Genomic DNA, 51,241 nt, shown 5'->3' with positions numbered 1-51,241 from the left:
GGATGTGTATAAGAGACGGCCCTTCGACTTCGGCGACAGCGCAGCCGGGACGACGGCAGGTGAACCGTGTTCGACGTTCAGCATCTTGCTGATCGGTTGCATCAGCGAGGTGGGCAGTTCGGTGGCCGTCGACATCGCCGGCGACACGACGTCGAGGATCGAGCTGGCCAGCGTGAACGGCGATTGTCCCGCGCCCGCGGTGGGTGCACCGGTGACGGCGACCGGGGCACCGTTTACGGCCATCGCCGTCGTCGGGCCGAGTAGTTCGGCCCGGGTCACCGCGACCGCGGCGGTCGCCTGCGACAGTCCGACGGAGGCGAACCCGGCCGCAGCTGCGAAGCCTGCGCCGACCGCCGGTGTCATCATCATCGGTACCGCGAAGCCGGTGATCTTCGCGACCGTCGCCGCGATGATCCCCTGCACCACTGCCAAGCCCTTTGCCACGATCGCGGCCGCCGTCTTGGTATCCAACGAGATCCCCGACCCCTGCGTGGCCAGAGCCGAACTGTTCGCCCCCGCCTCGGCGGTCTTGGCGCCGGCGCTCACCGCGCCCTGCCCTGCCCACAGCTGGTCGGCGAGTTTGAGTGCGCTCTGCCCCATCGTCATCGACGTCTCGAGCACCTTGGTGAGGCTCTCGAAGATGACGGTCGGGTCGAATCCGCCACCCGAGAGATCACCGGTGCCGAAACCACCCAGCAGATCGGTCATCGGTTTGATGAACATGTCCAGGTTCGGTGGCTGCAGCGGTGGCAGTCCCGGCATCGGCGGCAACGGGGGCAGCACCGGCAGCGGAGGCAGACCCAGTCCGCCCAGGACGTCGGCGACCGTGCGGTCGAGGATCGGGCCGAGCGGGGTCGCCTCGATCATCTCCTGCACCGTCATGTGATTCAGGGCAGGCACATCCGGGATGCCCGGTAGCGGTGGAACCGTCACAGCACCGAACGGATGGCTGCGGCGCTGGCGGCGTCGGTGCCCTCGAACTCGGCGAGACCCGCCGCAGTCGATGCCGCGGTGGCGGCATGCACGGCCGCGAGTTGCCCCACGGACATGAGGTGACTGGCCTGCGCAGCGATGAAGGCGGCGAGGAACTCCTGCCCGATGAGCCCGAAGACGGGGACCATCGCCGCTGTGTTGGCCGCGGCGTCGATCGACCCGGCGGTGCCGACGGCGGTCGCCATCGCGGCGTTCGTGGCGGCGAAGCCCTCGAGGACCTCCGGCGTCACCTTGACGTTCGTCATTCTCGAACCCCCTCGTGGGTGTCAGTCTGATGGATCGGTGTCATGTCGGCCGGGTCCGTCATTCGGCCGGACGAGCGGCCAGCATGTCGCCGAACGACTCGTTGAACTCCTCGGTCACCGCGGCGATCCGGGCGTAGACCTTCTGTGCGGCCAGCGCGGCGGTCGTCACGACCTGGTCGGCCAGCCGGCTCGCACCGAGTTCGTTGGCGCCGTAGGCGAATTCGAGGTCGATGAGCGCGCCCTTGCCGTCCACCTCGGCGGTGACCAGCCCGTCGGACGACGTCTCCCGGACCGAGATCGCGCGTAGCTTCTCCTGAAACCCGTGCAGGCCGTCGAGCTGCCGTTGCGCGCGCGCCTCGAGTTCGTCCATTCCCCAGGTCATCGCTGCAACCACGACGCGGGCGCGTCGGCTTCCTCGTCGTCGCGCCACTCGGCTCGTGCGAGATCGTCCGGGCGGGGCAACTGCATCTCCTGCACGAGGTCCCGGTCGATGCCGGCGGCGAGCAGGTTCTCGCGGAGCCGGATACCGGCGGACATCGCCGCCTGCTGACAGAGTCGGAGGATGTCCCCGGCGAGCAGAACCGGATCCTTGTCGAGTTCGGACGCCTCGATACGAACTGCCACCGGAAGACCTTGCGCGGTGGTCCGGACGCCGAGCCCGCCCGACCGTGACCGCGCGGTCACGAACTCGTGCAACACCGCCCACGGGTCGTCGGGATCACCGTCGACGAGATCCCGAGGATCGTCGGAGTAGGTCATGGAAAGCTGCACCCCCTTCACGCCGAATATGACGCAGCCGGGGCCCCTTCCGGTTCCATCGAATTTTCGTTCGACGGAACCAGACCTCCCACATACGGATCCGTGAAGAACCGCGCACCCCGCTGCGCACATGTGTTGAGTGTCTGCATAGTGCCATACTCGGTTCGGCCTCACCACACCAGAGATGCACTATGCCGAACGCGTGTCCTCGAGACGGCTCTGTGGACGTCGTCCGGACCAGGTCGAGGACCTTGGGTAGACTGCCGCAGGACGCAGCCGGGGTCGATCGACAAAACGGGGTGGATCGCTGCACGCCTCGCCGAACTCGCCGCAACGCGATCGGCGCCCGGCCGCTTGACCAGAGGATTCCCCGATGACGTACGAGAACCCGACGAGACCGGACGGAACCGGGCCCGGCACCCCTGATGCCGACGCCCCGGCGCCGCCGCCCTGGCTGCAGTTCGCCCCGCCGACCGCCGCTCCACAACAGCCGCCGGCAGCAGCGCCCGCGCCGCCCGCACCCCGGGGACCGTCCGCACGTCCGGACAGCGGATCACCGGCCCGCGAGACGATGCCCCCGCGGCCGGACTTCGAAAGCCGGTCGGCGCCACCGCCCGACCATCCCGCCGCCGTCCGTCCGCCCGCCGACCACGCCGGCGCCGCCGACCACCCCGGGGCCGCGCCCGCCGATCCGCATCCTCACGGCGGGCCCGTTCCGCCGGAGCCGCGTCCCGAGATCTCACCGACTGAGTACCCGGTCGCTCCCCCGTGGTCGCCGCAGGCCCCTCCCGTCCCAGGGCCGGACCACTTCGGACCCGACAACCTCGGACCCGGGCACGTCACCGGCCCGGCACCGTCATCCGGAATGCCGCCGCACCCCGCCGCGTCGCAGATCGTGCCGCCCGCCCCGCCGGCTCCCCAGTCCGCTCCCGCGTGGTCCGCCCAGCCGGGGATGCCACCGACTCCGGTCGCCGGCCATCAACCTCCGCCGTACGCGGGTCCCGCTCCGATGGGCCCCGGTCCCGCGCCCGCCTTTCCCGGGCAGCCGATGCAGCACGGATACGGGCCGCCGTCGGGAGGCCCTTCGCTCGACGAGGTGGCACTCATCCGGAAGGCCCGTCGCGCGCCGAGTCGCGGCTGGCGTCGTGCGGTGCACACGCTGTCTGCCGGTGCGATCAATCCCGGTGAGTCGCAGGGCGACATCGAATATCAGCAGCTGCTCGAACGGGTGAACCGGCCGGTCCGGGGCGACTATCGGATCGCCGTGCTGTCGCTGAAGGGCGGAGTCGGCAAGACGACGACCACCGTCGGCCTCGGCTCGACGTTCGCCTCCCTGCGGGGCGACCGCGTCATCGCCGTCGACGCCAATCCCGACCTCGGTACGCTCGCACAGCGCATTCCGCAGCAGACCCGGTCGACCGTCCGCGACCTGCTCGCCGATGAGAACGTCTACCGCTACTCAGACGTCCGGGCCCACACGTCGCAGGCGCCGAGTCGCCTCGAAGTCCTTGCCTCCGAACGAGATCCGGCGATGGCCGAGGCGTTCAACGAGGAGGAGTACCGCGGCGTCATCACCGTGCTGCAGCGCTTCTACAACATCATCATCACCGACTGCGGCACCGGTCTGAGCCACTCGGCGATGAACGGGGTCCTCGACCTCGCGAACACGATCATCCTCGTCAGTTCCCCGGCTCTCGACGGCGCCCGCAGCGCCGGCGCGACCCTGGACTGGCTGGAGGCGCACGGTTTCGGGCACCTCGTCTCGCGCGCCGTGGTCGTCCTGAGTTCGTCGCGACCCGGGTCGTCGACCATCGACACCGACCAGCTGGGTCAACACTTCCTCACGCGGTGCCGCGCCGTGCACAAGATCCCGTTCGACGACCACCTCGCCGAAGGCGCGGACGTCGACCTCGAACTGATGTCGAAGCCGACGAAGCGATCGTTCGTCGAACTCGCGGCGACCATCGCCGACGATTTCTCGGGTGGCCCCGGACAACGGGAGGAGCCGTTCCTCCGCTGACCGACCCCTGATTCCGGGCGGCGGAAGGGACCTGGTGCGACGCGGGGCAGACCCTTCGTGACGCGCCCTCCGCAAGCTCCGGGCGCTCCTCAGTATCTGCGGCCTCGCAGCCGTCGTGGACTTCGAGAGAACACTTGTGAGCGCCCAGATTTCATGCTCCCTGAGGTGCGAGCGAAGCGAGCCACGAAGGGTGTAGCAACGTGTCTCGCCAGCCCTTCGTGGCTCGTCGCTAGCGCTCCTCGCGCCTCAGGGAGCACAGGGAGGGCATCGCTTCACCCCATAGACCAGCGGTTTTGTTGTTCTTTCGGATCAGGGACCGGTGATTCGCCTCAGGGCGTCTCGGCGCGCCGATCGCGCCGCGCGATCCGCCAGCGCCGACCGAAGTGGATGAATGTCGGTATGACGATCGTGCACACGGAGGCGATGATGAAGATCTCGATGTTGTCGCGGATGACCGGGATGTTGCCGAGGAAGTAGCCGAGCAGGATGATCCCGGCCGCCCAGGTGAAACTGCCGAGCACGCTGAAGAGGGTGAACGTCCGATGTGGCATGCCGCTGAAGCCGGCGACCAGCGGGGTCAGGGTGCGGACGATCCCGATGAACCGGCCGAAGAACACGGTGAGCGGCCCGAAGCGGTCGAAGTAGTGGTTCGTCCTGGCCAGATACTCGGGTCCGATGGTGCGCATCAGTTTGCCCTCGACCACCCCGCGCCCCACACGGCGGCCGATGAAGTAGCCGCACTGGTCGCCGATGATCGCCGCCAGCGGCACAGCCAGGCACAACAGCCACAGCGGTGCGAAGGGATCGGGTTGCGCGGCGAACACGCCGGCGGTGAAGAGCACCGAGTCGCCGGGAAAGATGAACCCGACCAGGATGCCGGTCTCCACGAAGATCAGCACGCAGAGTCCGATGAGGCCACCGGTGGCCACGAAGGACTCGATGTCGAAGGGGTTCATCGAATCCAACACTAGTGGCGCAGCGACCCGCCGGGGCCCGGTGACCGTCGCGACGTGGCAAAGCGTCGGCAACCATTCAGATCCCGGCAACCCAGGTCGCAGCCGGCACCCGGCACCCGCCGCGCACGACGACCGGTGATGCGGTTTACTCGACGCCTAGCGGGACAACGCCCATTGCCATCCACCGCTCCGTCGCGAGGACGCGACCGACACCGCCCGAGCGACACCGAGGGGAGAGACAGTGCCCACCAAGCACCGGGATCCGTCCCCGACCACGACGTCCGGTCCGACGCTGCGTCCGGTCTCCGACACCGACGTCCGCATCGAGTACCACACCATCCACGGCTACCGGCGCGCCTACCGGATCGCCGGCAGCGGTCCGGCGCTGCTGCTCATCCACGGCATCGGTGACAACTCGTCGACGTGGGACGAGGTCATCCCGATCCTCGCGCAGCACTACACCGTCATCGCACCCGACCTGCTCGGCCACGGGGAATCGGACAAGCCACGCGCCGACTACTCGGTGCCGGCCTTCGCCAACGGCATGCGCGACCTCCTCGTCGTCCTGGGGATCAGCAAGGTGACGGTCGTCGGCCACTCCCTGGGCGGCGGCGTCGCAATGCAGTTCTGCTATCAGTTCCCGCGCTTCGTCGAGCGCCTGGTGCTGGTCGCGGCCGGCGGGGTCACCCGCGACGTCAACCCCGCCCTGCGGTTGTTCTCGCTGCCCGTCGTCCCGCAGGTGCTGTCGGTACTCCGCGTCCCCGGCGTGATCCCTGGTCTCACGACGCTCGCGAAAGCGATCGTCGCCGCGCCGATGCCGCCCCTGTTCCCGTCCTCGGCCACGCCCGAACATCTACTGGCCGACCACGAGGACCTCATGCGGGTCCTCGGTGGGCTTGCCGACCCCACCGCGTCGGCCGCCTTCCTCCGTACTCTGCGCGCCGTCGTCGACTGGCGCGGCCAGTCCGTCACGATGCTCGACCGCTGCTACCTCACCGAGCGCCTGCCGGTCCTGCTCGTGTGGGGCGACCGGGACATCGTGATCCCCCATCACCACGGCGAACTGGCGCACTCGGCGATCCCACACTCGGAGTTCGAGACCTTCTCCGGCTCAGGACATTTCCCGTTCCACGACGACCCCGAACGGTTCTGCCGGATCGTCATCGACTTCATCGCGCGCCACGCGCCGGTGGAATTCGATCCGCTCAACTGGCGGCATCTGATGTCCGAGGGCGCCCATCCGGAGCAGTTCGTCGGCGACGACGAGACCGTCGACGAGGTGCTCGAGGCCTTCGGAGACGAGCGCAACGCCACCTGACCCGAAACACACTCGCGTATGCCACCATTGCGGGATGACGTACCCGGGGAATGGCAATGACGGCACCCGTCCGTTGCCGCATCAGCCGAACGCCTACGACTCCAGTCCCGGCTTCGTGCCCGCTCCCGCCCAATTCCCGGGCCCCGGCATGGGTTACGCGCCGCCCGGGCCGTTCTTCGACGCGGGTGCCGCGGCATTACCCGAGCCGCCGCTCGTGGTCATCGGTGACATCACGTGCACCCAGCACTACGTGATCACGCCGTCGGGCACGTTCCCGCTCGCGGGTTCGCAGTGGGAGGTCACCGACATGTCCGTGTCCTCCGAACAGATGTCGCAGACGGGCCTGGTGCTGGCGCTCGTCGGGTTCTTTCTGATCTGCTTTCTGAGTCTGCTGTTCTTGCTGATGAAAGAACGGCGCACAACGGGCTTCATCCAGGTACGGGTCCGGGGCGCGGGCGGCGCGATGCACGTCACCAACGTCCCCGCCACGTCGCCCTGGACGATGAGCGATGTGTCCGGTCGCGTGTACTACGCACGCGAACTGGCCACCGTCGCCTGAGCCGACCGCACGTTCGAGATGAGCACGCCGCTCTATCCAGTCACGAGGAGGACCACCCGATGACCACACCAGACAACCCGGGCGACAAGCCCCACGACCCGTTCGTCAAGCAGCCACCGGCCGACGCCTCGCCGTCGTACGGCACCGACCCCGGCCAGCAGCCGGGGGGTTCGGAGTTCGGCACCGCCGGGACCTCGCAGCCCGGCGTCGGCAATCCCCAGTACGGCGACCAGCAGTACGGGAGCCAGCAGTACGGCGACCAGCAATACGGGAACCAGCAGTACGGGGCACCCCAGCAGTACGGCGACCAGCAGTTCGGGGGCCAGCAGTTCGGGGCACCGCAGCAGTACGGCGCACCCCAGCAGTACGGGGCTCCGCAGGGCGGGTATCCCGCGGCGCCCGGTTACGGCTACGGCGGCGCACCCGACCCCACTGCTCCCTACGGCCGTGACCCGTCCACCGGCGAGCCGCTGTCCGACAAGTCGAAGCTGGTTGCCGGCCTGCTGCAGATCTTCCTGGGCAGCCTGGGCGTCGGCCGCTTCTACATCGGCGACAACACCACCGGCGCGATCCAACTCGGCCTGACGATCCTCGGCTACATCACCGCGATCTTCTTGATCGGGTTCGTCATCATCTTCGGTGTCGCCATCTGGGCGCTGGTCGACGGCATCATGATGCTGACCGGCAGTGTTCGGGACAAGAACGGCCTCAAGCTGGGCAACTGACCGCTGCGCTCGAGGAGGCCCCGGGGATCTGTCCCCGGGGCCTCCTTGTGTCACAACAACTCCGGGCTCGCCGTCGAGACGGCGGGTGGTCACCCACCACAGCAACCGGTCGACCCGCGCACGTCACGGGTCACCGTGTTGCGGGCGGCGAGTTCGTCGTCGGCGGGATAGTCGACGCCGACCAGGCACAGACCCCGGGCCTCGGCGACGGGGACCTGACTGCTGCGGGTTCGCTCATCGAGAAGCCCACGGCACCAGTCGATGTCGCGCCTGCCGTCGCCCACACTCGCGACCGCGCCGACCAGCGACCGCACCATCGACCAGCAGAACGCGTCCGCGCTCACCTCGCCGACGAGGACTCCTTCGGCGTCCCGTCTCCAAGAGAACCGCTGCAGTTCCCGGATCGTGGTCGCACCCTCCCGCCGACGGCAGAACGCCGCGAAGTCGTTCAGGCCGAGCAACTCCGACGATGCCGCGTTCAACGCTTCGACGTCGAGCGGCCGACGCCATGTCGCGGTCGTCCGCGCGACCACCGGTTCGGCACCCCACCGTGCATCGGTCAACCGATAGCGGTAATGCCGGCGCAGCGCCGAGAACCGAGCGTCGAACTCGTCCGGGACAACGCGCACGGCCGTCACCCGGACGTCATCGGGACACATCTTCGCGAGACGCCCGACGAGCGTCGCGGGATCACCGGCGATCGATCGGGTCTCCAGTACCGACTTCGGAACCTCGGCGTGCGCGACCTGCCCAGTGGCATGCACACCGGCGTCGGTGCGCCCCGCCACCGTCAGCCGCACCGGCACCCGCAGGACCGTCGACAACCTGGTCTCGAGTTCCTCGCACACGCTGCGCTGGCCGACCTGCCGTGCCCATCCGGCGAAGTCGGTGCCGTCGTACGAGATGTCGAAGCGGAGACGACAGAACCCGCCGGCACCGGAATCGGCGCCGACGGGTTCGGTCTGCGGTTCTCGACTCAGTCGACTACTTCTTCTCACCGTCGACGTCGGCTCCGGCTGCCTCGGCATCGGGAGCGGTCGCGGCGGTGGACTCGTCGTCGATAGCCTCGGCGACAGCCTCGGCGTTGGCGACCTCGGCATCGGTGGCGTCGGCCTCGACGGCCTCCACCACGTTCGCGTCAGCCGAATCGGTATCAGAGGACCCGCTCGCTGCGCTCCCGGCGTCCGGGTCAGCGACAACCTCTTCGGTGGCGTCGAGCTTGTCCTCGGCGGCCTTCTTGGAGGCGGCGACGCGGGTCGCGCGGCTGGCCTCGCTCGACGCGGTGGACTCGCGCACCAGCTCGATCACGGCCATCGGGGCGTTGTCACCCTTGCGCGGCAGCGTCTTGATGATGCGGGTGTAGCCACCCGGACGATCGGCGAAGAACGGGCCGATCTCGTCGAACAGCGTGTGCACGACGTCCTTGTCACGGATGTCCTTCAGCACCTCACGACGGTTGGCCAGCTTGCCGGCCTTGGCGTGGGTGATGATCTTCTCCGCGTACGGACGCAGGCGCTTGGCCTTGGCTTCCGTGGTGGTGATGCGGCCGTGCTCGAAGAGCGAGGTGGCGAGATTCGCCAGCATCGCCTTCTGGTGGCTGGCCGACCCGCCGAGGCGGGCACCCTTGGTGGGCTTGGGCATTGTCTTCTCCTAGGAGGACTCCACATCACTCGATGCGGAAGTCAGGGTTTGGGCAGTGACAGCTACCGCCGCGTCGTAGCGACTACAGCTGCTCGGTCTCCGCGAAATCCTCACCGGAATCGGCGTCGAAGGACGCGTCTTCCGACCACGTGCCGGTGGCCGGGTCGTAACCCGCGACCTGCGACGGATCGAAGCTGGCCGGGCTGTCCTTAAGAGACAGACCGAGCGCGTGCAGCTTGACCTTGACCTCGTCGATCGACTTCTGACCGAAGTTGCGGATGTCGAGCAGATCCGACTCGGTCCGTGCAACCAGCTCGCCGACGGTGTGCACACCCTCGCGCTTGAGGCAGTTGTAGGAACGAACGGTCAGCTCGAGATCCTCGATCGGCAGGCTGAACGAGGCGATGTGGTCGGCCTCGGCCGGCGACGGCCCGATCTCGATGCCCTCGGCCTCGACGTTCAGCTCCCGGGCGAGCCCGAACAGCTCCACCAGGGTCTTGCCCGCCGATGCCAGCGCGTCACGCGCACTGATCGAGTTCTTGGTCTCCACATCGAGCACCAGTCGATCGAAGTCGGTGCGCTGTTCGACACGCGTGGCCTCGACCTTGTAGGTCACCTTGAGCACCGGCGAGTAGATCGAGTCGACCGGGATGCGGCCGATCTCGGCACCCGACGCCTTGTTCTGCACGGCCGGGACGTAGCCGCGGCCCCGCTCGACGACGAGCTCGATCTCGAGCTTGCCCTTGTCGTTCAGGGTGGCGATGTGCAGATCGGGGTTGTGCACGGTGACACCGGCCGGCGGCACGATGTCGGCACCGGTGACGGTGCCCGGACCCTGCTTGCGCACGTACATGGTGACCGGCTCGTCCTCGTCCGAGCTGACCACGAGGCCCTTGAGGTTCAGGATGATGTCGGTGACATCCTCCTTGACCCCGGCCACGGTGGTGAACTCGTGGAGGACACCGTCGATGCGGATGCTGGTGATGGCTGCACCCGGGATCGAGCTGAGCAGGGTACGACGCAGCGAGTTGCCGAGGGTGTAGCCGAAGCCCGGCTCGAGCGGCTCGATGACGAACTTCGAGCGGTTCTCGGCGAGGACTTCCTCGGTGAGGGTGGGTCGCTGTGAGATGAGCATTCTGTGGATCTCTCCTTTGGCCGCCCGCTATATGACGGCCTCGAGGGTGTACCGAACAGCTGTTGCTGTCGGGCGGGTGTTGCTCGAAGGACTACTTGGAGTAGAACTCGACGATGAGCTGCTCGGTCAGCGGGACATCGATCTGGGCACGCTCGGGCACGCTGTGCACGAGAACACGCAGGGTCGACGGCACGACCTGGAGCCAACCCGGAACCGGACGATCGCCGACGAGCTCCTTGGCGATCTGGAACGGGACGGTCTGCAGCGACTTCGGGCGGACATCGATGATGTCGTACTGGCTGACGCGGTAGCTGGGCACGTCGACCTTCACACCGTTGACGGTGAAGTGGCCGTGGCTGACCAGCTGGCGGGCCTGACGACGGGTACGCGCGATGCCGGAGCGGTAGATCACGTTGTCGAGACGGGTCTCGAGGATCTTCAGCAGTTCGTCACCGGTCTTGCCGGTGCGACGGTTCGCCTCTTCGTAGTAGCGACGGAACTGCTTCTCCAGGACGCCGTAGGTGAAGCGCGCCTTCTGCTTCTCCTGTAGCTGGAGCAGGTACTCGCTCTCCTTGATCCGCGAGCGGCCGTGCTGGCCGGGCGGGTAGGGGCGACGCTCGAATGCAGCGTCTCCACCGATCAGGTCGACGCGAAGACGACGAGACTTCTTGGTTGCGGGGCCGGTATAACGAGCCATGTTTCTCTGTTCCTCCCTTTCCCGCTAGACCCGACGCCGCTTGGGCGGACGGCAACCGTTGTGCGGCTGCGGGGTGACATCGGAAATGGTGCCGACCTCGAGGCCGGCTGCCTGCAGGGAGCGGATGGCGGTCTCGCGACCCGAACCCGGTCCCTTGACGAACACGTCGACCTTCTTGACGCCGTGCTCCTGGGCCTTGCGCGCAGCGTTCTCGGCCGCGAGCTGAGCCGCGAACGGGGTGCTCTTGCGCGAGCCCTTGAAACCGACGTGGCCCGACGACGCCCAGCTGATGATGTTGCCGCTGGGATCGCTGATCGACACGATGGTGTTGTTGAACGTCGACTTGATGTGTGCGTGGCCGTGCGGGACGTTCTTCTTATCGCGACGGCGGGTGCCCTTCTTGGGGCCTGCGCTACGTGACTTCGGAGGCATTACTTCTTCTTCCCGGCGATGGTCTTCTTCGGGCCCTTGCGAGTGCGGGCATTGGTCTTGGTGCGCTGTCCACGAACGGGCAGGCCACGACGGTGGCGCAGACCCTGGTAGCAGCCGATCTCGATCTTGCGACGGATGTCGGCCTGCACCTCGCGACGGAGGTCACCCTCGACCTTCACCGAGGCTTCGATGTACTCACGCAGCTTCGAGACGTCTGCGTCGGTGAGATCCTTCGCTCGGAGGTCGGGGCTCAGGCCCGTTCCCTCGAGGATCTCCTTGGAGGTGGTGCGCCCAACTCCGTAGATGTAGGTCAGTGCGATCTCCAGCCGCTTCTCGCGGGGGAGATCCACACCAGCAACACGTGCCATGTGGCGGATTTCCTTTTCGATTCTCAGAGGTCTGCTCCCAGTCCGTCCCGCGAGCTGGTGCCGAACCGTGTGTCCGGCCTCGTGGGCTCCGGCCTCTGATCCGGAGGTGGGCGGTGACGCGTCTGTCGCCGCTGGTGTTGGGAGGTCCTGTTGTATTCAGTTGTCGGTCTTCAGTTGTTCTGACTCAAGCGACCCGGAGGGTGCGCGTGATCAGCCCTGACGCTGCTTGTGACGCAGGTTCTCGCAGATCACCATGACCCGACCGTTACGACGGATCACCTTGCACTTCTCGCAGATCGGCTTGACGCTCGGCTGAACCTTCACGTCAATCTCTCCTGCTCGGCTCGCCCGCGCGCACGCCGAAACGGCCGTACACGTGGGTGTCGGTCTCCTCCCGAACGGATGTCCGGGAAGTCTGTCCCCGGCGACGCCGGGAAAGTCCTACTTGTAGCGGTACACGATTCGCCCACGAGCCAGGTCGTAGGGCGAGAGTTCCACGACGACCCGGTCCTCGGGCAGGATGCGGATGTAGTGCTGCCGCATCTTGCCGCTGATGTGGGCGAGAACCTTGTGTCCGTTCTCCAGCTCAATACGAAACATCGCATTGGGCAGGGGTTCGATCACTCGACCCTCGACCTCGATGGCCCCGTCTTTCTTCGCCATGTCCTCCGCGATCCTGGCCGTGACCACGACATCCGGGCGACGTCGCGGCCCATTGGCCGGGTTGAATCAGTGTTTGTCCGTTAGGGTGTGGGCACCGGTCCGCGAGGACCTGCACCCGGTGTGCGCCGACCGGACCCACGTGCTGACACGCCGAGGCCCGGCGCGCGATGCGCACCGACGGTCCATGCTACGCGAACAGGCAGGCCAGGCCAAATGCGTGCGCGGCGTCGCAAGGAGGTCCAAGCGGATGGGGACGGTCGACGACTATCTCGACGGGCTCGACCCGGACGACCGCGCGGTCATCTCCCGGATCTATGACGTCTCCCGCGACACGGTCCCCGGCACCGCGCAGGGCAAGGGCTACGGGATGCCGGCCCTGACGTATCGCGGTAGCCCGCTCCTGTCGGTGATGCGCACCAAGAAGCACATCGGGCTGTACCCGTTCAGCCCCGACGCGGTCGACGCCGGGCGGCCGTTCCTCGCGGGTTTCGACGTCCAGAAGGGCACCGTACGTTTCCAGCCCGACGCCCCTCCGTCGGACGACGCGATCCGCGCCATGATGACGTTCCGTCGCGATCAGATCGATGGTTGAGGCGAGGGGTGCTGGCACACTGTCGCCATGCTTGCCTTCCTTGTCCGCACCGTACTGACCGCGGTGGCGTTGTGGGTCGCGACGCTGATCGTGCCGGGCATCGACTTCGTGGGCGGTTCGACGACCGCCGAGAAAGTCGGTATCGCCCTGGTGGTCGCCGTGATCTTCGGTGTTCTGAACGCGATCATCAAGCCGATCGTGCAGATCATCGCGATCCCCTTCTACATCCTCACGCTCGGTCTGATCCACATCGTCATCAACGCGTTGATGCTGGAGCTCACCGCATGGATCACCCGTAACACGACGCACTGGGGGCTCGAGGTCGACGATTTCTTCTGGTCGGCGATCTTCGGCGCGATCGTCGTGTCGGTCGTCGGCTGGCTGCTCGCGCTGCTGATGCGGGACCCGGTCGACCGATGACGAGAACACGCGGCGCCGACACACGGCGCCCCGCACTCCGGACGACGTCGGTCCTCGCGGCGCTCGCCGCCGTGGTCCTGGTGGTGGCCGGGTGCGGCAGCGACACCGGCGGGGAGCCACGGTCGGTGACCGTCGTCGGGTCGGGCCAGGTCAGCGGCACCCCGGACACCCTGCGCGCCGACATCGGCGTGGAGGCGACCGCGTCCGATGTGACGACCGCGCTGAACGAGACGAGCGCCAAGGTCACCGCGGTCACCGACGCGGTCGTCGCGGCCGGAGTGGAGCGCAAGGACGTCGCCACGCAGCAGGTGTCGGTGAACCCGCAGTATTCGAGTCCGGCACCCGGCGGTTCGAGCCGGATCAGCGGATACACCGCGACCAACACCATCCGCGTGACCATCCGCGACATCTCGACGGCGTCGACCGTGCTGAGCGCCGCCGCGACCGCCGGTGGGGACAACACGCGCATCAACAACGTCGCCTTCGCCATCGACGACGACTCGGAACTCCTCGAGAAGGCGCGCGAAGCCGCGTTCACCGACGCCCGGGGCCGCGCGCAGCAGTACGCCGGTCTCGCCGGCGACTCACTCGGCGACGTGCTGACCATCAAGGAGAGCACCAGCGGCCAGGAACAGCCGGTCTCGCCCGGTACCTTCGAACGCGACGTGGCGGCCGCGCCCGTACCGGTCGAGCCCGGCCAGCAGGAACTCACCTTCACCGTCACGGTCACGTTCGCGCTCGACTGAACACCCCGTCCGTGCACCGCACCCGGAGATCGGAGGACCGATGCGCGCCGTGCTCCAGCGCGTCAGCCGAGCGAGTGTGAGCGTCGACGGCGAGGTCGTCGGCGAGCTCGACATCCCGCCCGGCGGCGCGGGTCTCGTCGCGCTCGTCGGTGTCACGCACGACGACACCACCGACCACGCGGTCCGGCTCGCCGACAAGATCTGGCGCCTGCGGATCTTCGACGGCGGGGACGGTCCCGAACGCGCGGCCGCCGACCTCGACGCCCCGATCCTGGTGATCAGCCAGTTCACGCTCTATGCCAACACCGCGAAGGGCCGGCGCCCGTCGTGGAATGCCGCCGCGCCCGGGCCCGTCGCCGAACCGCTGGTCGACGCGGTGGTCGACGCGCTCCGGGCCGCCGGCGCCACCGTGGCCACCGGCCGTTTCGGGGCGCACATGGAAGTCGGTCTCGTCAACGACGGCCCGGTCACCCTGGTGCTCGACGTCTGAGACCGCAGCCACGAACAGTCGCAGGACTACCGTGGTGCCGGTGGGACGAATCACCGCACGCCGCCGCGTCACCCGTATCCGACGCGATGCGGAACCGACGCAGCGCGCGGACACCCTGGCCGTCGAGGAGCCGCTCGAGATCCGGGTCGGCGGGCGCACACTCGCGGTCACCATGCGCACTCCCGGCCACGACTTCGAACTGGTCGCCGGCTACCTGGTCTCCGAAGGTGTGGTGACCACCGGCGCGGATTACTCGACGGCCCGTTACTGCGCAGGCACCGACGCGCAGGGCGCCAACACCTACAACGTCATCGACGCGACGCTCGCCCCGCATGTGCCGCCACCCGGTTCCGAGATGGTCCGCGCCAACCCCGTCACGAGTGCATGCGGCATCTGCGGCAAGGACAGCATCGCCGCGGTCCACACCGCGTCGGTCCATGATCCCGCCGCCGACACCATGACCGTGGCCGCCGGGACGGTCCTGGACCTCCCCGACCGGTTGCGCGCCGAACAGAGCGTCTTCGACAAGACCGGTGGCCTGCACGCCGCCGCGCTGTTCGACGCGGATGGTCGCATGCTCGCCGTCCGGGAGGACGTCGGTCGGCACAACGCCGTGGACAAGGTGATCGGGTGGGCGGTTCTCGCCGACCGACTACCCCTGTCGGGCACCGTCCTCCAGGTCTCCGGCCGCGCGAGCTTCGAACTCGTCCAGAAAGCCGCGATGGCGGGAATCTCGATGCTGTGCGCGGTCTCCGCGCCGTCGTCACTGGCGGCCGACGCCGCCGACGACCTCGGCATCACGCTCGTCGGCTTCTCTCGCGGCGAGTCGATGGTGATCTACAGCCGTCCCGATCGGATCTCCCTGTCCGAAGCCGCGATCACCGAAGAGGTTTCGGTCCCGCGCTGAGGTCGTGACGACGCGGGTCGTCGAGGGCGACCCCGCTGATCGGATCGAACCAGTACGTCTCGTCGACCTCCGGGGTCAGCCCGATCACGTCACCGACCTCGATCGTCCGGCGATGATCGACACGGATGACGATGCGACTCCCGCGCAGCCGGACGTCCGCGCTGCAGTAGACGAACTGTTCGGCCCCCAGCTCCTCGACGAGATCGACCGTTGCAGTGAGGTTCCCGGCCTGCGGTGCAGCCGACACCTGCCACGACTCGGCACGCAGACCGACGACGACGTCGCCCGCGGACGCCGACGACAGCACCGACGGCGGAACCCGGACCTCGGCGCCACCGAGGCGTACGATGCCCGCGTCCACCCGGGCGTCGATCAGACACATCTGCGGTGAGCCCATGAACGACGCCACGAACAGGTTCGCGGGCCGCGAGTAGATCTCACGCGGACTCCCGACCTGTTGCAGCACACCGTGGTCGAGTACCGCGACCCGGTGCCCCATGGTCATCGCCTCGACCTGGTCGTGGGTCACATAGAGCGTCGTGATGCCGAGTTCCCGCTGCATGGCCGCGATCTGGGCACGCGTGCTCACCCGCAACTTGGCGTCGAGGTTCGACAGCGGCTCATCCATGCAGAAGACCTTGGGACGCCGCACGATCGCCCGCCCCATCGCCACCCGCTGCCGTTGCCCGCCGGACAGCTTCGCCGGCTTGCGACCGAGAAGCGGGGTGAGCTCGAGCATCTCGGCCACCTCACCGACCCGGGCCGCGGTGTCGGACTTGCTCATCCCGGCATTGCGGAGCGCGAAGCCCATGTTGTCGGCGACCGTCATGTTCGGGTACAGGGCGTAGTTCTGGAAGACCATCGCCACGTCCCTGGCCTTCGGCGCCATCCCGACGACGTCGACGTCGTCGATCAGGATCGCACCGGATTCGACCGACTCCAGACCCGCGACCATCCGCAGGCTCGTGGACTTGCCGCATCCCGACGGTCCCACGAGCACCATGAACTCGCCGTCGTCGACGGCCAGGTCGAGCGAGTCGACGGCGGGTTTCTGGCCGTCGGCGAAGCGCCGGGTCGCGCCGTCGAAGGTCACTGACGCCACGACCGGCCCCCTCGTCGCCGGCCCACGACCGGCCCCGCCACGTCGCCCGTCATGACGGGAGCTTCGGCGCGATCTGCGCCTCGTAGATCTGCGCGATCTGGCGCTGGGTGTCGGCGAGGGTCGCGGCGACATCGGCGTTCTGCAGGCCGATGCGCTCGTAACCGGTGCCGATGATCTTGTCGCCGCCGGGGACGAAGACCCGCGCGTTGTTCTGCGGTTGTGTCCGGGGAAGCTGCTCGATGGCGGTGGCGAAGTTCGGGTTCTTCTCCAGGAACGCGACCATCGACGGGTCGTCCTGCGCGGATTTCCGCACCGGCATGTAGCCGACATTCTGCGCGAAGTAGGCGGTGTTCTCGGTGTTGGTGATGAACTCGATGAACTTCAGCGCGTTGACCTTGCGGTCGTCGGACAGTTTGGCCGGGACCGCGAGACCGGCACCACCCGTCGGGCAACCCGAAACCCCCTGCGGCGCGGGCAGGAAGGCCGTACCGAAGTCGAAGGCGGCGTTCTCCGTGATGCCCGACAGGTCGCCGGTCGAGGCGATGGTCGAGGCGATGATGCCGGCGCTGAAGTCGCCCGCGATGTCGTTCGAGATCTTCGCGTACCGCTTCGTGTTGATCGAGTCGCTCAGATATTGCGCGGCCGCAACGGTCTTCGGGTCGGTGAACTTCAGCTCCCAGTCGTTCGAGTAGGCGCCGCCGAATGTCCAGGTCGGCCCCTGGAAGGTCCATCCGAGGTAGTCGGTCGCGTTGCCCCAGCCGTGCGCGCGCTTGTCGCCGCCGACCACGGTCTGGATCCGCGGGCCCCAGTCGTCGAACTCGTCCCAGGTCTGCGGGCCGCGGTCGGGCAGGCCGGCCCGGCGCCACACGTCTTTGTTGTAGTAGAACAGCGGAGTCGACCGCGCGTACGGCAACGCCCACGTCTGGTTGTTCCACTTGTAGTCGCCGACAAGCGAATCGACGTAGTCGGCGGTGTTCACGTTCGCACGGCCGAAGAGGTCGTCGAGGGGGCTGATCGCGCCGATGAGCGCGAAGTTGAACCACCAGACGTCGGACAGGATCATGATGTCGGGCACGGCGCCGCCGGACAGCGCGGCGTTGAACTTCTGGGCCGCCTCCTCGTAGTTCTTGCCGGCGTCGACCAACTGGACGGTGATACCCGGGTTGGCCGCCTCGAAGCGCGAGATGAGTTCTCGTTCGACCTCGACCGACTTGCCGGGGTGGTTCGACCAGAAGCTCAGCTTCGAGGCGTCGCCCGACGACGAACCGCCGTCACCCGAGGTTCCGGCGCATGCGGCCACCAGAGCACCGGCCGCGGCCGTCGCGGACGCGGCGAGGAACCCGCGCCGGGACATGTTCATCATCTGTCGTCTCCTTCGATCGTCTGTGTGTGAGTCGTTCTCGTGCATGGTGGTTCTCGTGCTGGGCGTTCTCGTGCCTGGTGTTCTGGCTTGTGGGGTGCCGGCCGGTCAGCCCTTGACGGCCCCGGAGGTCAGACCCTTGATCATGTGCCGTTGCAGGGCCAGGAAGAGGACGAGCATCGGCAGCATCGCGAGCACGGTTGCCGCCATGACCGGGCCCCAGTTGGTGAGACCGTCGCTGTTCTGCAGGAGGGTCAATCCCACGGGTAGCGTGGCGACCGAGGCGTCGTCGGCCATCAGGAACGGCCACAGGTACTCGTTCCACTCGTTGACGAGGGTGATCGTCGCGAAGGCGACCATCGTCGGGATCGACAGCGGCAGCACCACTCTGGTGAGCAGGCGGAAGTGACCCGCCCCGTCCATCCGCGCCGCCTCGATGATCTCGGGTGGGATGGACAGGAAGTGATTGCGCATCAGGAAGGTCCCGAATGCGACACCGGCGAGCGGCAGGATGATGCCGATGAAGGTGTTCCGCAGTCCCAGTTGGGCCACCAGGGCGTAGTTGGTGACGACGGTGATCTGGTTGGGCACCATGAGCGCGGCGATGATGACGACGAACACGATGTTCTTGCCCGGGAAGCGCAGGAACACCAGCCCGTACGCGCTCAGCACGCCCAGCAGGAATTTCGCCACGCCGAGGATCGAGGTCACGATGACCGAGTTGCGCAGGTAGTCCCAGAACGGTACCGACGTCGTGGCCTCGACGTAGTTCTCGGGACGCCACGTCGACGGCCACCACACGGCCGGTTGCACGTAGATCTCGGTGCGATCCTTGAACGACGCCAACAGGATCCACACCAGGGGCAGCGCAATGATCACCAGCACGACCGTCATCGCCGCGTACCCGCACGCATCCGCCAGTCGTCGGCGGGTGGCCGGCGTCATCGCCTCACCGCCGGGGCGCCGTCGCTTCTGCCCGGGACCCGCCGGCGGACGTCCGGACTCCTCTGTGTGGCCCGGCTCGGCAACCCGTCTGGACGCCGGACTCGTGGTGACGGGCCTCATCGCGCTCCCCTGTCCATCATGCGCACCTGGATCACCGTGATGGCCAGCAGGACGACGAACATGACGGTCGCGACGGTGGCGCCGTAGCCGGCACGGAAGTTGACGAAACTCTCTTCGTAGACCTGGTAGACCATCGTGGTGGTGCCATTGCCCAACGGGCCGCCCCGGGTCATCACGTTGATGATGTCGAACACCTGTAACGAGTTGAGCAGCACGGTGATCGACAGGAAGAAGGTCGTGGGCCGCAGTTGCGGCAACAGCACCTTGCGAAAGTAGGTCCACCAGCCGGCTCCGTCGATCGCGGCCGCTTCGTCCAGGTCGGTCCGTTTACCCTGCAGCGCAGCCAGATAGATGACGAAGGCGTAGCCGAGGTTCTTCCAGATGTAGGTCACCGTGATCATGAACAGTGCCCACGACGGCTGCTGGTAGAAGTCAGGTGCAGAGCCCAGTCCGAGGCGCACCATCACGTCGTTGACGAGGCCGAAACTGGGGTCGAAGACGAACTGAAAAGCGATGCCGACCGCCGCCCCGGACAGCACGAACGGAGCAAAAGCTGCCGATCGCACCAGATTTCGGCCGCGCAGTTTACGGTCGAGCAACAGTGCGAGCGCCAGGCCGATGACCATGCTGCCGACGACAGCGGCGACCGTGAAGATGACGGTGTTGGCGACGATCACCCGGGTATCGGCACGGGTGAACCATTCGAGGTAGTTGTCGATCCCGACGAACGTCGCTCCCGCCTCGGCGATGTTCCAGTCGTAGAACGACATCCGGATGTTCTCGACGAGCGGTCGATACGTGAACACGCCGAGGAGGACGAGGTTCGGCACGACGAGCAGGAGGAACAGCCCATGGCTTCGCCAGGGACGCCGCCCCGTTGCGGGCAGCACATGTTCGTCGACCGATGACACTGGCGAAGTCTCGCCGTAGGAGACGACCGGATGGTGAACTCAGGCGGCGATTCCCGTGAACGATGCCTTCACAGCCGGGGCGGGCGGGTCAGTCCCCTCGTGACGCCGCCAGCCGGACCAGCTGACCGGTAGTGGCATCCGGCAGGTACGCCCTGGAGATGGCCACACCGATACGCGGCAGGTCGGATTCGTCGCGGAACGCCAGGTAGACGGGCTCGTAGCGGGGATTGAACTTCTTCTTGAAGGTGTGCAGCGAGCGGAATCCGTAATAGGGCTCGAGCGCGGCGCCCAGCGTGTCGAGCAGTTTGTCGAGCGGCTCGGCGTCGAAGTCGCCCGTTCGCGCCAGCGGCGCTCCGGACAGCGAGATGAACTGCGCACCCTCGTCTTTGAAGGCGACTGCCGACGAGGCGATGAGATACTCGACGACCGGCCCGAACCCGTCCGTACGGCGTCGCATGATGTCGAGCGTCCATCCCGCGACGTCGCCACCCGGCGCGTACACCGGTAGCCACGAGAGCACGCCGTGCACGTTGCCCGTCGGATCCACCGCGAGTGCCACCCGGACCGCGGGGTCCATCGCCTCCTCGACACTGCCCAGGGTGAACCCCATCTCGGGAAGGCCCTTGTCCCCCACCCACTCCTCCGAGATCGCGCGCACCTGGGTCTTGACGGCGAACGACTCGTCGGCCAGCGAGACCATCCGCATCGAGATGTCCTGCTTGGTGGCCTTGTTCATCGCCGATCGCACGTGCTGCCAAGGCTTGCCCTTGAACTCCAGACCCGGCAGGTCGACGATCGTGTCCTCGGCGATCTGCACACTGAGCCATCCGCGTCCGGTGACGATCTCCGAGGTCGCCGAGCCGATCGAGAACCAGCACGGAGTCGCGCCGGCGCTCTCCGCGAGGTCGACGAAGGCGTCGACGGCGTCGGCCAACCGCTCGGGTGCGCACACCGGGTCGGCCAGGGCCACCATGGTCCCGACGTGCTTTCGGTAGGTCACGACGGACTGGTCGTCGAGATCGCCCGCAGCGCCGGTGAACTGGTAGCTGTTGCCCGGCCAGGTCGTCATCCACGACATCGTGCCGCCGCCGTGCACCCGCAGCAGTTCCTTGACGCGGCCGACCGGATCGTCGTCCGAACCGGACGCACCGACCTGACGCACGCGCCACGGCACCGCGAACGCGAACCGGCCGGGGATCAGGATGGCCAGGACCAGCACCCAGAGCAACGTGGTTCCGAGCGTCACGGCGCCCTCGGACGACACGTCGGTGAAGACCACCAGGATCACCGCCAGGAGGGTCGCGATGACGTTGAGTGCACCGAGGACGACGGCCACCCACCACGCCCACCGCTTACCCCGCCGCAGTTGATCGGCGATGAGCACGTTGACGACGAGGCCGATGAGCATCGTGAACACCGAGTCGTCCCCGGCGTCGGTCGGCCCGAGCGGCCCGCTGCCCGGGAACAGGAACACCAGGAGGTTCGCACCCGCGATGACCAGCAGGGCAGCGCAACCCAGCATGCGGACCTCACGCCGGGTACGCGGCACCCAGCCATGTTCGTTGGTGGCGAAGAACTTCTCCCCCACGATCAGCATGATGATCGCGGCGAGAACGTACTCGACCGAGGCGAGGGTCCCCTCGAACAAGAAGGCCACCGAGACGACCGCCCCCAACAGGACCCGGACACGTAGCCGCCAGGGCGAACGCACGGTCGCCGAGGCCACCGCGACCGCCGAGACCACCAACGCCCCCACCCCGGTGGCGCGCGACTCGGCGAGTTGTTCCGCCCACCGCCACGACGTCACCTCGGAGGACAGCAACCACAGCAGCAACACCGTCAGCAGGGATGCGATCAGGTGGCCGCCCACACCGACCAGAACAGCCTTCACGGTGCCCAATTGCCACTCGGCCCAACCCATTCCGACGACGACCGCCACCAGCGCCAGCAGGTACAGCCAGGGCCCGGGTTCGACGAACGCGGAGCTGACCGGCGTCCACCACTTGCCCTCTCGGAGCGCCGGAAGCCCGAACGCCACCTCGTGATACCACGACTTGTCGTTCGCCCTACCCCACAGCGATCCGGTCGTCGCGCCGACGATCAGCAGGGCCGCCGCGAGGGCGACAGTGAACGGAAGCCGCCGCACGACGGTGAGCCAGGAGACGTCGGAATGCATGGTCAACGGTACGACGACACGACCGGCCGCACACGGTCATCTGGTTGATCGGTCACCCGCCAGCGTTGGAACCCACCATTCGTCGTCACGACGCCACAAACGGGCACATCGTCGATGCGGATGGAACCGGGGTCGAGCCACCACGTCACGTCCGGGCCCCATCCGGGGGGCACCGTGGCCCCGTCCCGCTCCGGGAGTGGGATCTCGATCCCCGCACTCGTCAGATAACCGTTGACGCTCACGTGGACGGCATCGAGGTCGGCGGCGACGGCTTGCCAGTCGGGCACGAACCAGCGGCGATGCCGTCCGGTGGTGTTGTACCAGTCCCATCTCCTCGACGCGGTCACCTCGAGTGGGTAGCGGTCGACCAGCCGAGCCCAGTCCGCGGGTGCCGCGACTTCGTATACCCGCGCGGGTTCGCCGACGGACACCGTCCAGACTCGGGCCTCCTCTCCGATCGAGGTGTCTTCCTCGGCGACGAGCTGCAACGCGCCGAGGCCCGGGCGGGCACGCGTCGTCTGCACCGTCCCCGCGGCTTACGGCGTCGACCACCACTCGTCACTGAACGCGCGGTGAGGATTGCGCTCGAACTCCCGACGCGAGCGCGCCTCGCCGGCTTCGACGTGGGCCCGCCACTCATCCCACCGCACGCGCTCGCTCCGGTATGGCAGGGCGGACTCCGGGAGCGCCTCGCTTCCGAACGGGTAGGCGATCACGCGCTGGAATGCGAGATCGACCGGGTCGTCCCACCATGCACAGACCGGATGGCGGAGCAACACCCCCGCTACCGGCTCGAGGAGCGCAACGATTTCAGGTGCGGCATAGCGGATGTCCTCCTCGTCGGGAGGCTGCCAGTACCGAGCGAAGTCCACCGCGTACCCGAGTGCACCCAGGAGCTCCGATTCATCCGCCGCCACGAGACCTTCAACGTCGACGCTCCGAATCGCGGCCTGAACGTCTGCAGATGTCCGAGGTCTCCGATACTGATCGACCCGGTCACCCGTGGCGTAACGGAATGCCATGTTCGCGCAGAGGAATCGTCCGCGTGGCGTAGCGAGGATCTCTTGGGTGCGGGCCATCTCGCCGACGGTATCGGTGACGGATGCCGCACGCCATGGGATTAGTGCTCGCGGCCTACCAAACCGCTGAGATGATGCACTCCGCGCTGTCGCGCGAACCGCCTTACCATCCCCCACCGACAACCGTTCGCCACCCACGAGATAACGAAACACGTTGCACACCAACCGAATAGCCGGTAGTGTGGAACTCACATTCGATTCACCACGGGGGGGTGAGGTCGTGTTTGATTCCCAACGAGACGTCGGCACCGACGCGCCGACCCCTCGTGCGGTCGAATTGGTTGCCGATCTGCATCGCACCCTGGACAAGTTGCAGACCGTGGATCTGTCGCCGTGTACCGATGCCGAACTCGCCGACGTGGCCGCGGAAACCGAACGCGCCATCGCACGGTTGATTGTTGCCGGTGATCGGCAGATCGATCAGGTCGAGGCCCGCGACCTGCCCCGAAAAGCCGGGTGCCGAACACTCATGCAATTCATGACCCACCGGCTACGAGTCTCGAACCCGATGCGGCGTCGCAAGCAGATGGACGCCACCGCCCACCGCACCAGCCTCGGCGGCGAGGTCCTCCCACCCGAATACCCCTGCCTCGCCGAAGCGTTCGCACAAGGCGCGGTCGGCACCGCGCACGTGCAGGCCACCCTCGACGTCCTCGACCGCATCCCCGGCACCATCGACCACGACATCAAGGTCGCCGCCGAACGGCAGATGGCCGAGATCGCCGAAGCCCACACCCCCGCCGAGATCACCCAACTCGGCGCGCGGCTGCTCGCCCACCTCGACCCCGACGGCACACTGACCGACGACACCGACCAGAAACGACGCCGCGGCCTGTGGATCGGCAGGCAACGCGCCGACGGCACCGCCAAGATCTCCGGCACCGTCACTCCCGCACTGGTCGCCCGGCTCACCATGATGTTCGCCGTGTGGGGCAAACCCGGACTCAACAACCCCGACGACCCCCACTCGCCCAGCGGGCCGGCCGGTGCCGCCGACCCCGACGCCCTGGCCGCCGCAGCCGACCGCGACGGCCGCACCCTCGCACAAACGAATCACGACGCGCTCGACGCCGCACTGGCCGCCGGGTTCGCCGACGGAACATTGGGAACCTCGCACCGCGGCCTGCCCGTGCAACTGATCATCAAAGCCGACCTATCCGACCTGATCCGCGAAGCCGGACTCGCGACCACCGCCACCGGCACCCTGCTCCCCATCAAGGACGTCATCACGATGGCCGGTGACGTCCAGCCGTGGTTGGCGATCTTCAAAGACGCCACGACTGTGCCGCTGTACTTCGGGCGGGGCAAACGCCTGGCCACCCGCGAACAACGCCTCGTCTCCTTCGCCCGCCCTGACGGGGAAGTGTGCTCGGCACCCGGTTGCGATCAGCCCGCCACCCACGTCGACATGCATCACGCCCAGAAGGACTGGGCCAAGGGCGGTCTCACCGACATCGACGACCTCGCCCCGGCCTGTCCCCGTCATAACCGGATGGTTGGCGAGGCACCCGGCCAGTACACCACCCGGGTAGTCCGCGACGGACCCGACGAAGGCCGCTGCCTGTGGCGATTGAATGCCGAACCCGGTGCACCGCCAAACCCCGAGCGCCTCAACCGCCGACCCGACATACCCCGGCGGTTCGCCGAACACCTGAACACCGTGCGCGACGAAATCCACGGACCACCAACCCGGCCCGGCGGTCAGACGCGCCCAGACGGCCACACCCACGCCGACGCGCGCCGCTCATGGTCGACGGTCAGCCACGTCATCGACGTCCGACCACCCCGACCCAAGCCCTCCGTCGTCGACGCGTTCCTCACCGAATTCCTCGCACGTAACTGACGGCGCTACAACACAAGAGGCCCCTCCGAGGCTCGTCGCTATCGCTCCTCGCACCTCAGGAAGCAGGGGCTGAGACCTGCAACTAATGCGGTTCTGTTCCCATCGACGGCGGCACGATCCACGTGTCGATGAGCGGAGCCGGAATCAAACGATGCCACTACGTCGCCGACAACGGCCGGGAACGGCAACTGACCCCAGACCCCGCTTCGGCAGAGGGGCGTCGCGTTCGACTGGCGCAGAACCACCCACTCACTAGCCGACTGATCGCGACCTTCTCGGTGGTCTTGCTGCTCATCGGCGTCGCACTCCTCGTCCTGCAGGTCGCCGAACTCATCTCGCAGATTCCCCCCGATCGCGGACTCCATATGGGTGTTCACATCCCCGGTCGGTCTGCCGCTGTGGCTCAACGTGCCTCTCGGCATCGGCGCCGCGGCAGGCAGCCTCGAGCGCGCGCTCCGTCTCCACCACCACTGGCTGCTCGACACGGTCGGGTCCTGACCCGGCCAATGGAAAGGAAACCTACAGAATGAGAACAAGTCTCTTGTCCTCGTTCGCGGTGACCGGTCTTCTCTTCGCCGGTTGCTCGGTGACGTCCACCCCGGCTCCACCCCACGAACGCGCGCAACCCGCGAGCCAGACAGAGCTCGATGGTCCTTGTGCCCAGACGGCGTCCAGAGTCCCGATGCCGGACCGCCGCAGCTACATTGCGCCACAGTGCAGGTACCTCTCGACTACGGCGATCCAGAGGGTGAACAGATCGACCTCACCATTTCTCGTCTGCCATCGGACAATTCGGAAGGACGTCGGGAGTCGCTCATGCTGAATCCCGGGGGCCCCGGCGGCAGCGGACTGGCTCAACCGATCTTCCTCAAGCAGCGTGGTCTTTCGACCGAACTCCTAGACACCTACGACCTCATCGGCACCGACATACGGGGAATCGGCCATTCACGCCGATCAGTTGCGGTTTCACGCCCGGCCTCGAGTACTACGGGGCCGTACCTCCGTACGCATACGACGCCGCGGCATTCGACGAACAGGCGAAAACGGCAGAGGTGGTGGCGAACCGTTGCGCCGCCAACGACGACGAGCAGGATGCGGCACATGACGACGGCGAACATGGCGCGTGACCTCGACCGTATCCGCGCCGCGCTCGGAGAGGAGAAGGGCAACTTCCTGGGGTACTCCTACGGCACCGCACTCGGTGCCGCGTACGCATCGATGTTCCCGACTGCGACCGACCGAATCGTGTTGGGCAGCAACATCGGTGACACTCACCTGGACCATGAGGGCATGCGTCGATACGCACGAGGAATGAAGGACACGTTCCCGGACTTCGCGAAGTGGGCGGCAGCACGCCACGACCGATACGGCCTCGGCAACACCCCGCAGGAGGTGCGCGAAAAGTACTTCGCCATCGCGGACAAACTCGATCGCAGTCCGGTGGACGGGGTCGACGGTCGCCTGTTCCGGCCGGCCACGTTCGTCGCGCTCTACAATCCGGCGTCGTACGACGCGACAGCACAGCAGTGGACCGCCATGCGGGACGGGACACCCAGCGACACTCCGTTGGCCATCCGCGCGGGCGTCGCGGACGCGGACAACAGCTGGTCGGTGTTTCTCGCGGTGATGTGCAACGACGTCGAATGGCCGAGTGATCCCGAGACTTACGAGCGCGCCATCGACGAAGACCGGCAGACCTATCCGCTGTTCGGTGCTGCGGCAGCCAGCATCATGCCGTGCGCCTTCTGGCAGACGGACCCGGCCACGCAACCGATCGCCGTCGAGGCCGAGGGGCCGACCAACGTGCTTGTTACACAACATCAGCGCGACCCCGTGACTCCACATGTCAACGGCGAGCGGAACAACGAGAAGCTCGGTGACCGCTCGCGGCTCCTCAGCGTCGACGGTAGCGGGCACGGCGTCTTCGTACTGGGCACGAACGCGTGCGCACAGGACGTCGTCACCGACTACCTGGTCGATGGCGCCATGCCTGACGAAGATGTGACCTGTCCCGCGTAGGAACCCGCCTGACCGGCCGTCACCCGAGGCGGTTACCGGTCGGTCAGGCTCCGGTGGGGCGCGGCGTGAGGATCCGCGGCCCGTCGGCGGTCACCGCGACGGTATGTTCCCAATGGGCGGAACGCGACCCGTCGTCGGTGACGACTGTCCAATCGTCGTCGAGGACGGTGGTGTCCGTGGTGCCCAGCGTCAGCATCGGCTCGATGGCCAGGGTGGAGCCGATCACGAGCGTCGGCCCCTTGCCGGGTTCACCCTCGTTCGCCAGGAACGGTTCCATGTGCATCTCGCGGCCGATGCCGTGTCCGCCGTAACCGTCGACGATGCCGAAGGGCCGGCCGAACTTCTTCTCCGCGGCGCGCGTACCGAGTTCGATGGCGTGGGAGATGTCGGTGAGGCGAGCGCCGTCGACCATGGCCGCGATCCCCGCCTCCATCGACAACCGCGTCGCCTCGGAGAGTTCCTCGTCGGCGGTGGACAGTTCCCCGACCCCGAAGGTCCAGGCCGAGTCCCCGTGCCAGCCGTCGAGGATGGCGCCGCAATCGATCGACACCAGATCGCCGTCGGCGAGAACGACGTCCGCGGACGGGATGCCGTGGACGACGACGTCGTTCACCGAGCTGCAGATGGATCCGGGAAAGCCGTGGTAGCCCTTGAACGAGGGCACCGCCCCGGCCCCCCGGATCACGGATTCGGCGACCTCGTCGAGATCGAGGGTGCTGACCCCCGGCTTCGCCGCATCGCGCACCGCGACGAGCGCGGCCCCGACAACCGCGCCCGCCGCGGCCATGGCATCGAGCTCGCCCGCACTGCGGAAGGGGACGACGCGCTTGCGCTTACGAAAACCCATGCCCTACAGCGATTCCTCGGTTGTCGGAGACTGTGCGGTCAGAACGCAGCGGGGTCAGGAGACGCCGGCGCCGAGCGCGCTCAGGACGCGCTGGTGGACGCCCTGGATGTCACCGACCGCGTCGATCGTCTTGACCTGGTCGCCGTAGTACGCGAGCAGCGGCGCGGTCTCCCGGGTGTAGACGTCCATCCGGTTGCGGATGACCTCTTCGGTGTCGTCGGCGCGGCCACGCGCCAGCATGCGCTCCACGACGACGTCGGTGTCGACGACGAACGAGAGCACGGCGTCGAGCGAGGCGTCGAGATTCGCCAGGATGTCGTTCAGCGCGTCGGCCTGCTCGGTCGAGCGCGGGAAACCGTCGAGGATGAAACCCTTCGACGCATCCGGCTCGCCGACGCGGGCGCGGACCATGTCCACCGTGATCTCGGACGGGACGAGGTTGCCGGCGTCGAGGTACTTCTTGGCCTCCACACCCACGGCGGTGCCCTGGGAGATGTTGGCGCGGAAGAGGTCACCGGTCGAGATGTGGGGGATCCCGAGTGCTTCGCTCAAAAGCTCCGCCTGGGTGCCTTTACCTGCTCCGGGCGGGCCGAGAATGACAAGTCTCACTTCAAGAATCCTTCGTACTTGCGTTGCATCAACTGACTGTTGATCTGCTTCATCGTGTCCAGACCCACGCCGACCATGATCAGTACGGCCGTACCACCGAACGGCAGGTTCTGGACGTTGCCGCTGTTACCGATCTCGAGGAACAGGTTCGGGAGTACCGCGATGATACCGAGGTAGATCGAGCCCGGCAGCGTGATGCGACTGAGCACATACCCGAGGTATTCGGCCGTGGGCGCTCCCGGACGGATGCCCGGGATGAATCCACCGTACTTCTTCATCTCGTCGGCGCGCTCCTCCGGATTGAACGTCACCGCCACGTAGAAGTACGTGAAGAAGATGATCATCAGGAAGTAGACGGCGATGTAGACGCCGTTGCTCGGATCGGTCAGGTACCTGGTGACGTATTCCTGCCAGGTCGACTGCGTCCCATCGGGATTGCGCGTGAGTTCGACGATCAGCTGCGGCAGATACAGCAGCGACGAGGCGAAGATCACCGGGATCACGCCGGCCTGGTTGACCTTCAGCGGCAGGTAGGTCGACGACCCGCCGTACATCTTGCGGCCCACCATGCGCTTGGCGTACTGCACCGGGATGCGGCGCTGACCCTGCTCGATGAACACTACGCCGGCGACGATGATCAGCGCGGCGACACAGACCAGGGCGAAGACGAGTCCGCCGCGGCTGTTGAGAATGGTGCGACCTTCGGCGGGGATACGCGCGGCGATACCGGCGAAGATCAGCAGCGACATGCCGTTGCCGATGCCGCGCTCGGTGATGAGCTCACCGAACCACATGACGACACAGGCGCCGGCGGTCATGACGAGCACGATGATCGACAGACCGAAGATGCTCTGGTCGTTGAGGACTTCGCCGCTCTGCGCACAGGACTGCGGAAGGAGCTGGCCACGATCGGCGAGGGCCACGATGCCCGTCGACTGCAGGAGTGCGAGGGCCACGGCCAGGTAGCGCGTGTACTGCGTCATCTTGGCCTGGCCGGCCTGGCCCTCCTTGCGGAGTTGCTCGAAGCGCGGGATGACCACGGTCAGCAGCTGCACGATGATGGCCGCCGTGATGTACGGCATGATGCCGATCGCGAACACCGACAGCTGCAGCAGCGCGCCGCCGGAGAACAGGTTGATCAGGGAGTAGACCGAGCTCGACTCACCGGACGAGACCTCGTCGAGACACGCCTGCACGGCCTGGTAGTCGACACCCGGCGACGGGACGGTCGCTCCCAGCCGATACAGGATGATGATGCCGAGAACGAAGAGGATCTTCTTCCTCAGATCCGGCGTCCGAATGGCCGCGAAGAGGGGGGAAAGCACTAACTCCTCCTAGTAACGACCACGCGAGGTCTACGTTCCGGGTCGGTGCGACCCGACCCCCGTGTGCTCGGCAATCGACGATGATCTTTCGGGATGCGGCAGTCTTGGGCGTGTCCGGCAGGACAACCTCTGAGACTCTAACAGTCACACCGAAACGCCCCGGTCGGGCGGCAGCGATGCTGCCGCCCGACCGCGGTGTGTGTCCGTCAGAGTTCGGTGACGCTGCCACCGGCAGCGGCGATCTTCTCCTTGGCGGAGGCGGTGAACTTGTCGGCGGTGATGTCGACCTTGACCGACAGGTCACCGTCGCCGAGAACCTTCACCAGCTTGTTCTTGCGAACGGCCCCGGCCGCGACGAGCTCGTCGACGCCGATGGTGCCGCCCTGCGGGAACAGGCGGGCGATGTCGCCGACGTTGACGACCTGGTACTCGATCCGGTTGCGGTTGGTGAAGCCCTTGAGCTTCGGCAGCCGCATGTGGATCGGCATCTGGCCACCCTCGAAGCCGGCGGGCACGTTCTTGCGTGCCTTGGTGCCCTTGGTGCCGCGACCGGCGGTCTTACCCTTGGACCCCTCACCGCGACCCACGCGGGTCTTGTCGGTCTTCGACCCCGGAGCGGGGCGAAGGTGATGGAGTTTGATGGTCATGCTTGAACCTCTTCGACTGTCACGAGGTGACGAACCGCGTTGATGAGGCCGCGGTTGATCGGCGTGTCCTCGCGGGTGACGGTCTGGCGGATGCCCTTGAGTCCGAGGGTCCGCAGGCTGTCACGCTGGTTGCTCTTGGTACCGATGGTGCCCTTGACCTGAGTGATCTTCAGCTGAGCCATGATCAGACCCCCTGTCCTGCGCGAGCGCGGAGCATACCGGCCGGAGCGACGTCCTCGATCGGCAGACCGCGGCGGGCCGCGACCTCTTCGGGACGCTGCAGCATCTTGAGTGCCGCGACGGTGGCGTGCACGACGTTGATGGCGTTGTCCGAGCCGAGGCTCTTGGCGAGGACGTCGTGGACGCCCGCGCACTCGAGCACGGCACGCACCGCGCCACCGGCGATCACACCGGTACCGGGGCTGGCCGGGCGGAGCATGACGACACCGGCGGCGGCCTCACCCTGGACCGGGTGGGTCACGGTGCCGGCGATCAGGGGCACGCGGAAGAAGTTCTTGCGAGCTTCCTCGACACCCTTCTGGATCGCGGCCGGGACTTCCTTGGCCTTGCCGTAGCCGACGCCGACCATGCCCTGGCCGTCGCCGACGACCACGAGAGCGGTGAACGAGAAACGACGTCCACCCTTGACCACCTTCGAGACGCGGTTGATGGTCACCACGCGCTCGAGCTGGTTGCGGTCCTGGTCGCGGCCGCCACGATCGCGGCGGTCGCCGCGGCCACCGCCGCGACGGTCGTTGCCGCCGCCCTGGTTGTTCTGGTTGTTGTCGTTACCGGCGGGTCCGTTTCCGCCGTCACGCTGACGTCCGGGCATCAGAGGTTCCCTCCGGTCATGTGGGTGTAGCTGTTCGAGATGGTCATCAGAAGCTCAGGCCTCCCTCGCGGGCGGCGTCGGCGAGCGCGGCGATCCGGCCGTGGTAGTCCTTGCCACCACGGTCGAACACGACGGCGTCGACGCCGGCAGCCTTGGCGCGGGCGGCGATGAGCTCGCCGACCTTGCGGGCCTGCGCGGACTTGTCGCCGCCGGCCGCACGCACATCGGCCTCGATCGTCGATGCCGCGGCCAGCGTCTTGCCGGCCAGGTCGTCGATCAACTGGACGTGGATGTGGCGCGAGCTGCGCTTGACCGCGAGACGCGGACGGGCCGGGGTTCCGCTGACCTTCTTGCGGAGGCGGAAGTGACGGTTGCCGGTCGCCTTGCGACGACGCGTCGAGACGTCCTTGCCGATCGGCTTGCGCACTGTCTTGGTAGCTGAATCACTCATGGCTTACTTACCCGTCTTTCCGACCTTGCGACGGATCTGCTCACCCTCGTAGCGAATGCCCTTGCCCTTGTAGGGGTCCGGACGACGCAGGCGGCGGATGACCGCCGAGATCTCGCCGACTTGCTGCTTGTCGATACCCGAGACCGAGAACTTCGTCGGGGACTCCACGGCGAACGTGATGCCCGCCGGGGCCTCGATCGGCACGGGATGGCTGTAACCGAGCGCGAACTCGAGGTCGCTGCCCTTGGCCTGCACGCGGTAACCGACACCGAAGATCTCCATCTTCTTGGTGTAGCCCTGCGTGACGCCCACGACGAGGTTGTTCACGAGCGAACGGCTCAGGCCGTGCAGCGCGCGGCTGCGACGCTCGTCGTTGGGGCGGGTCACGACGATGGAGTTGTCCTCCTTGGCGACCGAGATGGGCTCGGAGACGGTGAGCGAGAGCTCACCCTTGGGGCCCTTCACGGTGACGTTCTGGCCGTCGATGGTGACGTCCACGCCCGCGGGGATCTCGATGGGGTTCTTTCCGATACGCGACATGTGTTGCTACCTCCCCTACCAGACGTAGGCGAGGACTTCGCCGCCCACGCCCTGGTTGGCTGCCTGGCGATCGGTGAGCAGGCCCGACGACGTGGAGATGATGGCCACGCCGAGGCCGCCCAGAACCTTGGGCAGGTTGGTGGACTTTGCATAGACCCGGAGGCCGGGCTTGGAGACGCGGCGCAGACCGGCGATGGAGCGCTCGCGACTCGGGCCGTACTTCAGGGAGACGACGAGGTTCTTCCCGACCTCCGCGTCTTCGGTGCGGTAGTCGGTGATGTAGCCCTCGCGCTTGAGGATCTCGGCGATGTTCACCTTGATCTTCGACGAGGGCAGTGTCACCTCGTCGTGGTACGCCGAGTTGGCGTTACGCAGACGCGTCAAGAAGTCTGCGATCGGGTCAGTCATGGTCATGGGTGACCGTCAACCTTTCTCGTAGCGGTTCCCATACAGCGCCGGTGGCCGGAAAAATCCCGGCGACCTGCGGTGGGCCTTCCACGAAGTGGATAGTTGTTTCTGAAGGTTCTCGCCGCCGATGCCCTTGGCTTTTCGCCGGCACCGGAGACTATTCAGTTGTGTCCCGGACACCTGAGGTGCACAGGCAACCGGTCTAGTGTAGGGAATCCGCAGCGTAGACCCAAATCGGCACCGGTCGGCAGTGGCGACCATCAGGCACCATCGAGGGTATGGATCGACGCAAACTCCTCAAAACGGGCCTGCTCGGGGCCGGGCTGCTCGGCATCACCGGTACGTCGCTGGTGACCGGGTGCGCCACCGACGATCCGCCGACGCGGGATCGATCCGGCTCGGGTCCGACGGGCACGTCCGCGGACGCCGCGTCGGTCGAGACCGTCGCATCCGGGCTGAACGTGCCGTGGGCGCTGGCCTTCCTCGGTGACGGCGATGCCCTCGTCACCCAGCGTGACGACGCCACGGTCGTGCGGGTGTCCCCAGGGGGCGAGGTCCGGACCGTCGGCGAGTTCGCTGACGCCGCTCCGCGCGGCGAAGGCGGGTTGCAGGGCATCGCGGTGGCGCCGGGCGACGAGAGCGCGGTGTTCGTCTACTACACGACCGCCACCGACAACCGGCTGGTGCGCCTGGACTTCGACGGCGGCCGGCTCACCCGTCCCCGACCGCTGATCACCGGACTCGACGCGGCCTACAACCATCACGGCGGCGCCCTCGCCTTCGGTTCGGACGGAAGCCTGTTCGTCGCGGTCGGCGATGCCGCCGTACCCGAGGTCGCCCAGGACGTCACCGCGTTGAACGGCAAGATCCTGCGGGTGGACCGGGATGGCCGCCCGTGGCCGGGCAACCCGTTCGGCAACGAGGTCCACTCGTACGGGCACCGCAACGTCGAGGGCCTGGCCTACGACGGCGCAGGCCGGCTGTGGGCCAGTGAGTTCGGACAGAACCGTCGTGACGAGCTCAATCTGATCCGACCGGGTGGCAACTACGGGTGGCCGGAGGTCGAAGGCGATTCCGATGATCCGCGGTTCGTCGCGCCGGCCGCCACCTGGACCACGCAGGAGGCGTCCCCGGCCGGGCTGGCGATCATCGGCGACCGCGCCTACATGGCCGCGCTCCGCGGCCGGCGGCTGTGGGAGATACCGCTCACGGAGTCGGCCGCCGGCGAGCCGGTGAGCAGGTACGCCGACGAGTTCGGCCGGCTGCGCGTCGTGGCCGCCGCGCCCGACGGCTCACTGTGGTTCGGCACGAGCAACACCGACGGACGCGGCCGGCCGGCCGACGGCGACGATCGTCTGCTCCGGATGCGGCTCGGCTGACCCCAGTTCGGCGCGCGGACCCGAAGCCATCCGACGGGCGCCGATCGGTTCTGTCCGGAATCGACAGTTCGATTCTCAAACCATTTCGCGGAACCATTTTCCGAAACCGTCTCATCGCCCGACTCTCATGGGTGCGAGCCCGTCATCACAGGGTGTTTTCGCAACGATTGTGTGGCCTGTTCCAGGCGGCAGGATCACCGCGTCGGTCGACAGCGGAACAACGAACTGGCCTCGATCCGCCGAACATCACCTCGTCGCCGCGCCGCGATGTCATGGTGGAACACGTGGATTCGACTCATCTGCCCGAGCTCGTCGACGAGCTCCTGTCCTCGGCCCGCGAAGCGTCGAGCCGACGGGCCTCTCATACGTTGCACGGCAAATCTTCTCGCCATCTTCGACAAACGGTGATCGCACTGGTCGCGGGCGCGGCACTGTCGGATCACGACAGTCCCACCGAGGCCACGCTGCAGGTCCTGCGCGGGCGTGTCGTCCTGACCTCGGCGGACGGCGACCCGGCCGGCCGGTGGGAGGGCGCCACCGGCGATCTGGTGACCATTCCGTCGACGCGTCACGGCCTGACCGCACAAGAGGACTCGGCGATCCTGTTGACGGTTGCCACGCGTTGACCTAAGCGACCAAATTGTTTCCCGAATGACCGACGGGTGTATTTCCCACAAACGTTTTCGGCATATCTGATCGACTTTGCGATTCGGGAAGAAACAATTGCCGACCCTCGGTATGGTGTCGCTCATGGCCCGGTCAGAAGATGTACAGGGTTCTGCAGCCACCGCACTGTTGGACATCGGCAGGTTCTTCACCCGATGGGACGAGACCGACGATCGTCGTGTCGTCTTCCGGGACGGCGGTCGGGCGGGTGACGTCTTCTACCGGGATCGATGGAGCCACGACAAGATCGTGCGCTCGACACACGGCGTGAACTGCACGGGCTCCTGCTCGTGGAAGGTCTACGTCAAAGACGGGATCATCACCTGGGAGACCCAGGAGACCGACTACCCCTCGGTGGGCCCGGACCGGCCCGAGTACGAACCCCGCGGGTGCCCGCGGGGCGCGGCCTTCTCCTGGTACACCTACTCCCCCACCCGGGTCCGACACCCGTACGCCCGGGGTGTGCTGGTGGAGATGTTCCGCGAGGCGAAGCGCCGGCTCGGCGATCCCGTGCTGGCGTGGGCCGACGTCGTCGGAGACCCGCTGCGCCGACGCTCCTACCAGCGCGCACGGGGCAAGGGCGGGCTCGTTCGCGTCTCCTGGGACGAGGCCGTCGAGATGGCCGCGGCAGCGCACGTTCACACGATCAAGACCCACGGTCCGGACCGGTGCGCGGGTTTCTCCCCGATCCCGGCCATGTCGATGGTCAGCCACTGCGTCGGCACCCGGTTCATCCAGTTGATCGGCGGGGTGATGACCTCGTTCTACGACTGGTACGCCGATCTTCCGGTGGCCAGTCCCCAGGTGTTCGGCGACCAGACCGACGTCCCGGAGTCCGGGGACTGGTGGGACGCGACGTACCTGATGATGTGGGGTTCCAACGTCCCGGTGACGCGGACCCCGGACGCGCACTGGATGGCCGAGGTGCGCTACCGCGGCACCAAGGTGGTCTCGGTCAGCCCCGACTACGCCGACAACACCAAGTTCGCCGACGAATGGCTGCCCGCGCAGGCCGGCACCGACGGGGCGCTCGCGATGGCGATGGGACACGTCATCCTCACCGAGTTCTTCGTCCGGCGCTCGACCCGTTTCTTCGACGACTACGTGCGCCGCTACACCGACCTGCCGTTCCTGATCCACTTGGACGAGGAACCGGGCGGGCCGGACGGTGACTCGACCGGCACCTGCGTCCCCGGAAAATTCGTCCCCGGGAAGTTCGTGACCGCCGACGAGTTGCCCGGCGCGGAACATGTTGCCTCCGAGGATGTCTGGAAGACGGTGTGCTGGGACGAGGCACGCGATGAGCCGGTGGTGCCCAACGGCTCGATGGGGTTCCGGTACGCCGACTCCGGAGCGGGGCGATGGAATCTCGATCTCGACGGCGCGCAACCCGCGCTGACACTCATGAGCGATGCGGCCGAATTCGTCGAAGTCGCGTTCCCGGTCTTCGACGCCCCCGACGGCAGCGGCGCCGTGGTCCGCCGAGGTGTCCCCGCGCGGCGGATCGGGGGACGGCTCGTCACGACCGTCTTCGATCTGATGCTCGCGCAGTACGGCGTCACCCGGGACGGGCTCCCCGGCGAGTGGCCCACCGGCTACGACGACGCATCGGCGCCGTACACACCGGCGTGGCAGGCCGAGATCACCGGCGTGCCGGCCGCGGCGGCGATTCGCGTCGCGCGCGAATTCGCCGCCAACGCCGAGGAATCCGGCGGCCGCTCGATGATCATCATGGGCGCCGGGATCTGCCAGTGGTTCCACGGCGACGCGACCTATCGGGCGATCCTGTCCCTGCTCATCCTCACCGGATGCATGGGCCGCAACGGCGGCGGTTGGGCGCACTACGTCGGGCAGGAGAAGTGTCGTCCGATCACGGGCTGGATCTCGCTGGCGAACGCGCTGGACTGGACGCGCCCGCCGCGGACGATGACCGGGACCTCGTACTGGTACATGCACACCGGGCAATGGCGCAACGACGGATACTCGACATCCTCACTCGCCTCTCCGCTGTCGCGCGGCACGATGGACCACGAGCACACCGCCGACGCCATCGCCCAGTCGGCGCGGCTCGGCTGGATGCCCTTCTATCCCCAGTTCTCCACCAACCCTCTCGACGTCGCCGACGAGGCTACCGCTGCGGTCGACCGCGGTGACGCCGCCGATCCGGCGTCCTACGTCGCCGAGCGTCTGCAGAACGGCGAACTGACACCCGCGATCACCGACGTCGACGCACCGGAGAACTGGCCCCGGACCCTCGTGCTGTGGCGATCCAACCTGCTCGGTTCGTCGGCGAAGGGCAACGAGTACTTCCTCCGGACCCTGCTCGGCACCCACCACAACGTGCTCGGCGCCGAGAAACCCGAGACCCCGAGGCCTGCCGAGATCCGTTGGCACGACGACATTCCGGAGGGGAAGCTCGATCTGCTGCTGTCGGCGGATTTCCGGATGACCTCGACCACGCTGCTGTCGGACATCGTTCTGCCTGCTGCGACCTGGTACGAGAAGCACGACCTGTCCTCGACGGACATGCACCCGTTCGTCCACGCGTTCACGCCGGCGATCGACCCGCCGTGGGAGGCGAAGTCCGACTTCGACCTGTTCCACCGGCTCGCACGCAAGCTGTCGGACCTGGCACGCACCCACCTCGGTACACGGCGCGATCTCGTCAGCGTCCCCCTGCAGCACGACACCCCGGGTGAGGTTGCACAACCGCACGGCCGGGTTCTGGACTGGCGACACGACGGCGTTGTCGGACAGCCAGGCCGGAACATGCCGAACTTCACGGTGGTGGAACGGGATTACACCGCGATCGCGGACAAGCTGGCGTCCATCGGACCGCTCGCGGACACCCTCGGCTTCACCGTCAAGAACGTGACCTACCCGCTCGAGAAACAAACACGCACACTCGGCGAAACCAACGGCGTGATGCTCGGCGGCGCCGGCGACGGCCGACCGGCCATCGACACCGACGAGAAACTCGCCGAGGCGATCCTGACGTTGTCGGGGACCACGAACGGCGAACTCGCGGTGGCTGGCTTCGAACAGCTGCAGCAACGCGTCGGCTTCCGCCTCGACGACCTCGCGCGCGGTTCGGAGGAGAAGCGCATCCGCTTCGCCGACACCCAGAAGGCACCCGTGCCGGTGATCACGTCGCCGGAGTGGTCCGGGTCGGAGACCGGCGGCCGCCGGTACGCCCCGTTCACGGTGAACATCGAGCGGCTCAAGCCGTTTCACACGCTCACCGGACGGATGCACTTCTATCTGGACCACGACTGGATGATCGACATGGGCGAGTCGCTCCCGATCTACCGGCCGCCGCTGGACATGCACCGCCTGTTCGGCGAACCCAAGCTCGGACCCGACGGCGCCCGGGAGATCACGGTGCGGTACCTGACGCCGCACTCGAAGTGGTCGATCCACTCCGAGTACCAGGACAACCTGTTCATGTTGTCACTCTCCCGCGGCGGGCCGATCGCCTGGCTGAGTCCCCAGGACGCCGCCTCGATCGACGTCGCCGACAACGACTGGATCGAATGCACCAACGCCAACGGCGTTTTCGTGTGCCGTGCAATCGTCAGCCATCGCATGCCGGCCGGGGTCTGCTACGTCCACCACGCCCAGGAACGCACGATCGACGTCCCGAAGTCGGAGGCGACGGGCCGCCGGGGCGGCATCCACAACTCGCCGACGCGGCTGCTGGTGAAACCGACTCATCTGATCGGTGGATATGCCCAGTTGTCCTACGCCTTCAACTATCTCGGACCGACCGGCAACCAACGCGACATGGTGTCGACCATCCGCAAACGCAGCCAGGAGGTGACGTACTGATGCGGGTCATGGCCCAGGTCGGGATGGTGATGAATCTCGACAAGTGCATCGGGTGCCACACCTGCTCGGTGACCTGTAAGCAGGCCTGGACCAACCGGTCCGGCACCGAGTACGTGTGGTTCAACAATGTGGAAACCCGCCCCGGACAGGGATATCCGCGTCGTTACGACGACCAGGACACCTGGCAGGGCGGATGGGTCCTCAACCGCAACGGCAGGCTGCGGTTGCGTGCAGGCGGCCGGATCCGAAAGCTGTTGACCCTGTTCGCAAGTCCGGTCCAACCGACCATCGAGGACTACTACGAACCCTGGACCTACGACTACCAGACCCTGATCGACGCCCCGCTCGGCGACGACTTCCCCGTCGCCCGTCCGAAATCGCTGCTGACCGGCAAGGACACCAAGGTCACCTGGTCGGCGAACTGGGACGACAATCTCGGCGGCGCACCCGAACTCGCGAAACGCGATCCCATCGTGGAGAAGCTGCGTCGTGAGTCCGAGGATGCGGTGAAGTTCGGGTTCGAGCAGACGTTCATGTTCTATCTGCCGCGCATATGCGAACACTGCCTGAACCCGTCCTGCATGGCGTCCTGCCCCTCCGGCGCGATCTACAAGCGCAGCGAGGACGGCATCGTGCTCGTCGACCAGGATCGCTGTCGCGGCTGGCGGCAGTGCATCACGGGCTGTCCGTACAAGAAGATCTACTTCAACCACAAGTCCGGCAAGGCCGAGAAGTGCACGCTCTGCTACCCGCGCATCGAGGTCGGGCAACCCACCGTCTGTTCCGAGACGTGCGTCGGACGACTTCGCTACCTGGGCATCTTCCTCTACGACGCCGACGCCGTGACTGCGGCCGCCTCGGTCCCCGATGATCGCGATCTGTATGAGGCGCAACTCGATCTGATGCTCGACCCCGAGGATCCGGCGGTGATCGCCGCCGCTCGACGCGACGGCATCCCGGACGACTGGCTCGAGGCCGCCCGCCGATCCCCGGTGTACGCGCTGGCCAAGAAGTACCGTGTCGCACTCCCCCTGCATCCGGAGTACCGCACCATGCCGATGGTCTGGTACGTCCCGCCGCTGTCGCCGATCGTCGACCTGCTCGCCGAGCAGGGTCACGACGCCGAGGGCGCGGGCACCCTCTTCGGCGCCATCGAGGCACTCCGCATCCCCGTGGAGTACCTGGCCGAATTGTTCACCGCCGGTGACACCGCCGTCGTCGACACGGTGCTGCGCCGCTTGGCCGCCATGCGCTCGTACATGCGCGACGTGACCCTGGGCCGTGAACCCGACGCCGGAATACCGGCCGCGGTGGGGATGACCGAGGAGGCGGTGTACGAGATGTACCGCCTGATGGCGATCGCGAAATATGAAGAGCGATACGTGATCCCCACGGCTCATCTCGAACAGGCCGAGAAACTGGACGAGATGGGGTGTTCGCTCGACTACGACGACGGACCCGGCATGTTCGACTCGTCGCCGTTCGGCGAGGCCAGCGGTCGTCCCGCGCCGGTGTCGGTGGAGACGTTCCATGCGCTGCGTCAGCGTCAGACCACTGACACGGCGGCCGGCGAGCACACGATGGCGGGCCGGACCAACCTGCTCAACTGGGACGGCAACGGGGCCCCGCCGGGCCTGTTCCCCGAACGCGTACCCGGATCGACTCCCGACGAGGAAGCACGATGAGGGGACCACGGTTGTTCGCACGTCGCTCGCGGGCGACCGACGAGGGCACCGTCATACGGTTGATCGCGTCCTGGTGCCTGAGCTATCCCGACGACGAGGTCCTCGGCCGCGTCGATCTGATGCGGGCCGCCCTCGCCGAGATGGATGACCCACAGACCCCACACCTGCTGCGGCAGATCACCGACCACCTCGCCAACGGCGATCCGGCAGCGCTGCGCCGCGAGTACATCGAGCTCTTCGATCTCTCGAAACGGCACACGCTCTACCTGTCGTACTGGTCCGACGGCGACACCCGGCGTCGGGGCGCGTCGCTGGGCGAGTTCAAGCAGGCCTACCGCGACAGTGGATTTCTCGTGGACCTGCGCGGTGAACTGCCCGACCATCTGCCGATCGTGCTCGAGTTCAGCGCGCGGGCCGATCCGGGCCGCGGCGTCGAGCTGCTCGAGAAGCACCGTGCAGCACTGGAATTGATCCGGTTCGCCCTGCTCGGCGCGGAGTCGCCGTACGCCGGGGCGGTGGCGGCGGTGTGCGCCACCCTGCCCAGTCCCTCCCCACCCGACCGGGCCACGGCGCTCGCGATGTGCGCACCCGCACCGACGGAGACCGTGGGCCTGGAACCCTTCGACCCCCGCCTGCTGCCGATCAACCCGACCCGAGCGTGAGGTGACCCGTGGACATCTTCCTGTGGGGCGTGGTGCCCTACGCGACGCTAGGACTGCTCATCGGTGGAACCATCTGGCGCTATCGCTACGACAAGTTCGGGTGGACGACGCGGTCATCGGAGCTCTACGAGTCCCGCCTCCTGCGGATAGCGTCGCCGCTCTTCCACTACGGCGTGCTCGTGGTGATCATCGGCCACGCGATCGGATTGCTGATCCCGGAGTCGTGGACGGAGGCCATCGGCGTCTCGGAGACGCTGTACCACTGGGGTGCCGGGGGTTTCGGGATCCTGGCGGCCGTCGCCACCCTCGTCGGGGTCGCGATGCTGGTGTACCGCAGGCGGACCGTCGGCCCGGTGTTCATGGCCACCACGCGTAACGACAAGGCGATGTACCTGGTGCTGGTCACGGCGCTGGTGGCAGGCACCTACATCACGCTGATCGGCACGCTCGACCCGCACGCGCCCGGCGTGAACTACCGCGAGACCGTCTCGCCCTGGTTCCGTTCACTGTTCGTGTTGCAACCAGACGTCACGGCGATGGCGGCGGCGCCCTTGCGTTTCCACGTGCACATCCTGATCGGGATGCTCCTCTTCGCGATGGTCCCCTTCACCCGGCTGGTGCACATCTTCACCGCGCCGGTGCACTACCTCTTCCGTCCCTACATCGTGTACCGAAGCCGCGACCGACGTGTCGCGCCGGGTAACCAGCCCCATCGGCCGGGGTGGGCGCCCGTCGGAGTGAAGGATCGTGATCGATGAGCACCGACACCACGACGCCCGCCATCAGCTCGCGTGCGCAGACCACGAACCTCGCTCTCGCGACACTCGCGTTCACGATCAGCTTCTGGGCCTGGAACCTCATCGGTCCGCTCGGGGTCGTCTACACCGACCAACTCGACCTGAGCGCCACCCAGAAGTCGATCCTCGTCGCCATCCCGATCCTGGTCGGCTCGCTCGGGCGAATCCTGACCGGCGCACTGACCGACCGCTTCGGCGGCCGCCTCATGTTCACCGTTCTGCTGGTCGCCACCATTCCGTTCGTCCTGCTGGTCGCCGCCGCCGGACATTTCGACAGCTACGCGTTGCTGCTCGTCGCCGGCTTCTTCCTCGGCGTCGGCGGGACGACGTTCGCCGTGGGCATCCCCTTCGTGAACGCCTGGTACGACAAGTCCCGGCGCGGGTTCGCGACCGGCGTCTTCGGAGCCGGGATGGGCGGGACGGCGTTGTCGGCCTTCTTCACCCCGCGGTTCGTGTCGTGGTTCGGATACATCGCGACGCACATCATCATCGCCGTCGCGCTCGCGATGGTCGCCGTGGTCTGTTGGTTGTTCATGCGCGACTCACCCAGGTGGGCCGCGTCCCACGACTCGGTGGTCCCCAAACTGATCGGTGCGGCCAAACTGCCGATCACCTGGCAGCTCGGTTTTCTCTACGCTGCGGCGTTCGGCGGCTTCGTCGCCTTCAGCACCTACCTGCCGACCTACCTCAAGGACGTCTACGACTTCGACCTCCAGGCGGCCGGCACACGCACCGCCGGTTTCGCGATCGCGGCCGTCATCGCCCGGCCCGTCGGCGGTGTCCTGTCCGATCGCTTCGGACCGCGCATCATCACCGTGATCTCCTGTGGCGGTGCCGCCGTGCTCGCCGTGTGGATGATCACCAAGCCGCCCCTCGAGATACCCGCCGGTCTCGACTTCGTCCTGATGGCGGTCTGCATGGGACTCGGTTCGGGGTCGGTCTTCAGCTGGGTCGCGCAGGCCGCGCCCGCCGAGCGGGTCGGTTCGGTCACCGGGATCGTGGGTGCCCTCGGCGGGCTCGGCGGCTTCTTCCCGCCCATGGTCATGGGGGCCACCTACGACGCGACCACCCACAGCTACACGATCGGGCTCGCGCTGCTGGTCGTCTTCGCCACGTGCGCGGCCCTGTTCACCGTGTTCGGCATCCGACGCACGGCGAACACCTGACGCCCGCCTCCCCGGCTGCGGCGTCGGGAGAATTGTCGGGGCCTCGTGTTCTGATGTTCGCACCCGTCGAACAAAGGAGCGATCCATGTCAGACCACGCTGCCGCGATCCGAGGTCTGCCCCGGTGGCATCCCAATCCGCTCATCCGTTCCACCATCGAGACCATCCGGCGCTGCGGCTGGCAGGTGACCTCGGTCGGCGAGGCGGACGCCGAGTTCGACGCACCGCCTGCGGGTGCTCGAACAGAGTGCGGGTTCTCCTACACCTCCGGACTCTCGCTGCACTCGATCCCGGAGCTCTCGATCTACGGCGTCGATCCCCTGACCGCGACGCACGTGCTGAACGAACTGGGCGCCCTGCTCCACCAGGAGGACTGGCGTGATCTCGTCGCCGCGCAGTCCGACATCCCGTTGCAGACGGTCGCCGTGACCGTCCGACTCATCGAGCAACTCGACCACGACGAGCTGCTCCTGGCGAACCTGTTGTTCCCCGACCACCCGAAACTGCAGGTGGTCTGGCCCGACGACCACGGCCACCTTCCGTGGGAAGACGGCTACACCCTGCTCCCGATGCACCAGCCGGTGAAGGGGATGCCGCAACTCCTGGATCCCCCGCGCCCGCAACCACGCCTTCTCACAACCGAATCCGGGCCCGACCGAACCCGCCCGCGACGGGCACGTCGCATCTCGGGTCACTGACCTGCGGCCGGCGGCCTCCCGGCGTGTCCGGGGCGACATGTGTCCGTGTTGCCCCGGACAAACGGAGCCCGGAGATGCCACCATGGTTGGTCTGGGGGCTCGAACAGACCACGGGGGCAGGTGGAAAGGCAGGTCGGCGTGGCGCACCTCCCGGTCGTGGTCGCTGCACTCGTCGCCCTCGTCCTCGCGGTCGCCTTGGTCGCCGTCATCTACCGGCGTCCGCAACGCGGTCTCCTGGTCTTGGCCGCGCTCACCCCCCTCGACGGTCTCCTCGACATCGCCCCGTTGCCCGGCGTCGCCTCGGCGTGGAAGGAGGGCGTCCTCGCGCTGACGCTGATCTGCGCGGCCAATCGCCGGGTCCGGCCCGCCGACCGGACGGACCCGCCGTTGCAGCTGCCGTGGTGGCCGGCCGCGGCCGTGCTGGTCGCGTTCGGGGTCGTGTCGGCGCTCTATGTCTACGGCCCCATCGGGCTGTACGGCGTCAAGGTCACCTTCTTCTACCTCTTCGTGGTCCTCGTGCTCTGGCTGACGCCGTTCGACGCGCTCGACCGCGACCGACTGGTCTCGATCATCATGGCGCTCGGGGTGCTCACCACCCTCGTGGGCATCGGCCAGCAGCTCCTGGGTCCGGCGCGGCTGGTCGAACTCGGCTATACCTTCGGCGAGCAGGTGCGGACGAGCGGTCCGCTGTTCCGGACGTTCAGCACGTTCAATCAGCCCTTCGGTTTCGGACTCTTCGTCATGCTGGCCCTGCTCGTCGGCGGAGCAGTGGCGCTGTCGGACACCGCCCGCCGGCGCAACCGGTTGTTCCTCGTCTGCTGGCCGGTCATGGCGATCACGATGGCCACGTCGGTGGTGCGGGCGGCGATCCTCGGCCTCATCGTCGGTGTGATCTGGCTTGCGGCCCTTCGCTTCCGCCGCCTCATCGCCCCGCTGCTCGCACTCGCGGTCGTCGCCGTCATCTCGCTGCCGTTCCTGCCGTCGAACATCACCAAGGTGTTCTTCTCGTCGAGCAGCCTGAGTCAGCGCGGCTCCGGGTGGGGTGAGATCTTCGCGAGCATCTGGGTGCACCCGCTCGGGACCGGCCTGGCGTCGAGCGGATCGGCGGCCGACGCGATGTCGGCGGCCCAGGGCGACACGACGCGGACGATCACCGCCGGCGCCGGCGGTACCGTGCAGCAGTTGTCGAAGAACTACCAGCCGGACAACTACTACGTGAAGCTGCTCATCGAACTCGGGCCGATCGGGTTGTGGTTGTTCCTGGCCCTGATCGTGACCGCGATCATCTGGTGCGTGCAGTACTCGCGCCGGATGCCCGACCCGGATGGAGCCCTCGTCCTGGGTGTCAGTGCGTCGATGATCGCGGCGATGGTGGCCTGCCTGGTCGCCACCTACTTCGAGATCTTCCCGCTCGACTTCTACTTCTGGTTACTGTTGGGAGCTGCTGGATGCGCGACGGCACAACACGAATCACGTACGGTGCGCTTGCACTTCGTCCCGGAGGAAGCGGCGTCCAGACCTACATCCGCGAACTCCTGAGGGCACTGCCCGGCCACGTCGACGGCACCGCCCTGTCCGCAGTCGTGCAGACCGACGCGGTCGGCGAACTGCCCCCGGCGATCACCCCGGTGGAGCGTCCCGTCGCCGACGGTGTCCGACGGGCGGTGTTCGGCGTACTCCCCACCCGCTCGGGCGGCGTGTTCCACGGTCTCGACGTCGATTTACCAGTCGCCGGCCCCGCCACCACGGTCGCGACCGTGCACGACCTGTCGGTGCTCGACATGCCGTCCGCGTCGAGCCGGTTTCGCGCCGCGGGCGAATCCGTACTCGTCCGCACGACCCTCCGTCGGGCCGACGTGCTGATCGCCGTCTCCGAGTTCACCGCCGAACGAATCCGCGAGACCTGCGGACGGGATGCCCACGTCACCGAACTCGCGCCCGCCGACTGGGCCCGCCCACCCGCGCCGGCCGATGTCGAACGGGTTCGGGCGAAATACGATCTGCCGGAACGCTTCGTGATGCAGATCGGCACCGTCGAACCCCGCAAGAACGTCGAACTCGTCGCGGCGGTCGCCCGGCGCCTCGACATTCCGTGCGTGCTCGGCGGCGCGGGTTCGACCGGCCCGGATGCCCCGTCGTCGGCGGTCGGGCTCGGTTACGTCGATGTCGGGGACCTGCCGGCGCTCTACGCCGCGGCGACCGTGACCGCCTACGCCTCGTTCTACGAGGGTTACGGCCTTCCGCCCGTCGAGGCGATGGCCTGTGGCGGTGCCGTCGTCGCCAGTGCGGTGGGCGCGCTTCCCCAGGTCGTGGGTGACGGCGCGACACTGGTGCAGGGCCACGACGAGGACGACTGGGTCCGTGCCCTGGAACCCCTCGTGCGCGACGACTCGGCGCGCACCGAACTCGTCGCCGCCGGCACCGCGGTGGCGTCAGCCCTCAGCTGGGACACCACGGCCCGCCGGACGGTCGAGGCCTACCGGGCCGGCGGCATCGACATACCCGGTGCGGGGCGCCATGAGCCCTGACGTCACCGGCCCGCTGCCGTCCGATGCGCTGGTCGACCAGCAGGCCGAAGCCGAGCTGCTGGCCCGCGCGACCGGCGCCGGGAGCGTAGCGAGCGGGCCGAACACCACCGGCGCCGGGAGCGCAGCGAGCGGGCCGACGACTGCGCCGGCCGCCGAGCCCAGCGCGCACCCCGCCTCGGATGCGCGGGCCGCCACCCGTGCCACCATCGCGATGCTGACCAGTCGCGTGGTCATCGCCGCCCTCGGCTGGGCCGGGAGCGTCCTCATCGCGCGCACCCTGTCCCCGGAGGACTGGGGCACCTACTCCTTCGTGTTCGCGCTGCTCGGTCTGACCGCGATCTTCACCGACCTCGGGGTCGGCCGGGCGGTGATGGCCCGGCTCATCTCCGACGACCCCGACGATGTCGCGAAGACGTCCTCGGCGTTCATCGCCCTGAGGGTGGTGCTCGGCCTTCTCGGCTACCTGATCGCCGTCGCCTACGTGATCGTGCTGCAGTATCCCGGCGACGTGATCCGCGCGACCGCGATCGCCGGACTCGTCGTCGTGTTCGCCACGCCCGCACAGGCACTCACGGTCATCTTCCAGAGCCGGCACCGCCTCCTGCTCACCGCGATCGCCGAGAGCCTGGGCCAGGTTCTGCAGCTGGCGCTGACCATCGCCGCCGTGCTCGTAGCGCCGGCACTGCTGGTGTTCGTGCTCGCCCCGGTCGCGAACGAGATCCTGTCGCTGATCATCAAGGTCGTCGGGATCGCGCGCCGGTCGTCGGGACTGCGGCCGTCGCGGATCGTCGAATGGTCGCGCTGGAAACCGATGCTCTCCGATGCCCTTCCGCTCGCACTGGGCCTCGCCCTGACCATCGCGCTGCAGAAGGTCGACGTCCTGCTGCTGAGTCTGCTCGATTCGCTCGACGCGGTCGGCATCTACAGCATCGGGTACAAGTTCTCCGACATCATGGACACCTTCATCCTGGCCGCGATCGGACCCGTCAGCACCCTGCTGGTCGCCGCCTGGCCCGGCCAGTCGGCGGTCCTGCGCCAGCGGTGCCGGAGTGCGGCGGTGGTGTTCGCCGCGGGCGGTGCCGTGGCCGTGGCCGCCTTCTGGCCGAGCGCCGGCCCGATCATCGGACTACTGTACGGCGACCGGTTCGTCGTCGGGGCCGACGCCGCGCGGTTGCTCGTTCTGGGCGCGGCGCTCACCGCCTTCATCGTGCTCGGCATCTTCCTGCTCGCGGCGACCGGTCGGGCGAATCGCTACCCGTGGATCGCGGTCGGCGGCCTGGCACTCAACGTGGTGCTCAACCTGATCCTGATCCCGCGGTACTCCTATGACGGGGCCGCCTTCTCCACCGTCATCACCTTCGCCCTCGCGGTGGTGGCACTGTGGGTCGTCATCGGTCGGACGCTGCCCATCACGGGTCTGCTCCCACTGGGCGCACTCACCACGTTGACCCTGTTGACGGTGGCGGCGTGCGCCATCGGGGTCTGGCTCGCGGATTCGATTCCCTGGCCGGTCGTCTCGGCCGGTACCGCACTGATCGTCGCCGGACCCGCGGTACTGCTCACCCGGGCGGTCACAACGCCGCCCGGACGACACACGAAGGTGGTCCGATGACCGATTCCGAGCACCCGTGCACGATCGTCTTCGTCGCGCACACCGGCCAGGTCTCCGGGGCGGAGAAGGTGATGCTCGATCTGATCGACGTCGCGCTCGAGCGCGGCCACCCGGTGCGGGTCGTCAGTCCCGACGGTCCCCTGGCAGGACGACTCCCGGCCCCGGTCGACCACGTGCCCATCCCGCCCCTCGGCCTGAGTGGCGAGCGCGGTGTCGCGCGCCTCGCGGGCGCCGGTCGCCTCGTGCTCGACTGGGTACGCGCCGGTCGCACCCTGCGCCGGGTGACACGTCGGTCCGACACCTCGACGATCGTCAACTCCTTGTTCGCACTCCCCGCCGCACGCGTCGCGCAACCGACGGGCCGCGTCTCCTGGCTCGTGCACGACACCCTCTCGTCGGGGCGGCAGCGCGCCGTCATCCGCGTCAGCGCACCCGTGATCCGGCGCGCCGTGGCGGTGTCGGAGGCGACGTCGGTCCCCCTCGCGGACCTCGGTCTGCCGGTCGTCGTGGCCCACAACGGAGTCACCTGGCCGGTCCCCGCGCTGCCCACCGGGCTCCACGACCCACCGGTCGTCGGGATGCTGGCTCTGCTCACCCCCTGGAAGGGGCACGCCGTCGCACTCGACGCGCTCGCCGGTCTGCCGGACGTAGAATTGGAGTTCGCCGGGGGCTCGTTTCCCGGGGACGCCGATCACGTTGCCGCGCTGCATGCCCGGGCCGCCAGACCGGACCTCGCCGGGCGCGTCCGGTTCCTCGGCCACACCGATCTCCGCGCCGCCCTGGAGCGATGGGATGTCGTGCTCTCGGCGAGTGTGACGCCCGAGGCCGGACCGCTCTCGGTCCTCGAGGCGATGGCCTACGGCACACCGGTCATCGGCACGGATCACGGCGGCACCACCGAGTTCCTGCGGGACGGCGCCGGAGTCCTCGTCCCGCCGTCGGATCCCGCCGCGCTGGCCGCGGCGATCAGCCGCGTCCTCGACGACGCCGACCTGCGCCGTTCGCTGACCGCGGAGGCGCGTCGTCGGATCGCGGACGGACACGACAAGTCGGCGACCCTACCGCGTATGCTCGACGAGTTGTTGTCCGGCTGAGGAGAAGTCCACCGCCGGCACCTGCCGCGCGCGATGCGCGTCTCGTCAGATAGGCACCATCCATGACACGGTCCCTGCACGGTCGGGCCACCCGGTCGGCACTCGCATACGTGTGCATCCTCGTCGCAACCCTCGCCGCGATCGTATGGGTCCGCAGCGACGCGCATTCGGCGCCGGCTGCGTGCTCACTCGCCAACGGCGAGAACAAGGTCGCGGCGTCGCCGGGTGCCTCGTTGCTCGGTGCGTCCGATGAGGACCTCAATCGGGAGCTGTCGGTCGCCCAGGACCTCGGTATGTGGGCGGTGCGACTCGACGTGGACTGGTCGGTCGTCGAACCCCGGCGCGGACAACGGAACTGGGCGCCCATCGACCGGGTGGTCAACGCCGTGGTCGCCCACGGGATGTGTCCGCTGGGGCTGGTGACCTACACACCGCTGTGGGCGGCACGCGCGTCCGACTTCCCGCGCAACAGCCACTACCGGCCCGCCGACCCCAACGTCTTCGCATCCTTTGCCGCGGCCGCGGCGCAACGGTACGCCGAATCGATCGCGGTCTGGGAGATCTGGAACGAGCCCAACCTGGCGAACTACTGGCTGCCGAGGGCGAACTCGGCCGAGTACGGCCGCCTGCTCGCTGCGTCCTACGCGGCCGTCAAACGCGCGGTCCCCGGCGCCGCGGTGATCTCCGGAGGGCTCGCACCCGGCACCGACAACGGCCGCGACATCGCACCGCTGACCTTCGTGCGCAATCTGTATCAGGGTGGATTCAACCGCTCGCTGGACGCACTCGGCGTGCATCCCTACACCTATCCGGCTCTGCCCAACGACCCCGCCGCGGCATCGTGGAGCACCGCGGCACGGATGTGGGACATGCGCGACGTGATGGTCGCCGCGGGCGACGGCGACAAGAAGATCTGGATGACCGAGTTCGGCGCACCGACCGGAACCGGCACGAACGCCGTCACCGAGGAGGTCCAGGCACAGAGCATCGCGATAGCCATCGGCGCCCAGAGCGACGCGCCCTGGCTCGGACCGCTGTTCGTGTACTCGCTGCGAGACGCCGGGACCGACCCGAACAATCTCGAGCACAACTTCGGCCTGGTGCGCCGCGACTGGTCACCGAAGCAGGCGTACTCGATGCTCGCGGCGCGGTGACCTCCGAAATCGTTTCTCGCACACGCCACGCCCGCCGGTGCCGACCACGATTGCCCGCTTCCTTCGTTATGGTGAACTGACAGCTGATCGACACCGCAATGTCCGGGGATGGTCGGGGGGCATCCGACACCACAGGAGTTAGGCGTGACCTCCAGCTTCGATGCCGCCGGGCGACGTGATGCGCCGCCCTCGGTCGACCTGTTCGGGCACTTCCGTGATCTCGTCCGTGTCGCCGTCCCCGCGATCCTGATCGGCATCCTCGTCGGCGCCTCGGTGTTCGCGCTGCGGACCGCGTTGGTCCCGAAGGAGTACTCGGCCACGGTCGTCACCGAGATCACGCCGGCCGGCACGATCATTCCGGGCGACGCCTTCGTCGAACAGTTGCGTGCCCCGTTCGTGGCGCTGTCCACCGACGAGAACGTCCTGCAACAGGTGCTCACCCAGGTCGACACCGGATGGACGACAAGCGAGTTGAGCTCGCACGTCACCACGACTCCGGGAACGGCTCCCACACTGATGGACTTCACCGCCGCGGCGCCGACGAGTACCCAGGCCGAAGACGTCGCCCGCGCGATGGTCACCGCCATCTCCGCCGCGTCGCTGTCCAACCATGCCCGCGCCATCACCCGGCAGATCGATCAACTGCGTGCGCAGGTGACCGCCGAGCGCGTCCGCAACCGCGCACTGCCCGACCGCAGCGAGGCGAAGGTCGAATCCGATGCGACCCTTGCCGATCTCGACTCCCAGCTCACCCGGTTGCAGAACTCGTCGTCGGACACGCTCACCATCCTCGCGGCACCGTCGGCGAGCGAGGTGCCTGTCAGCCCCAAACCGGCCCAGGAGGGCGCGGTCGCCGGCATCGCCGCGACGATCATCGCGGCGGAGCTGCTCGCACTGTTCCGTGGGCGGGTCGGCCGGAAACCGAACCCGATCTGGGCCCGCCGCGCGGCGCACCGGTACGGCGCGGAGCTCACCTACGGACAGCGGGGCGAGCCGGCGCTGCCGGCGACTCTGCTGCCCGCGTTCGCGCAACGCCACCGCCGCGCCCAGGTCGCGCTGATCCTCACCGGCGACCACATCGACGCCGCTCGCG

54 protein-coding genes and 1 pseudogene (1 of these 55 only partly in view) are annotated in these 51,241 nt (G+C 67.6%); 26 read left to right on the top strand and 29 right to left on the bottom strand.

Annotated elements, in window-relative coordinates:
- From FFS52_RS10165 to FFS52_RS10150, 4 genes and pseudogenes are all read right to left on the bottom strand, one after another.
- Nucleotides 1–882 (bottom strand): annotated as a pseudogene (locus FFS52_RS10165) (hypothetical protein); the annotation flags it as partial.
- Between the two features lie 47 nt (nucleotides 883–929).
- A complete protein-coding gene (locus FFS52_RS10160) occupies nucleotides 930–1,238 on the bottom strand; it encodes a type VII secretion target (protein ID WP_058251955.1) in 309 nt (102 codons plus the stop codon).
- Between the two features lie 58 nt (nucleotides 1,239–1,296).
- Nucleotides 1,297–1,608, bottom strand: coding sequence for a YbaB/EbfC family nucleoid-associated protein (locus tag FFS52_RS10155; protein WP_078113319.1), 312 nt, complete (start codon nucleotides 1,606–1,608; stop codon nucleotides 1,297–1,299).
- Nucleotides 1,609–1,616: 8 nt separating this feature from the next.
- Complete coding sequence (locus FFS52_RS10150) at nucleotides 1,617–1,997, bottom strand: hypothetical protein (protein WP_137809593.1); 381 nt, start codon at nucleotides 1,995–1,997, stop codon at nucleotides 1,617–1,619.
- A gap of 373 nt (nucleotides 1,998–2,370) precedes the next feature.
- On the opposite strand from FFS52_RS10150, the gene FFS52_RS10145 reads away from it, so the two are divergent.
- A complete protein-coding gene (locus tag FFS52_RS10145; protein ID WP_137809592.1) occupies nucleotides 2,371–4,017 on the top strand; it encodes a MinD/ParA family protein in 1,647 nt (548 codons plus the stop codon).
- Nucleotides 4,018–4,346: 329 nt separating this feature from the next.
- Here the strand turns inward: FFS52_RS10145 and FFS52_RS10140 are convergent, their stop codons facing one another.
- Nucleotides 4,347–4,973 carry a DedA family protein gene (locus FFS52_RS10140; protein ID WP_058251958.1) on the bottom strand — a complete coding sequence of 209 codons (627 nt, stop codon included), beginning with the start codon at nucleotides 4,971–4,973 and terminating at the stop codon, nucleotides 4,347–4,349.
- 241 nt (nucleotides 4,974–5,214) lie between these two features.
- Between FFS52_RS10140 and FFS52_RS10135 the strand changes: the two genes are divergently transcribed.
- From FFS52_RS10135 to FFS52_RS10125, 3 genes are read left to right on the top strand one after another with little or no spacing between them, the layout of a single operon-like run.
- Nucleotides 5,215–6,291, top strand: coding sequence for an alpha/beta hydrolase (locus FFS52_RS10135; protein WP_058251959.1), 1,077 nt, complete (start codon nucleotides 5,215–5,217; stop codon nucleotides 6,289–6,291).
- Nucleotides 6,292–6,325: 34 nt separating this feature from the next.
- Nucleotides 6,326–6,850, top strand: coding sequence for a hypothetical protein (locus FFS52_RS10130; protein WP_137809591.1), 525 nt, complete (start codon nucleotides 6,326–6,328; stop codon nucleotides 6,848–6,850).
- A gap of 59 nt (nucleotides 6,851–6,909) precedes the next feature.
- Nucleotides 6,910–7,575, top strand: coding sequence for an NINE protein (locus FFS52_RS10125; protein ID WP_058251961.1), 666 nt, complete (start codon nucleotides 6,910–6,912; stop codon nucleotides 7,573–7,575).
- 89 nt (nucleotides 7,576–7,664) lie between these two features.
- Here the strand turns inward: FFS52_RS10125 and truA are convergent, their stop codons facing one another.
- The 8 genes from truA to infA all read right to left on the bottom strand — a co-directional run bounded on the left by truA (nucleotide 7,665) and on the right by infA (nucleotide 12,511).
- A complete protein-coding gene (gene truA, locus FFS52_RS10120; protein WP_137809590.1) occupies nucleotides 7,665–8,603 on the bottom strand; it encodes a tRNA pseudouridine(38-40) synthase TruA in 939 nt (312 codons plus the stop codon).
- On the bottom strand, nucleotides 8,560–9,216 hold the full coding sequence (gene rplQ / locus FFS52_RS10115) for a 50S ribosomal protein L17 (protein ID WP_137809589.1): 657 nt from the start codon (nucleotides 9,214–9,216) through the stop codon (nucleotides 8,560–8,562). The genes truA and rplQ overlap by 44 nt, the downstream gene beginning before the upstream one ends.
- Before the next feature lie 82 nt (nucleotides 9,217–9,298).
- A complete protein-coding gene (locus tag FFS52_RS10110) occupies nucleotides 9,299–10,351 on the bottom strand; it encodes a DNA-directed RNA polymerase subunit alpha (protein WP_058251963.1) in 1,053 nt (350 codons plus the stop codon).
- Between the two features lie 91 nt (nucleotides 10,352–10,442).
- Complete coding sequence (gene rpsD, locus FFS52_RS10105; protein WP_058251964.1) at nucleotides 10,443–11,048, bottom strand: 30S ribosomal protein S4; 606 nt, start codon at nucleotides 11,046–11,048, stop codon at nucleotides 10,443–10,445.
- A gap of 24 nt (nucleotides 11,049–11,072) precedes the next feature.
- Complete coding sequence (gene rpsK / locus FFS52_RS10100; RefSeq protein WP_004023536.1) at nucleotides 11,073–11,480, bottom strand: 30S ribosomal protein S11; 408 nt, start codon at nucleotides 11,478–11,480, stop codon at nucleotides 11,073–11,075.
- The gene (rpsM, locus tag FFS52_RS10095; protein WP_004023537.1) at nucleotides 11,480–11,848 is read right to left on the bottom strand and encodes a 30S ribosomal protein S13; all 369 of its coding nucleotides are present in this window, start codon (nucleotides 11,846–11,848) and stop codon (nucleotides 11,480–11,482) included. The genes rpsK and rpsM overlap by 1 nt, the downstream gene beginning before the upstream one ends.
- Before the next feature lie 210 nt (nucleotides 11,849–12,058).
- Nucleotides 12,059–12,172 carry a 50S ribosomal protein L36 gene (gene rpmJ / locus FFS52_RS10090; RefSeq protein ID WP_005207978.1) on the bottom strand — a complete coding sequence of 38 codons (114 nt, stop codon included), beginning with the start codon at nucleotides 12,170–12,172 and terminating at the stop codon, nucleotides 12,059–12,061.
- Nucleotides 12,173–12,289: 117 nt separating this feature from the next.
- On the bottom strand, nucleotides 12,290–12,511 hold the full coding sequence (gene infA / locus FFS52_RS10085) for a translation initiation factor IF-1 (RefSeq protein ID WP_004023539.1): 222 nt from the start codon (nucleotides 12,509–12,511) through the stop codon (nucleotides 12,290–12,292).
- Between the two features lie 184 nt (nucleotides 12,512–12,695).
- On the opposite strand from infA, the gene FFS52_RS10080 reads away from it, so the two are divergent.
- Genes FFS52_RS10080 through fdhD form a run of 5 tightly spaced genes read left to right on the top strand, consistent with a single transcriptional unit; the run spans nucleotide 12,696 to nucleotide 15,666 of the window.
- Nucleotides 12,696–13,103 (top strand): DUF1801 domain-containing protein, encoded by a 408-nt coding sequence (locus FFS52_RS10080; RefSeq protein WP_249356175.1) that lies wholly within the window; start codon nucleotides 12,696–12,698, stop codon nucleotides 13,101–13,103.
- A gap of 27 nt (nucleotides 13,104–13,130) precedes the next feature.
- Entirely contained in the window at nucleotides 13,131–13,523 is a 393-nt protein-coding gene (locus tag FFS52_RS10075) for a phage holin family protein (RefSeq protein ID WP_058251965.1), read from the top strand.
- Nucleotides 13,520–14,269 carry an SIMPL domain-containing protein gene (locus FFS52_RS10070; RefSeq protein WP_137809588.1) on the top strand — a complete coding sequence of 250 codons (750 nt, stop codon included), beginning with the start codon at nucleotides 13,520–13,522 and terminating at the stop codon, nucleotides 14,267–14,269. The genes FFS52_RS10075 and FFS52_RS10070 overlap by 4 nt, the downstream gene beginning before the upstream one ends.
- A gap of 40 nt (nucleotides 14,270–14,309) precedes the next feature.
- Entirely contained in the window at nucleotides 14,310–14,759 is a 450-nt protein-coding gene (gene dtd / locus FFS52_RS10065; protein ID WP_065631828.1) for a D-aminoacyl-tRNA deacylase, read from the top strand.
- Between the two features lie 40 nt (nucleotides 14,760–14,799).
- Nucleotides 14,800–15,666 carry a formate dehydrogenase accessory sulfurtransferase FdhD gene (gene fdhD, locus FFS52_RS10060; protein WP_065631895.1) on the top strand — a complete coding sequence of 289 codons (867 nt, stop codon included), beginning with the start codon at nucleotides 14,800–14,802 and terminating at the stop codon, nucleotides 15,664–15,666.
- On the opposite strand, the gene ugpC is transcribed toward fdhD, so the two are convergent.
- The 7 genes from ugpC to FFS52_RS23875 form a co-directional block, all read right to left on the bottom strand.
- Complete coding sequence (gene ugpC / locus FFS52_RS10055; RefSeq protein WP_065631827.1) at nucleotides 15,638–16,768, bottom strand: sn-glycerol-3-phosphate ABC transporter ATP-binding protein UgpC; 1,131 nt, start codon at nucleotides 16,766–16,768, stop codon at nucleotides 15,638–15,640. The two genes, fdhD and ugpC, sit on opposite strands and share 29 nt — an antisense overlap.
- Before the next feature lie 49 nt (nucleotides 16,769–16,817).
- Nucleotides 16,818–18,131 (bottom strand): ABC transporter substrate-binding protein, encoded by a 1,314-nt coding sequence (locus tag FFS52_RS10050; RefSeq protein ID WP_137809587.1) that lies wholly within the window; start codon nucleotides 18,129–18,131, stop codon nucleotides 16,818–16,820.
- A 105-nt stretch (nucleotides 18,132–18,236) separates the two neighbouring features.
- Nucleotides 18,237–19,073, bottom strand: a complete 837-nt coding sequence (locus FFS52_RS10045) for a carbohydrate ABC transporter permease (RefSeq protein ID WP_137809586.1) — start codon at nucleotides 19,071–19,073, stop codon at nucleotides 18,237–18,239.
- A 116-nt stretch (nucleotides 19,074–19,189) separates the two neighbouring features.
- Nucleotides 19,190–20,104, bottom strand: coding sequence for a sugar ABC transporter permease (locus FFS52_RS10040; RefSeq protein ID WP_171011599.1), 915 nt, complete (start codon nucleotides 20,102–20,104; stop codon nucleotides 19,190–19,192).
- Between the two features lie 88 nt (nucleotides 20,105–20,192).
- On the bottom strand, nucleotides 20,193–22,280 hold the full coding sequence (locus tag FFS52_RS10035; protein ID WP_137809598.1) for a phosphatidylglycerol lysyltransferase domain-containing protein: 2,088 nt from the start codon (nucleotides 22,278–22,280) through the stop codon (nucleotides 20,193–20,195).
- Nucleotides 22,281–22,282: 2 nt separating this feature from the next.
- Nucleotides 22,283–22,804 (bottom strand): hypothetical protein, encoded by a 522-nt coding sequence (locus tag FFS52_RS23880; RefSeq protein WP_223258816.1) that lies wholly within the window; start codon nucleotides 22,802–22,804, stop codon nucleotides 22,283–22,285.
- Nucleotides 22,805–22,816: 12 nt separating this feature from the next.
- Nucleotides 22,817–23,197 (bottom strand): hypothetical protein, encoded by a 381-nt coding sequence (locus tag FFS52_RS23875; protein WP_249356177.1) that lies wholly within the window; start codon nucleotides 23,195–23,197, stop codon nucleotides 22,817–22,819.
- A 382-nt stretch (nucleotides 23,198–23,579) separates the two neighbouring features.
- Between FFS52_RS23875 and FFS52_RS10025 the strand changes: the two genes are divergently transcribed.
- The 3 genes from FFS52_RS10025 to FFS52_RS10020 all read left to right on the top strand — a co-directional run bounded on the left by FFS52_RS10025 (nucleotide 23,580) and on the right by FFS52_RS10020 (nucleotide 27,221).
- The gene (locus FFS52_RS10025; protein WP_137809585.1) at nucleotides 23,580–25,202 is read left to right on the top strand and encodes an HNH endonuclease signature motif containing protein; all 1,623 of its coding nucleotides are present in this window, start codon (nucleotides 23,580–23,582) and stop codon (nucleotides 25,200–25,202) included.
- A 369-nt stretch (nucleotides 25,203–25,571) separates the two neighbouring features.
- A complete protein-coding gene (locus FFS52_RS24045; RefSeq protein ID WP_283205436.1) occupies nucleotides 25,572–25,700 on the top strand; it encodes a hypothetical protein in 129 nt (42 codons plus the stop codon).
- Between the two features lie 318 nt (nucleotides 25,701–26,018).
- Nucleotides 26,019–27,221, top strand: coding sequence for an alpha/beta hydrolase (locus FFS52_RS10020; protein ID WP_249356179.1), 1,203 nt, complete (start codon nucleotides 26,019–26,021; stop codon nucleotides 27,219–27,221).
- A gap of 43 nt (nucleotides 27,222–27,264) precedes the next feature.
- On the opposite strand, the gene map is transcribed toward FFS52_RS10020, so the two are convergent.
- The 9 genes from map to rpsH form a co-directional block, all read right to left on the bottom strand.
- Nucleotides 27,265–28,068: a type I methionyl aminopeptidase gene (map, locus tag FFS52_RS10015; protein WP_137809584.1), complete on the bottom strand. Its 804-nt coding sequence runs from the start codon at nucleotides 28,066–28,068 to the stop codon at nucleotides 27,265–27,267.
- Nucleotides 28,069–28,122: 54 nt separating this feature from the next.
- Nucleotides 28,123–28,677, bottom strand: coding sequence for an adenylate kinase (locus FFS52_RS10010; RefSeq protein WP_004023564.1), 555 nt, complete (start codon nucleotides 28,675–28,677; stop codon nucleotides 28,123–28,125).
- Nucleotides 28,674–30,002, bottom strand: a complete 1,329-nt coding sequence (gene secY / locus FFS52_RS10005) for a preprotein translocase subunit SecY (RefSeq protein ID WP_058251974.1) — start codon at nucleotides 30,000–30,002, stop codon at nucleotides 28,674–28,676. The genes FFS52_RS10010 and secY overlap by 4 nt, the downstream gene beginning before the upstream one ends.
- Nucleotides 30,003–30,208: 206 nt before the next feature.
- A complete protein-coding gene (gene rplO, locus FFS52_RS10000; protein ID WP_004023566.1) occupies nucleotides 30,209–30,649 on the bottom strand; it encodes a 50S ribosomal protein L15 in 441 nt (146 codons plus the stop codon).
- The gene (gene rpmD / locus FFS52_RS09995; RefSeq protein WP_058251976.1) at nucleotides 30,646–30,831 is read right to left on the bottom strand and encodes a 50S ribosomal protein L30; all 186 of its coding nucleotides are present in this window, start codon (nucleotides 30,829–30,831) and stop codon (nucleotides 30,646–30,648) included. The genes rplO and rpmD overlap by 4 nt, the downstream gene beginning before the upstream one ends.
- A 2-nt stretch (nucleotides 30,832–30,833) precedes the next feature.
- Nucleotides 30,834–31,481, bottom strand: a complete 648-nt coding sequence (rpsE, locus tag FFS52_RS09990) for a 30S ribosomal protein S5 (RefSeq protein WP_058251977.1) — start codon at nucleotides 31,479–31,481, stop codon at nucleotides 30,834–30,836.
- A gap of 46 nt (nucleotides 31,482–31,527) precedes the next feature.
- On the bottom strand, nucleotides 31,528–31,932 hold the full coding sequence (gene rplR / locus FFS52_RS09985; protein ID WP_058251978.1) for a 50S ribosomal protein L18: 405 nt from the start codon (nucleotides 31,930–31,932) through the stop codon (nucleotides 31,528–31,530).
- Between the two features lie 3 nt (nucleotides 31,933–31,935).
- Complete coding sequence (gene rplF, locus FFS52_RS09980) at nucleotides 31,936–32,472, bottom strand: 50S ribosomal protein L6 (protein WP_058251979.1); 537 nt, start codon at nucleotides 32,470–32,472, stop codon at nucleotides 31,936–31,938.
- 15 nt (nucleotides 32,473–32,487) lie between these two features.
- Nucleotides 32,488–32,886: a 30S ribosomal protein S8 gene (gene rpsH, locus FFS52_RS09975; protein ID WP_004023571.1), complete on the bottom strand. Its 399-nt coding sequence runs from the start codon at nucleotides 32,884–32,886 to the stop codon at nucleotides 32,488–32,490.
- Nucleotides 32,887–33,158: 272 nt separating this feature from the next.
- On the opposite strand from rpsH, the gene FFS52_RS09970 reads away from it, so the two are divergent.
- The 14 genes from FFS52_RS09970 to FFS52_RS09905 form a co-directional block, all read left to right on the top strand.
- On the top strand, nucleotides 33,159–34,259 hold the full coding sequence (locus FFS52_RS09970; protein WP_137809583.1) for a PQQ-dependent sugar dehydrogenase: 1,101 nt from the start codon (nucleotides 33,159–33,161) through the stop codon (nucleotides 34,257–34,259).
- 284 nt (nucleotides 34,260–34,543) lie between these two features.
- On the top strand, nucleotides 34,544–34,885 hold the full coding sequence (locus tag FFS52_RS09965; RefSeq protein WP_137809582.1) for a LuxR family transcriptional regulator: 342 nt from the start codon (nucleotides 34,544–34,546) through the stop codon (nucleotides 34,883–34,885).
- Between the two features lie 124 nt (nucleotides 34,886–35,009).
- Nucleotides 35,010–38,753, top strand: coding sequence for a nitrate reductase subunit alpha (locus tag FFS52_RS09960; RefSeq protein ID WP_137809581.1), 3,744 nt, complete (start codon nucleotides 35,010–35,012; stop codon nucleotides 38,751–38,753).
- A complete protein-coding gene (gene narH / locus FFS52_RS09955; RefSeq protein ID WP_137809580.1) occupies nucleotides 38,753–40,438 on the top strand; it encodes a nitrate reductase subunit beta in 1,686 nt (561 codons plus the stop codon). Before FFS52_RS09960 ends, narH begins: the two co-directional genes overlap by 1 nt.
- Complete coding sequence (gene narJ, locus FFS52_RS09950; protein WP_058251982.1) at nucleotides 40,435–41,100, top strand: nitrate reductase molybdenum cofactor assembly chaperone; 666 nt, start codon at nucleotides 40,435–40,437, stop codon at nucleotides 41,098–41,100. Before narH ends, narJ begins: the two co-directional genes overlap by 4 nt.
- A gap of 8 nt (nucleotides 41,101–41,108) precedes the next feature.
- Complete coding sequence (gene narI / locus FFS52_RS09945) at nucleotides 41,109–41,858, top strand: respiratory nitrate reductase subunit gamma (protein ID WP_058251983.1); 750 nt, start codon at nucleotides 41,109–41,111, stop codon at nucleotides 41,856–41,858.
- Entirely contained in the window at nucleotides 41,855–43,063 is a 1,209-nt protein-coding gene (locus FFS52_RS09940) for an MFS transporter (protein WP_137809579.1), read from the top strand. Before narI ends, FFS52_RS09940 begins: the two co-directional genes overlap by 4 nt.
- An 85-nt stretch (nucleotides 43,064–43,148) precedes the next feature.
- Entirely contained in the window at nucleotides 43,149–43,760 is a 612-nt protein-coding gene (locus tag FFS52_RS09935) for a DUF4262 domain-containing protein (RefSeq protein ID WP_058251985.1), read from the top strand.
- Nucleotides 43,761–43,898: 138 nt separating this feature from the next.
- Nucleotides 43,899–45,299, top strand: a complete 1,401-nt coding sequence (locus FFS52_RS09930) for an O-antigen ligase family protein (protein WP_137809578.1) — start codon at nucleotides 43,899–43,901, stop codon at nucleotides 45,297–45,299.
- 32 nt (nucleotides 45,300–45,331) lie between these two features.
- Entirely contained in the window at nucleotides 45,332–46,288 is a 957-nt protein-coding gene (locus tag FFS52_RS09925) for a glycosyltransferase family 1 protein (RefSeq protein ID WP_137809597.1), read from the top strand.
- On the top strand, nucleotides 46,278–47,900 hold the full coding sequence (locus FFS52_RS09920) for a flippase (RefSeq protein WP_137809577.1): 1,623 nt from the start codon (nucleotides 46,278–46,280) through the stop codon (nucleotides 47,898–47,900). The genes FFS52_RS09925 and FFS52_RS09920 overlap by 11 nt, the downstream gene beginning before the upstream one ends.
- Nucleotides 47,897–48,994, top strand: a complete 1,098-nt coding sequence (locus FFS52_RS09915) for a glycosyltransferase family 4 protein (RefSeq protein WP_137809576.1) — start codon at nucleotides 47,897–47,899, stop codon at nucleotides 48,992–48,994. Before FFS52_RS09920 ends, FFS52_RS09915 begins: the two co-directional genes overlap by 4 nt.
- 62 nt (nucleotides 48,995–49,056) lie before the next feature.
- Entirely contained in the window at nucleotides 49,057–50,148 is a 1,092-nt protein-coding gene (locus tag FFS52_RS09910) for a cellulase family glycosylhydrolase (protein WP_137809575.1), read from the top strand.
- Nucleotides 50,149–50,292: 144 nt separating this feature from the next.
- On the top strand, nucleotides 50,293–51,241 hold the 5' portion of the coding sequence (locus FFS52_RS09905) for a hypothetical protein (RefSeq protein WP_137809574.1). The gene runs 446 nt beyond the window's last position; only the first 949 of its 1,395 coding nucleotides appear in the window; it begins with the start codon at nucleotides 50,293–50,295; its stop codon lies off the right edge, out of view.

It is taken from the genome of Gordonia sp. ALPHA1B1 (assembly GCF_005502615.1).
Classification (GTDB): domain Bacteria; phylum Actinomycetota; class Actinomycetes; order Mycobacteriales; family Mycobacteriaceae; genus Gordonia; species Gordonia hongkongensis.
This window is presented reverse-complemented; position numbering and strand designations above follow the sequence as displayed.

What these genes read in the sequence shown, in the direction of transcription:
- FFS52_RS10160 (WP_058251955.1), bottom strand. Translation starts at nt 1,238, where the DNA reads ATGACGAACGTCAAGGTGACGCCGGAGGTCCTCGAGGGCTTCGCCGCC.
- FFS52_RS10155 (WP_078113319.1), bottom strand. Translation starts at nt 1,608, where the DNA reads ATGGACGAACTCGAGGCGCGCGCGCAACGGCAGCTCGACGGCCTGCAC.
- FFS52_RS10150 (WP_137809593.1), bottom strand. Translation starts at nt 1,997, where the DNA reads ATGACCTACTCCGACGATCCTCGGGATCTCGTCGACGGTGATCCCGAC.
- FFS52_RS10145 (WP_137809592.1), top strand. Translation starts at nt 2,371, where the DNA reads ATGACGTACGAGAACCCGACGAGACCGGACGGAACCGGGCCCGGCACC.
- FFS52_RS10140 (WP_058251958.1), bottom strand. Translation starts at nt 4,973, where the DNA reads ATGAACCCCTTCGACATCGAGTCCTTCGTGGCCACCGGTGGCCTCATC.
- FFS52_RS10130 (WP_137809591.1), top strand. Translation starts at nt 6,326, where the DNA reads ATGACGTACCCGGGGAATGGCAATGACGGCACCCGTCCGTTGCCGCAT.
- FFS52_RS10125 (WP_058251961.1), top strand. Translation starts at nt 6,910, where the DNA reads ATGACCACACCAGACAACCCGGGCGACAAGCCCCACGACCCGTTCGTC.
- truA (WP_137809590.1), bottom strand. Translation starts at nt 8,603, where the DNA reads ATGCCGAGGCAGCCGGAGCCGACGTCGACGGTGAGAAGAAGTAGTCGA.
- rplQ (WP_137809589.1), bottom strand. Translation starts at nt 9,216, where the DNA reads ATGCCCAAGCCCACCAAGGGTGCCCGCCTCGGCGGGTCGGCCAGCCAC.
- FFS52_RS10110 (WP_058251963.1), bottom strand. Translation starts at nt 10,351, where the DNA reads ATGCTCATCTCACAGCGACCCACCCTCACCGAGGAAGTCCTCGCCGAG.
- rpsD (WP_058251964.1), bottom strand. Translation starts at nt 11,048, where the DNA reads ATGGCTCGTTATACCGGCCCCGCAACCAAGAAGTCTCGTCGTCTTCGC.
- rpsK (WP_004023536.1), bottom strand. Translation starts at nt 11,480, where the DNA reads ATGCCTCCGAAGTCACGTAGCGCAGGCCCCAAGAAGGGCACCCGCCGT.
- rpsM (WP_004023537.1), bottom strand. Translation starts at nt 11,848, where the DNA reads ATGGCACGTGTTGCTGGTGTGGATCTCCCCCGCGAGAAGCGGCTGGAG.
- infA (WP_004023539.1), bottom strand. Translation starts at nt 12,511, where the DNA reads ATGGCGAAGAAAGACGGGGCCATCGAGGTCGAGGGTCGAGTGATCGAA.
- FFS52_RS10080 (WP_249356175.1), top strand. Translation starts at nt 12,696, where the DNA reads ATGCTACGCGAACAGGCAGGCCAGGCCAAATGCGTGCGCGGCGTCGCA.
- FFS52_RS10075 (WP_058251965.1), top strand. Translation starts at nt 13,131, where the DNA reads ATGCTTGCCTTCCTTGTCCGCACCGTACTGACCGCGGTGGCGTTGTGG.
- FFS52_RS10070 (WP_137809588.1), top strand. Translation starts at nt 13,520, where the DNA reads ATGACGAGAACACGCGGCGCCGACACACGGCGCCCCGCACTCCGGACG.
- dtd (WP_065631828.1), top strand. Translation starts at nt 14,310, where the DNA reads ATGCGCGCCGTGCTCCAGCGCGTCAGCCGAGCGAGTGTGAGCGTCGAC.
- FFS52_RS10050 (WP_137809587.1), bottom strand. Translation starts at nt 18,131, where the DNA reads ATGATGAACATGTCCCGGCGCGGGTTCCTCGCCGCGTCCGCGACGGCC.
- FFS52_RS10045 (WP_137809586.1), bottom strand. Translation starts at nt 19,073, where the DNA reads ATGACGCCGGCCACCCGCCGACGACTGGCGGATGCGTGCGGGTACGCG.
- FFS52_RS10035 (WP_137809598.1), bottom strand. Translation starts at nt 22,280, where the DNA reads ATGCATTCCGACGTCTCCTGGCTCACCGTCGTGCGGCGGCTTCCGTTC.
- FFS52_RS10020 (WP_249356179.1), top strand. Translation starts at nt 26,019, where the DNA reads ATGCTGAATCCCGGGGGCCCCGGCGGCAGCGGACTGGCTCAACCGATC.
- map (WP_137809584.1), bottom strand. Translation starts at nt 28,068, where the DNA reads ATGGGTTTTCGTAAGCGCAAGCGCGTCGTCCCCTTCCGCAGTGCGGGC.
- rplO (WP_004023566.1), bottom strand. Translation starts at nt 30,649, where the DNA reads ATGACCATCAAACTCCATCACCTTCGCCCCGCTCCGGGGTCGAAGACC.
- rpmD (WP_058251976.1), bottom strand. Translation starts at nt 30,831, where the DNA reads ATGGCTCAGCTGAAGATCACTCAGGTCAAGGGCACCATCGGTACCAAG.
- rpsE (WP_058251977.1), bottom strand. Translation starts at nt 31,481, where the DNA reads ATGCCCGGACGTCAGCGTGACGGCGGAAACGGACCCGCCGGTAACGAC.
- rplR (WP_058251978.1), bottom strand. Translation starts at nt 31,932, where the DNA reads ATGAGTGATTCAGCTACCAAGACAGTGCGCAAGCCGATCGGCAAGGAC.
- rplF (WP_058251979.1), bottom strand. Translation starts at nt 32,472, where the DNA reads ATGTCGCGTATCGGAAAGAACCCCATCGAGATCCCCGCGGGCGTGGAC.
- rpsH (WP_004023571.1), bottom strand. Translation starts at nt 32,886, where the DNA reads ATGACCATGACTGACCCGATCGCAGACTTCTTGACGCGTCTGCGTAAC.
- FFS52_RS09970 (WP_137809583.1), top strand. Translation starts at nt 33,159, where the DNA reads ATGGATCGACGCAAACTCCTCAAAACGGGCCTGCTCGGGGCCGGGCTG.
- FFS52_RS09960 (WP_137809581.1), top strand. Translation starts at nt 35,010, where the DNA reads ATGGCCCGGTCAGAAGATGTACAGGGTTCTGCAGCCACCGCACTGTTG.
- narH (WP_137809580.1), top strand. Translation starts at nt 38,753, where the DNA reads ATGCGGGTCATGGCCCAGGTCGGGATGGTGATGAATCTCGACAAGTGC.
- narJ (WP_058251982.1), top strand. Translation starts at nt 40,435, where the DNA reads ATGAGGGGACCACGGTTGTTCGCACGTCGCTCGCGGGCGACCGACGAG.
- FFS52_RS09940 (WP_137809579.1), top strand. Translation starts at nt 41,855, where the DNA reads ATGAGCACCGACACCACGACGCCCGCCATCAGCTCGCGTGCGCAGACC.
- FFS52_RS09935 (WP_058251985.1), top strand. Translation starts at nt 43,149, where the DNA reads ATGTCAGACCACGCTGCCGCGATCCGAGGTCTGCCCCGGTGGCATCCC.
- FFS52_RS09920 (WP_137809577.1), top strand. Translation starts at nt 46,278, where the DNA reads ATGAGCCCTGACGTCACCGGCCCGCTGCCGTCCGATGCGCTGGTCGAC.
- FFS52_RS09915 (WP_137809576.1), top strand. Translation starts at nt 47,897, where the DNA reads ATGACCGATTCCGAGCACCCGTGCACGATCGTCTTCGTCGCGCACACC.
- FFS52_RS09910 (WP_137809575.1), top strand. Translation starts at nt 49,057, where the DNA reads ATGACACGGTCCCTGCACGGTCGGGCCACCCGGTCGGCACTCGCATAC.